This window comes from Samsonia erythrinae (genome assembly GCF_004342665.1).
GTDB classification, from domain to species: Bacteria; Pseudomonadota; Gammaproteobacteria; order Enterobacterales; family Enterobacteriaceae; genus Samsonia; species Samsonia erythrinae.
The window spans coordinates 115344-173014 of record NZ_SMBY01000005.1 but is presented as its reverse complement, the minus strand read 5'-3'; the positions used below and the strand labels follow the sequence as shown (position 1 = coordinate 173014).

Below are 57671 nucleotides of genomic sequence, written 5' to 3'. Positions count from 1 at the left end.
ATACTAGCGGGAGAGGTGACGGCTGGCAAGCGGAAAAGTGCAATTTTGTGCGCTTGCCGGTGCGACTGCTGCGCTTATATCCATCTCGCCGTTTTTTTCGGCGGCATTCATCCTGCTTTAATAACTCAGGGCCCTTGCTGGCGTAAATACCTGGCCCACGTTGGCAAAGGTCCCTGCGTGGGCCAATGGCCCTCACGCACCCCGAATGACCCAGATATTCAACGGGGTAAACGTTATTTAGCGGCCCGCGCTAAAATCTGCGCGGCGGGTTGACGTTGAAGAAAACGGATTCTTGTTACCATCATCATCGCCGCGGCTGTCAGGCCAATGATGAAACCAATCCAGAAACCCGACGGCCCCATGCGCGGCACGATGACGTCCGTCAAGGCCAGCAGGTAACCGCTCGGTAACCCTAATACCCAATACGACGTAAACGTAATATAAAAAATGGAACGGGTATCCTTGTAGCCGCGCAATACGCCGCTGCCGATGACCTGAACGGCGTCGGAGATTTGGTAGATGGCAGCCAGCAGCATGAGCTGCGAGGCCATTGCCACAACCAGCGGATCCTGATTGTAGAGCAGGGCGATGGGTTCACGCAGCAGCGTGGTGAAAATTGCGGTACAACTGGCGAGCAACACGCCGGTTATGATACCGGTATACGCGGCAATACGGGCATCCTCTGTTGAGCCTTCTCCTAAGCGATGGCCAACGCGAATGGTTGTCGCAACCCCGATTGAGAGCGGAAGGACGAACATCAGGGAACTGAAGTTCAGGGCAATCTGGTGACCGGCGACGTCAACGACGCCCAGCGGCAACACCAGCAGCGCGACTACAGCAAACAGCGTGACTTCAAAAAGCAGTGCCAGCGCAATGGGTAATCCGAGACCAAACAGGCGTTTCAGGATGGCGAAATCGGGGCGAAAGGTTGGACGATGAAGGCGGATATCACGTAGCCAGGCAGCATGTCGGGTATAGAACATCATCAATAACATCATGATCCAGTAAACCGAGGCTGTCGCGACGCCACAGCCTACGCCGCCTAATTCAGGCATACCGAATTTCCCGTGGATAAAAGCATAATTAATCGGAATATTGATTAACAACCCGATGAAGCCAATCATCATGCCGGGATAGGTCTTGGACAGCCCTTCGCACTGGCAGCGCAAAACCTGATAGAACAGATAGCCGGGTACGCCCCATAATAACGCGTGCAGATAGCCGATGGCTTTTGCCGTCAGTTCGGGCGCGTCGGCGCTCATCAGATTAATGGCATACTCGCCCTGATACAGCACCAGCATGGTCAGCAGAGAAATCACGGCGGCCAGAAAAAAAGATTGCCGTACCTGATGAGCAATACGATCGCGACGGCCAGAACCGTTGAGCTGTGCGACAACCGGCGTCAGCGCCAGCAGCAGGCCATGACCGAAAAGAATGGCGGGTAACCAAATAGAGGTTCCCACAGCAACGGCGGCCATATCGGTGGCGCTATAAGCGCCAGCCATGATCGTATCAACCACACCCATTGATGTTTGGGACACTTGCGCAATGATGACAGGAACAGCGAGTACGATGAGTTTACGCGCTTCTGCCAGATACTGTTGCACGAATACCTTCCTTGAATATTAAACTTGATACCCCACCATTCTTCATTTCAGGCTGCGTGAGCACGGGTTTCTTGAACGATGAAGATATAGCAGAATGAATGTTCGGGATGTGAAAGCCGTTCGGAATGAAGCGGAACAGGTATTGTAGCGGTGTAATGAAAATAAATCAGCGTGAGAATGAATATATCTGCTTTTACGCAGCGCTTGCCGTGGTCGTTAATGCGCTATTCCCGTTTGTTTTCCGGGGAATATCGTGCACACTGCACGCAGTCATTCCTTTGTAGCTAAGAGGCAAACCGTATGTTCACCGGTATTGTTCAGGGCACTGCGCGTGTGGTGTCGATTGAAGAAAAATCCAATTTCCGTACACACGTTATTCAACTCGCGCCGGAACTCTTGTCAGGGCTTGCGCCTGGCGCTTCAGTCGCACACAACGGCTGCTGTCTGACGGTCACGTCTATTGAAGGCGATCGCGTCAGCTTTGACCTCATGAGGGAAACCTTACGCCTGACGAATTTGGGCCAGTTGCAAGAAGGCGATATGGTCAATATTGAACGGGCGGCAAAATTTGGCGATGAAATTGGTGGACACATGATGTCGGGTCACATCATGTGTACTGCGGAAGTGGTGAGAATTCAGGTTTCTGAAAACAATTATCAGATCTGGTTCCGGCTGGCGGATGAAGCGCTGATGAGATATGTGTTGCATAAGGGTTTCATCGGGATTGACGGCATCAGCCTGACGGTAGGCGAAGTGACACGAGGACGTTTTTGTGTGCATTTGATTCCGGAAACGTTGAGCCGCACTACGCTGGGACAGAAACGCCTTGGACATCACGTTAATATCGAAATCGATCCACAAACGCAGGCCGTGGTGGATACGGTAGAGCGGGTGTTGGCCAGTAAGCAGGCAAACGACGCAACCCATGAGGATTGAATTCCGCATCCTTAGGCTGTTAAACCGGATAGCGGCCGCCATCCGGTTTTCCTTTTTTGTCAACGCGGAACGCGTAACCCGCCGTCAATCCCATTTCGACTGAATACGATTTGCCAAAGCTGGAGATCTCTCGCTCTGAACGCGCCTGCGCAAGCATTCAGATAGTAACTGAACATCCGATGGAAGCGGGAGGAGTAGCGTGTAGAAAGCTGGGGCCAGCTTTGTTGAAAACGCGTATGCCATGCCATGAGGGTACGATCATAGTCGGCGCCGAAATTGTGCCAGTCCTCCATCACCATATAAGGCTCGCTGGCCTGTGCGATGTGTTGTATGGATGGAATGCAGCCGTTGGGAAAAATGTATTTATTGATCCAGGGGTCGATATGCGGGTTAGTCTTATTGGCTCCGATAGTATGCAGCAGGAATAACCCGTCGGGTTTGAGGCAGCGGCGCGCGACGTGAAAGTAGCGATCATAATTACGCGGACCGACATGTTCAAACATGCCTACCGATACCACGCGGTCGAATGGCCGATCGAGATCGCGGTAATCCTGCCGCGCAATGGTGACGTTCAAACCCTGACAGCGCTGCTGCGCCAGCGCCTGTTGTTCTTTGGATATGGTGATGCCGTAAACGGACACCTTGTAGCGACGCGCGGCGAACTCGGCTAATCCTCCCCAGCCACAGCCGATATCCAGTAGCGTCATGCCAGGTTTGAGTTGGAGTTTCTCACAAATCATATTGAGTTTATCTTCCTGTGCCTGTTCCAACGTTTGCGCCTGTTTCCAATAAGCACAGGAATATTGCATGTAAGGATCTAACATGAGGCTAAAGAGGTCATTACCCAAATCGTAATGCATTTCACCGACCACACGGGCACGCTTGCGCGATTGCAGGTTGGTCACGCGGGCGATGGCGACTCGTGTCAGGTCGTGTAGACGTCGGGGGAGTTTGTCCTCCAGTTGGGCGAGCAGGACGCGATGGAAAAACATATCCAGTCGCGCACACGTCCACCACTCATCCATGTAGCTTTCTCCCAGCCCCAGCGATCCCTCCCGTAACACGCGTTTAAAAAACCCAGGATGGTTGACATGAATGTCGAAAGGACGGGAACCGTTGATTCTTATATCCGCCGCAGACAACATATCCTGCATGATTTGACACCAGGGGTCGTTATCACAACCCCACTCCTCACTAGACCATGAACTCATCGCTTCTCCCCATACCTGTACTTTAAGCCGCATACACATTGGCTGGACTGCGACCGCATGGTCTAGGTCTGTCCCACTGACGGTGATGCCGGCAAAAAATGTCAAACGACAGGGACGTGATTGATGCCAATACGCGTCCGGTTATCGGATAGAAAACCCAGAGAAAGTTCTACAGACGCTCATCAGAAACGCACATTGCACATTGATCGATGAAAGCCGCACGTCCGTTTGCGATTAAAATACATGGCCGATATGGCCATAACATGACGACGGATTGTAATACTTATAGGAGTAGCGGCTTTGCCGCGTTAAAAGCAGAATTCAGTTTATGACTGCTTCAGCCAGCGTACAAGCACATTGGCTGAAGCAAAAGATGAAAACCGGAAAAAATAAGAAAAGTCGTCGTGCGATCTCGCAGCGACTAACGACGGTAATCGCGGAACGGGCCGTCGGCGACAGAGCGGCGTTCAATCAGCGTCGGATGCACTTCAATGACCTGAGCATCTTCGCGTTTGCTGGTAATACGATCCAGCAACATGGCGAAAGCCGACTGGCCCAGCCGCTCTTTGGGCTGATGAATGGTAGTCAGCGCAGGCGTGAAGAAACGGGCATGGCGTACATTGTCATAACCGATCACCGAAATATCCTGCGGCACGCGTAACCCCAGTTCGTCCGCGGCGCAGATAGCGCCCATCGCCATTATGTCGCCGCCGCAGAACACGGCTGTTGGACGCTGTTTCTGTGAGAGGATCCGGTGCATGGCTTTATAACCAGATTCAGGTTCGAAATCCCCCTGAACCACCCACTCTTCACGTAGGCTGATATCGGCTTCCTTCAACGCTTTTAAAAAACCGAGATAGCGACCACTTCCGGTGTTCCGTTCCTGAATACCGGGAATGGCGCCAATATCGCGATGGCCGCGTTCAATGAGGTAGCGGCCAGCCATATAGCCGCCTTCAAAGGCATTATCAATAATCGTATCGGTGAAATCGTTGTGTGCCTGGCCCCAGTCCATAACGACCATCGGGATACCACGATAATCTTCCAGCATGGCTAAGAGCTCAGGTGGATATTCGGCGCACATCACCAACAGGCCATCAACGCGTTTTTGTGCCAGCATGGAAAGATAGGCGCGCTGTTTAGCGATATCATTATGGGAATTACACAATATCAGCGTATAGCCTTTGGCATAACAGCTATTCTCAATGGCTTCAATGATCTCGGCGAAATAGGGCGCTTCGCTGGATGTGGCTAGCAACCCGATGGATTTGGTGTGATTAACTTTGAGGCTGCGAGCGACGGCGCTGGGTGAATAGTGCAATTCTTTGATTGCTGCCCTGACGGCGGCCTTGGTCTCTTCGGCGACGAAACGTGTTTTATTGATCACGTGCGATACGGTTGTGGTGGAAACGCCAGCACGTTTTGCCACATCTTTAATCGTTGCCATCTACAAATGACTCCTGGACTTACTTGTTACAGACGTAAGTATATTGTTAATCGTTTGCCTACGTTTTAAATTCTTCTTCCAAGTGAATAAACAGTATTTCAGAAGGAGAATGCCGAATGTTACACCGAAGGGATCTGGGTTGACGTTTTTCGACGGTTACGCAGCGTTTTCGTAAACAGCGGATTGTGTCCGATTTATCGTGAAAGGGGAAGGACTAATTTGTGCTATTAGTGAGGCATCGGTCCGGGATTTTTTACCCGAAATATGAAAAAATCATTCTGATTCTGTTTTTATGGCGACACTGACTTAAACGGGTTTAAGCTAGCCCTTTCGAATGAATGTGATTGCAAAGTAAGGAGTGGTTTATGGATACAAATCTGAAGATGTCTCTGTTGACAACGGTCGGCGCGCTGGCGGTAATCATCGTATTTAGTTTTGTTGCCGTGCTGAACTGAGCGGCATTGCGCAAGTGATACATTTCGTTCGCCGTGCGCGGGATGGCGATCCTTTCTGAACCGAAACGCTTTTTTTATCCGCGCCTCTTTTGGAGGCGCAGTTGTTTTGGCGTCAGGCTGTCCATGCCGGTGATCTGACATGATCCGGGAAGTGTTTTTTTATCTGTTCCTTTCAACAATCCGTGCAGTATTTCTGATAAACGCATGATGAAAAGTCGTTGGCGCTGTATTAATCAAAAATAGTAAAAAAGTATTATGGTTTGTTTTTGGGTTTGATTGAGCCGCGGCTTTGGCGTTGATTGCAGTAACAATCATGTGCATGAGAAGAATATAACCCTACAAAAAATGGCGTTTTTTTGTGGCTGCCGGCATCGGTACAATGTCATCGAGTCAATGTCGTTGCCATACTATCTGGTGGCGACTCATGGTTGGCCTGTGGGCGCCAACCACCTATAGATTTAAGGAAGCAAGAAGATGACAACACCGACAATTGAAAAAATTCAGCGTCAGATTGCTGAAAACCCGATTCTGTTGTACATGAAAGGTTCTCCAAAGCTGCCGAGCTGCGGTTTTTCCGCACAGGCCGTTCAGGCTTTGTCTTCATGTGGCGAACGTTTTGCTTATGTTGATATCTTACAGAATCCGGATATTCGAGCGGAACTGCCGAAGTATGCGAACTGGCCGACATTCCCTCAATTGTGGGTAGACGGCGAGCTGGTAGGCGGTTGTGATATCGTGATTGAAATGTATCAGCGTGGTGAACTGCAACAGCTGATCAAAGAGACGGCAGATAAATACAAAGCGCAGCAGGCCGATCAAGAGTAATTTTTCAGCCAGCGTATTATCACACCGGGCGCGTTTATGCCGGTGTGACGGGAATTAAGCGGGTGCCATGCGCACCCGTTTTTTATGCTCTTCCCTTGACCGACGGCTCTTTCTGGGCATTTTCATCCGGTGCAATCGGCCACCCACCCAGACGTTTCCAGCGGTTAACCAATTCACAGAACAACAGGGCTGTCTGGTTAGTATCATATAAGGCGGAATGCGCCTGACTGGCGTCAAATGGAATACCGGCGGTGATACAGGCTTTGGCCAGCACCGTTTGGCCTAAAACCAGCCCGCTGAGCGCAGCGGTATCGAAAGTAGCGAAAGGGTGAAATGGATTACGCTTCAGGCTACAGCGTTCTGCGGCGGCCATGATAAAACTGTGATCGAAGGTGGCATTATGCGCGACGATGATTGCCCGGTTGCAGCCTTGATCCTTAATCCCTTTACGCACGACCTTGAATATTTCGTGTAGCGCCTCATATTCACTCACCGCACCACGCAGCGGGTTAGCGGGGTCAATGCCGTTAAACGCCAGCGCAGCCGGTTCCAGGATCGCGCCTTCAAAGGGAGCGACATGGAAATGCAGGGTTTCATCTGACTGCAACCAACCGTCTTGATCCATTTTTAATGTTACCGCTGCAACTTCCAGCAAGGCATCGGTTTTCGCATTAAATCCAGCGGTTTCAACATCAATCACTACCGGGTAAAACCCGCGGAAACGACCGCTCAGGGCGTTCAGATCACTTTTATCAGCCATTAGTCTCTTAATTCTCAGAAAACGCAGCGCGCATTATTACAAACTTTGACGGGAGATGCAGCATGCCGCGGCCATTTCAACCGGAGGAAAAGACGGGAAAAGGGCGGGGAAAGAACAGGTGCCGACACAGCACCTGTGTTGTGCGGGGGAATTAGTGACCGAGGCCTTTACCGGAGTGGGCGTTTTCGATCAGTTCAATTTTATAACCGTCTGGATCTTCAATAAAAGCGATGATGGTTGTACCACCTTTGACCGGGCCGGCTTCCCGTGTTACGTTGCCGCCCGCTTTGCGGATACGTTCGCAGGTGGCCGCCACATCGTCAACGCCCAGCGCGATGTGACCGTATGCATTGCCCAGATCGTAGCTATCCACACCCCAATTGTAGGTCAGCTCGATTACCGCGCCTTCGCTTTCTTCCTGATAACCGACGAAAGCCAGCGTGTATTTGTATTCGGTGTTCTCGCTGGTACGTAATACACGCATTCCCAGAACCTGAGTATAGAAATCAATCGCGCGCTGTAAATCGCCTACACGCAGCATGGTGTGAAGTAAACGCATAATATCCTCGTTAAAAATGCTACAAAAGGGAAGTATAACGCCGTGCCTCCGTAGAGTCCAAACTGTTGCGATGATGCTAAAAATGCGACACTGTAGTGAGGTTTGTGTTAAAACGTATATTGGCGGGCGTAACGAATACGTGAGGACTGTTTTCTCCTGCCGTGCAATAGTAGAAAATCGTCAATGAATACAATGGTTACCTAATTATTGGGGTTATTAGCGTCTGTCGGCACTTGCCAGCAATCAAGAACGGGGCTTCAATAAATAGCAGGGTAGAAGGGGGGGATATTGTGCCAGAGCAACTTGAACTCTTTGCCGTCCCTAATCCTTGTCGTGGCATTTGTCAGACGGATGAACGCGGGTATTGCCGTGGTTGCCTTCGCAACCGCCATGAACGCTTTCATTGGGGACAAATGAGTGATACGCAAAAACAGGATGTGCTGCGTCTGTGTCGACAGAGACTGAGACGATTAAATCGTTCAGATAAAACTGATATGCCCGCAGAGTCCAATCAGCCATCATTGTTTTAGATTATCTTGTCTTACTGAATTTTTTTTACTGAAAGTTTTGTTTAAGCGCCGCAGAAGCGCTTCGACTGAATAAAATAGGCTTAAGATCATTTTTAAAAGATTTTTATTTGATAGAATCCGTTCCGCGATAGTTCTATTTTCTACAACAATAAAGTCGTTTTTCATTTTATAAATCAGAGTTGATTGCAATCCAGGGATGTAAATTAGCGTGCTAACAATAAGGAGAGGTGATGGAATTGCCATTAGGATCTGATTTAGCCCGTCTGGTGCGTGTTTGGCGTGCACTGGTCGATCATCGTTTAAAACCGCTTGAACTGACACAGACGCATTGGGTTACGCTGCATAACATATATCATTTGCCGCCAGGTCAGTCACAAATTCAATTGGCTAAAGCGATTGGGATTGAGCAACCTTCATTAGTTCGGACGCTGGATCAGCTTGAGGAAAAAGGGCTGATCACTCGTCACGTTTGTTCACACGATCGTCGGGCAAAACGTATTATGCTGACCGAAGCCGCTGAACCGATAATTCAGGCGGTCAATAACGTAATTAGTCATACGCGTAGCGAAGTGCTATTTGGTATTACGCCAGAGCAGGTCGATGAATTAGCGTTGCTGGTTGCGCGCCTTGAGAAAAATATATTGGCATTGCATGACAATCAAGCGTAGCGAAATTTGACTTACGCAAATGGAGAATTAAATCCCGCAATATTTTACTCAACATCATTCGAGTTTCAGACAAAACGTTAGTCTTCGTTTTGATCAATGGAAACATTGTCCTGCTCGGTTGACTTCTGCCTGCGGGCCGCGTTCGAGCGGACAATGTGGCTTGGTCTGTTTGCTGAAGGATGTTACTGGGGCACAAGTCATGTAGTAGGGAGTTCCAGCTTGAGATGCGTATCTGCCGGGAATTGATGGTTCATTGTGACGATCGCTGTAAACATCAGCGATCGTCACGTCATGTTTAGCGCGGTGAAACGGTAACGCTGCGACCGTTGCTGGACATTGCAACGCGCTGTCCTACGCTGAACTTGGTATCGCCCTGTTTCTGCACTACCATGATGGTGCTGCCATCATCACGGCGAATTTCCAGTTCAATGCCTTGTGTGCGGTTCAGCGCGCCCGTTGCGCTTTGACCCGCTACGCCGCCTGCCACTGCGCCTGCGGCTGTCGCCAGACTACGACCCGTGCCGCCACCGAGAGTATTGCCCAGAAAGCCTCCCAGCACCGCCCCCCCCAACGCGCCGATAACGTCAGAATTCTCTCCCGCCTGAATTTGCACCGGGCGAGTCGAAACAATGGTCCCGTATGTAACGGTTTGCACCTGTTTCGCTTCCGATGCGCTGTAAACATCGCCGGAAAGCGTACTGGTATTGGCACAACCAGCAAGCGTGATACCTGCAAGGGTTACTACAAGTAAACGCTTCATCATAATAAAGGCTCCTTAGTCGCAAAGATGTCGGGCTGGCTCAACCGCTGCCGACGCAATGTATACCCGTAAATTATGGTCTGGCTCAGTATAGCATGCCACTATTTTTACTCTTTTTTTCAGAATACAAGCGCGTGGTTAAATCGTGCGTAAACGTAGAGAGAAATAACACAGCGAAGGCGTGTTTTTTGTCGCAAAGATGTTCAGTCCCTTCGTCAGGTTAAAATGCACGCGTGTGGCAGAAATAGAAAAATTTAATAATTCAGCGTGTTAACGTGCTACTTTTAGTGGCGATATGATAGTCGCGATACGTTCTCTTTCTTAAACCTGTAGAGGCAAAAACCTACGATGAAATCAGGCAGATACATTGGCGTGATGTCCGGCACCAGCCTTGATGGCGTTGATGTTGTGCTGGCTGCCATTGATGAACATACGGTTGCTCAGCAGGCCAGCTACAGTCACCCGATACCGCAGGATATCAAAAGGGCGATTCTGGGGATGTGTCAGGGGCAGGCGGTCACGCTGTCGGCGCTAGGGCAGTTGGATTCGCGTCTGGGCCTTCTGTTTGCAGAGGCGGTACTGGCGCTGCTGAAGACGACAGGATTTGGGGCTCAGGATATCACCGCGATCGGCTGCCATGGGCAGACGGTTTGGCATGAGCCTGAGGGCGAGATGCCTTGCACGCTGCAAATTGGTGATAATAACCGTGTTGCCGCCTTGACCGGCATCACGACCGTAGGGGATTTTCGTCGTCGCGATTTAGCTTTCGGTGGACAGGGCGCTCCGCTGGTTCCGGCATTTCACCACGCCTTGCTGTTGCACCCGGTTGAGCGTCGTGTCGTGCTTAACATTGGCGGCATTGCCAACTTGTCGCTCCTCGTGCCGGGGGCACCGGTGCGCGGTTACGACACGGGGCCGGGCAACATGCTGCTGGATGCCTGGATTTGGCGCCACCTCGCGCAGCCTTACGATAAAGACGCGGCGTGGGCAATGGGCGGGCAGGTGAATCCGCCGCTGCTGCGGCGGATGTTGGCTGATGCCTATTTTGCGTTGCGGGCGCCGAAAAGCACCGGGCGGGAGTATTTCAATCTGGGCTGGTTGGAAAAAATGCTGTCCGGTTTGCCGCCGCTCGCGCCTCAGGATGTTCAGGCGACATTAGCCGAATTGACGGCCGTGAGCATTGCCGAACAGGTGCTATTGGTCGGGGGATGTGAGCGTTTGCTGGTCTGCGGTGGTGGAGCGCATAATCCGTTGATCATGGCGCGCCTCTCGGCGTTGCTGCCGGGGATTGAAGTGAGTCCGACGGATGAGTTTGGCATAAGCGGTGATGATATGGAGGCATTGGCATTCGCCTGGCTGGCTTCTCGCACGTTATCCGGGCTGTCGGGGAACCTGCCTTCCGTCACGGGGGCGAGTCAGGAAACGGTATTGGGTGCGATTTATCCGGTTAATACGGATTAATCGGATTTTGCCGAGATGCGCCTGTATATCCTCTTGTTAAACTGAAACGCATCGCAGCGTTCATTGCCGCGGCTGACAGGAATGACAGGAGAAAAAATGAAACGATTGCTGATGGGGACCGCGCTGATTTTGCTGAGCGGATGCAGCTATTTTGGTCATCAACAGACGGTTGAAACGCGGCATTACCAATGTGGCACCATGCCGTTAACCGTCACGTTGCAACAGGGCGGGAAAGCACCGTCTCAGGTTAGTTTTCTGCTGGACGGCGAGCGTCTGATCCTGCCTCAGACGGTATCCGCCTCCGGGGTAAAATACAGCAATGAAACCTATGTGTTCTGGAGCAAGGGCGATCGTGCCTTTATCCAGCGCGGTGAACGAGTGATCGTGGATGATTGCAGACTGACGCCGGCTGGCTGATGCCGTCCTGTCGTGATATGACTGCCGATTGCGCTTTTTCGGGTACGGGAGCAGAATGAGGATTCTACCGGCTTCTGTCCCGACATTGTTATAGCAGGATATTATGACTCAGGAACACCCCCTCTCTGATGCGACGCCTCTTCCTCAATTCGCCGATATTGCCGATATTCGCCGTGAATACACGCGTGGCGCGCTGCGGCGTAGCGATCTCCCCGCAAATCCGCTGGATTTATTTGAACGCTGGTTGAAACAAGCCTGCGACGCGAAACTGCCCGATCCGACTGCGATGTCTGTCGCGACCGTTGATGAAAATGGGCAGCCCTATCAACGTATTGTCCTGCTCAAACACTACGATGAGAAGGGCATGGTGTTTTATACCAACATGGGGAGTCGCAAGGCCCATCAGTTGGAAAATAATCCGCGTATTAGCCTGCTGTTTCCGTGGTATTTCCTGGAACGTCAGGTGATGGTGCTGGGACGCGTAGAGAAATTACCGACGCTTGACGTTTTGAAATATTTCCACAGCCGACCGAAAGACAGCCAGATTGGGGCGTGGGTATCAAAACAATCCAGCAGGATTTCAGCGCGCGGCGTGCTGGAAAGCAAATTTTTAGAGCTGAAGCAAAAATTCCAAAATGGCGAGGTGCCTTTGCCGAGCTTCTGGGGCGGCTTTCGCGTCGTCATCGATGCCGTCGAATTTTGGCAGGGCGGCGAACACCGTTTGCACGATCGTTTTTTCTACCAGCGCCAGGGAGAAGGGTGGCAGATCGATCGTTTAGCGCCTTAATCGCTAAATATCCTTGTTAAACGCTGGCGCTCCCGTCATGTGCGCTTTATTCTATGAAGTTTCGCGCTGGCTGGGGAGTGATCTCGTGTTCACTGCTCATGGCGCAATGTAACACAGCGGCGAAATCATCATGCGGCAACAGACAGGTATGCTGTCGCATCCCACATGGCTTTGTGCGTGACCCTGACCGACGGTGGCGCATCGGCCAGCTTTTTTATAAAAATGGAGTTATCGATGGCAAGTAGTAACCTGATTAAACAATTGCAAGAGCGGGGCTTGATTGCCCAGGTGACGGACGAGGATGCGTTAGCAGAGCGACTGGCGCAAGGGCCAATTGCGCTGTATTGCGGCTTTGATCCCACCGCTGACAGCTTGCATTTGGGGCATCTGGTGCCGCTGCTTTGCCTGAAACGCTTTCAACTGGACGGTCACAAGCCGGTTGCGTTGGTGGGCGGTGCCACGGGGCTCATTGGTGACCCGAGCTTTAAAGCGACGGAGCGTAAGCTGAACACGGCGGAAACGGTGGGCGAATGGGTAGAAAAAATCCGTCGTCAGGTGTCGCCATTCCTGGATTTTGACTGTGGCGAGAACAGCGCGATTGCCGCCAATAACTACGACTGGTTTGGCAGCATGAATGTGCTGGATTTCCTGCGTGATATCGGTAAACACTTTTCAGTTAATCAGATGATTAACAAAGAGGCCGTTAAGCAGCGTCTGAACCGTGATGACGTGGGGATTTCGTTTACCGAATTTTCCTACAACCTATTGCAGGGATACGATTTCGCCTCGTTGAACAAACAGCATGGCGTCGAACTGCAAATCGGTGGTTCTGACCAGTGGGGGAACATCACATCCGGTATCGATTTAACGCGTCGAATGAACCAGAAGCAGGTTTACGGTCTGACGGTCCCGCTGATCACCAAATCTGATGGGACGAAATTCGGTAAAACGGAAGGAGGCGCGATTTGGCTGGATGCCAGCAAAACCAGTCCTTACAAATTCTACCAGTTTTGGATCAACACCGCGGATGCCGATGTATACCGCTTCCTGAAATTCTTCACGTTTATGAGCCTCGAAGAGATCGACGCGCTGGAAGAAGAAGACAAACACAGCGGTAAAGCCCCGCGCGCGCAGTACGTTCTGGCGGAAGAAGTAACCCGGATGGTGCATGGCCAGTCTGGTCTTGATGCGGCCCGCCGTATTACGCAAAGCCTGTTCTCCGGTTCGTTACAGGCGATGACGCAGGACGATTTTGCGCAGCTCGCGCAGGATGGTATGCCGATCGTGGAATTGGATCGCAACGCTGACTTACAGCAGGCGCTGGTCAGCGCTGAACTGGTGCCGTCCCGCGGGCAGGCGCGGACCATGATCGCGTCAAATGCGGTCACCGTTAACGGTGAAAAACAGGCCAACCCTGAGTACATCTTTAACGCCGCCGATCGTTTGTTTGATCGCTATACCCTGCTGCGACGTGGTAAAAAACACTACTGTCTGCTCTGCTGGAAAGCATAAGCACCACCGATAAGGGAGCACCAGCTCCCTTTCTTCTGTAAGCCGAGGCGCCCAGTCGCCGGCAAGGATTTGAACGAGCTCTAATGAAAAACATACTTTCCATCCAATCACATGTCGTTTTTGGTCATGCCGGTAACAGTGCGGCGGAATTTCCGATGCGTCGGATGGGCGCAAACGTTTGGCCTTTGAATACGGTACAGTTTTCAAATCATACGCAGTACGGTCATTGGACAGGCTGTGTTATGCCTGCCAGACACCTGAGCGAGATCGTGCAGGGGATTGCCAACATCGGCAAGTTGAAGACCTGTAATGCGGTATTAAGCGGCTATATCGGTTCGGCAGAGCAGGGTGAACAGATTCTGGATATTGTCCGGCAGGTAAAAGCCGCCAATCCTGATGCGCTGTATTTTTGCGATCCGGTGATGGGCTCGCCGGAGAAAGGCTGTATCGTCGCGCCCGACGTTACGGATTTCCACTGTCGGCAGTCGCTGCTGGCGGCTGATATTATCGCCCCGAATCTGCCCGAACTGGAATTGCTGGGAGGACGTACGCTGCATAGCGTTGCTGAGGCAGTCGAAACCGCGCGGGCGCTGTGTGAAGTAGGGCCGAAGATGGTTTTGGTTAAACACCTGAGCCGTGCAGCCAGCCGTGAAAACAACTTTGAAATGCTGTTGGTTACGTTAACGGACGCCTGGCATATCAGCCGCCCGTTGGTGGCGTTTGAACGCCAGCCTGTCGGCGTGGGCGATTTAACCAGTGGATTATTGCTGGTGAACTTGCTGAACGGCATCGCGTTGGATAAAGCGCTGGAACACACGACGGCAGCGGTTTATGAGGCCATGCTGGTGACGAAAGCGATGGATGAGTACGAATTGCAACTGGTTGCTGCTCAGGAGGGGATTGCTCATCCTCAGCATCATTTTCAGGCGATTCGCCTGTCGTAATAAGATGAAAGCCCCGGCATTTCGGGGCTTTCAGAAAATTTCTATCAACCTTTCAACCTTTCAACCTTTCAACCTTAAGCGCGGTCGCGACGGAAGGGCGTTCGGCAATATGGTCGAGATACGCAGCCAATGCGGGATAGCGGAACATATCCAGCTTTAATGACTGCGCCCAGCGCATAACGGTAAACAAATAAGCATCGGCAATGCTAAAGCGATTGGCTACCAGATAGTTCTGTTCGCTCAGCACCTGATTGATGTAACGAAACTTGACTTGCAAATACTCCATCAGCAATTCTTTGTATGTTTCCGGCGTACCGGGACGAAACAGAGGTGTAAAGGTTTTGTGCAGTTCAGCAGAAATGTAATTCAGCCATTCAATCGTGTGATAACGCGCCATACTTCCGGTTGGCGCGATGAGGTTACAGTGAGGAACCAAATCGGCGATGTACTCGGCGATGGCTACGCTTTCCGTCAGAATAACGCCATCCTCCAGTTCTAACGCCGGAACCATCCCTTTTGGGTTGATGAATGTGTAGTCTGTTCCGCGCTCGGTCTTTTTCGTATGTAAATTAACCTTCTCCAGCTTAAACTCCAATTTGGATTCGAGCAGAACAATGTGAGTAAAAAGAGAACTGCTTCCGGCTTTATAAAACAGTTTCATGACAACCCCTTTCTATTTATTATTTTTCCAGCATGGCCTACGCTGATGATTGGTTAACGACGACATGTTGTTTTTTTACAACAAAACCTAACGGTAGAGTGTGAAGCCTCCTACAAAATACTCTTTATGTATCCGCGCGGCGTCAAATTTAGCGATTTTGACGGCATAGCCCCATTGATGGGTCTATCTTGCGATAGTGACGTTTAATAAGCGTGTAGCCAATACCGCGAGCCTGATGACATAGGTGAAGCACAGTTCAGCATCGCCTGAGAGGCGATTGTTATGTGCAACGGATGAGGCATGCATGTTCCCTGTTGTAATCGTATGCGTAATCTCATTTCTTTTAAATCAGGGCATGCATGATTTTGAGACGGGTATACCAGTAATTAATGAGCAATGACGAAAATTTCTTGCGAAGAAAAATGTTATTAGCGACATGTTGCTTATTTTTCATGGGAGGTGTCATCGATATGATTTATTCAAACGCGAATCGAATAAAGGGACTGCCGTGTAGTGGAAAATATGCAGAAAATTTTTCACTCTTATTATTCAGAAAAAGACAGCTGGACGACAAAATAAGGTGGTCTGTAGATGGCTAATTATCCGAAGATGATTAGCGAATTCGGCACGCCCCAAAAGATGACCGGTTTTATATTATATTGAGACATTTCGCTGACCTTGTCGGCACCATAAGAAATATCTTGATTTACAAAAGATCAATACGAGATTGGTGGCTTTCGGGCCGTTTTCTTCCGAGCCACCCGTCTTCTCCGCACGTTGCCGCTCTTGCCTTCCCGTTATGCCTGCTTATCGCGATTGTTGTTTTTCAATCGTTAATGACTATCGCTGCATTCAACTGGCATTGTTAATAAAACGTTATTTTTTGTTTGTGTTATCTTTAAGTATGACCGCAAAATCAGGCCGGTTATTCACTCAGTGCCGGTACAAAATAACGAATAGCAAGCCGTTTTGGGAGGAAGCATGTCATCACACCTTCGCGATACTTGTCTGGATACACTGACGGTACGCCAGCAGAACTATGATTATTACAGCCTGCCGCTCGCAGCGAAAACACTCGGCAATATTGATAAATTACCCAAGTCGCTCAAAGTCTTGCTGGAGAATTTATTACGCCATCAGGACGGCGACACGGTAGCGCAGGACGATCTTCAGGCGGTTGTGGACTGGCTGAAAACCGGTCACGTCGACCGGGAAATCGCCTATCGTCCAGCGCGCGTGCTGATGCAGGACTTTACCGGCGTGCCCGCCGTGGTCGATCTGGCGGCAATGCGCGCTGCGGTAAAACGCTTGGGCGGCGATGTTGACAAGGTTAATCCGTTGACGCCGGTCGATTTGGTGATTGACCACTCGGTCACGGTTGATCATTTCGGCGATCGTCAGGCGTTAATCGACAACACGCAGTTGGAAATGGCGCGCAACCGTGAGCGCTATGCGTTCTTGCGCTGGGGGCAGAACGCGTTTAGCCACTTTCGCGTCGTGCCGCCGGGAACGGGGATTTGCCATCAGGTGAATCTGGAGTATCTGGCTAAGACCATCTGGTATGAGACGCGGGGCGATAAGCGGCTTGCCTACCCCGATACGCTGGTCGGCACGGATTCACACACCACGATGATTAATGGCTTAGGTGTGCTCGGTTGGGGCGTCGGTGGGATTGAAGCCGAGGCCGCAATGCTGGGGCAGCCCGTCTCAATGCTGATCCCCGATGTGGTGGGCGTCAAGTTGAGCGGTAAGATGCGGGAAGGGATCACCGCCACCGATTTGGTTCTGACGGTAACGCAGATGCTGCGTAAGCACGGGGTGGTGGGCAAGTTTGTGGAATTCTACGGTGATGGACTGGATTCGCTGCCGCTGGCGGACCGGGCGACTATCGCCAATATGGCGCCGGAATATGGCGCAACCTGCGGCTTCTTTCCTGTCGATCAGGTCACGCTGGATTACATGCGTCTGACCAACCGATCAGAAGAGCAGATTGCGCTGGTGGAAGCCTACAGCAAGCAGCAAGGGCTGTGGCGTAACGCCGGGGATGAACCGGTGTTTACCAGTCAGCTCGCACTGGATTTGGCGACGGTGGAAACCAGTCTGGCCGGGCCAAAGCGTCCGCAGGACCGCGTGCCGCTAGCGGACGTGCCTGAAGCATTTAAAGCCAGTCGGGAACTGGATGTCAGTGCGGTGAAGAATCGTTCTGATGATGAAGAGGTAACGCTGGAAGGCGAAACACACCGCTTACAGCAGGGTGCGGTGGTGATTGCGGCGATTACCTCCTGCACCAACACTTCCAACCCCAGCGTGCTAATGACCGCCGGACTGCTGGCAAAAAATGCCGTAGAGCGGGGTCTGAAAACGAAGCCTTGGGTCAAGACCTCACTGGCGCCCGGCTCGCGTGTGGTAACGGATTACTATGCTAAAGCAGGGTTAACGCCGTACCTCGATGAGTTGGGATTCAATCTGGTGGGCTACGGCTGTACCACCTGCATTGGTAACTCCGGCCCGCTGCCTGAGGAGATTGAAAGGGCGATTAAAGCGGGCGATCTGACGGTTGGCGCGGTGTTGTCAGGTAACCGTAACTTTGAAGGCCGCATTCATCCACTGGTGAAGACGAACTGGCTGGCCTCGCCGCCGCTGGTGGTGGCCTATGCGTTGGCGGGGAATATGAATATCGATCTGACGCAAGAGCCGCTGGGAGAAGATCGGGACGGGAAGGCCGTTTACCTGAAGGACATCTGGCCTTCGGCGCGTGCGGTGGCGGACGCGGTGCTGAACGTCAGCGCGAATATGTTCCACAAACAATATGCTTCGGTGTTTGAGGGAACGCCGGAGTGGAAAGAAATTGAGGTCGACGATAACCCCACCTATCAGTGGCCGGAAGCGTCAACCTATATCCGCCATACGCCTTTCTTTTTAGCGATGGGCAAAGTACCGGAGCCGGTTCAGGATATCGAAAATGCGCGTATTTTGGCGATGCTGGGGGATTCAGTCACGACTGACCACATTTCACCGGCGGGCAATATCAAGCCCGATAGTCCTGCGGGGAAATATTTGCTGGCGCACGGGGTGGAAACGGCAGAGTTCAACTCTTACGGTTCGCGGCGTGGTAACCATGAAGTCATGATGCGCGGCACCTTTGCGAATATCCGTATCCGCAATGAGATGGTGCCGGGGAAAGAAGGGGGGTATACCCGTCATATCCCGTCGCAGGATGAGATGACGATGTACGATGCCGCGATGCGCTACAAAGACGAAAAGGTGCCGCTGGCGCTGTTGGCAGGAAAGGAATATGGATCGGGTTCCAGCCGTGACTGGGCGGCAAAAGGACCGCGTTTACTGGGCGTCCGCGTGGTCATTGCCGAATCGTTCGAGCGTATTCATCGTTCCAATCTGATCGGCATGGGGATTCTGCCGTTGGAGTTCCCTGACGGCGTCACGCGTAAGACGTTGAAACTCAATGGGGACGAACAGATTTCGATTACGGGCTTAAATCAGCTAACGCCGGGCGCTACGGTTGCCGTCCGCGTGACGGATAGCAGCGGCGCGACGCGGACGATCGACACCCGCTGTCGCATCGACACCCGTAACGAGCTGACTTACTACCAGAACGACGGCATCCTGCACTACGTTATTCGCAATATGCTGTGACGGTAAATCCGACCGCCGGGAGCAGGCTCTCTGCTCTCGGTAACTTGAGAACCATGGCGGTTAATCGCGAGGTTCAGACGGTCGGGTTGCCTAAATCACCGGCCCGCTAGACCGGCGATGTTTTCGGGATGCGTTGAAAAAGGTGTTATTTCGTATCCAGCATGTGTCCCATTTTGGCGGCTTTCGTCGCCAAATAGCGTTCATTCTTCGGGTTGCGTCCCACGATTAATGGTACGCGTTCGACGATATTGATGCCCGCCTCGTTAAGTATTTTGACTTTCTGTGGGTTGTTGGTCAGCAGGCGAACTTCGTCAACGTTCAGAAGCTTGAACATATCAGCGCACAGCGTGAAATCGCGCTCATCGGCGGCAAAGCCGAGCTGATGATTGGCTTCTACCGTATCGGCGCCCAAATCCTGCAAAGCATAGGCTCGGATTTTATTGAGTAATCCGATGTTGCGTCCTTCCTGACGGTGATATAGCAGCACGCCGCGTCCTTCTTCGGCAATGTGGCTGAGCGCGGCTTCAAGTTGAAAGCCACAGTCACAGCGCAGGCTAAATAAGGCATCCCCCGTCAGGCATTCTGAATGCACGCGGGCAAGTACGGGAACAGAACCGGAAATATCACCATAGACTAATGCAAGGTGATCGTGGCCGGTGGCGATCTCTTCAAACCCCACCATCAGGAAATCACCCCACGGGGTGGGTAACTTGGCTTCCGCCACCCGTTTTAGCTGCATACTTTTCTCCACACACACGATATCTAAAAACAAAAATGCTGGGGCGAATCCTACTGCTGCCTTGCGCGCTTGACCAGCAAAAGCATCTTTCAGAATGTGATAAATATCCGGTTACAACGTAACCGAATCGCCGTTTGGTTGCCGCGGCGTTGACAGAATTGCGCGCTATTTTACGCCATACTGACAGTCCGTGTCGTATTTTCTGATAGAATGTGAAAGTAATGTTACAAAGCATCGCTTTGAATTATGGGAAAAAATTATGTACGAAATTGCCAAACGAACAACCATTGGCGCAGCAGTGTTACTGATAATGCCACTGATGATCTGGGCAAGTGGATGGCAGTGGCAACCGGAGTACAGTGGGCCCTGGCTACGGGGACTGTTCTGGATAACGGAAACGGTGACATCGCCCTGGGGCATCTTAACCAGCATCGTGCTGAGCATCTGGTTTCTCTGGTGCCTGCGTTTTCGTCTGAAACCAGCGCTTGGTCTGCTGGCGATAATGCTGATCACCGTGCTGATTGGGCAGGGAATCAAATCGGTCATTAAAGAATGGGTTCAGGAATCAAGACCTTATGTCGTCTGGCTGGAGAAAAATCATCAGGTGGATGACCGCTACTTCTATTCGCTACCGCGTAAGGCGCGAGCAGAACTGGTAAAAACGCAATTGCAGGATCAAAGACAGATCCCGCACTGGTTGCGCAGTCACTGGCAGTTCGAAACCGGTTTTGCATTTCCCTCGGGTCATACGATGTTTGCCGCAACCTGGGCGCTGCTGGGGATCGGACTGCTGTGGGCGCGCCGACATTATAAAACGGTGGTGATCCTGATGCTCTGGGCCAGCACGGTGATGGGGAGCCGACTGGCGCTCGGCATGCATTGGCCACAGGATTTGGTGGTGGCGACATTAATCAGCGCGTTGCTGGTTGTGATCGCCAGTTGGTTGGCGCAGCGTTGGTGTGACCCGTTGTCGCTTCAACCAGCGGAAATCAACGCGCTGGCAGAGCGGGATGCAGCCAAACATAAGTCCTCCTAGTTTTCCCTCAATTTCTCAATTTCTTTGCACTCCTCTTTACGGATGGCGTTAGCCATCCACCTTTTTATCCTTCGCCGTCTTCGCGTCTTCTTCTGTCTCACGCGTGTGCTTCGTTGTAAAAGCCAAACAATTTGTGAGCTGTATCGCTATTTCTGTTTTTGCCATTGGACAATTTTTAGTGTGATTGCAAAACTCTTTGAATGTTGATTCATATATGAATATATATTCAAATGGAGTGGATCCTGACATCTGAAAGCGTCTTTAATGGCCATCCTGTTTCTCTATTCGCCAGCCCGTTCCGCCCATTCGCCGCCGATGACGGCGTAATCGTCATGCTGATCTTGTCACCCTTTTTCACAGCAGAACCGATTGAATGCGCAAGGAATGTAAACCGCTCAACATCATGACACATCAATGAGGTAATTTTATTATGGCAACCTATACCTACCCTGAATTTGGCGCCGGTCTGTGGCATTTTGCGAACTATATCGACCGCTATGCCGTAGATGGCTATGGGCCGGCACTGAGTACGCTCGATCAGATCAAGGCGGCGAAAGAGGTTGGTGAACTCTCTTATGTCGACTTGCCTTACCCTTTTACGCCGGGGGTGACCTTAAGCGAAGTGAAAGAGGCGCTGAAAGAGGCGGGGCTGAAAGCGATTGGCGTCACGCCGGAAATTTATCTGCAAAAATGGGCGCGCGGTGCCTTTACCAATCCCGACCCGGCGGCCAGGGAGGCGGCTTTTGAATTGATGCACGAGTCCGCGACGATTGTTCGTGAACTTGGGGCGAGTTACGTCAAAGTCTGGCCAGGTCAGGACGGCTGGGATTATCCGTTTCAGGTCAGTCATAAAAACCTGTGGAAGCTGGCGGTAGATGGGATGCGCGATCTGGCGGGGGCGAACCCCGATGTGAAATTCGCGATTGAATACAAACCGCGTGAGCCGCGTGTGAAAATGACCTGGGATTCCGCGGCGCGAACACTGCTGGGGATTGAAGACATCGGGCTGGATAATGTCGGCGTATTGCTGGATTTCGGACATGCGCTGTACGGTGGGGAGTCGCCGGCCGATTCGGCTCAGTTGATTATCGATCGCGGGCGCCTGTTTGGCATGGATGTGAATGACAACCTGCGCGGCTGGGATGACGATTTGGTGGTCGGCACAGTGCATATGACCGAGATCTTCGAATTCTTCTACGTGTTGAAAATCAACGACTGGAAGGGCGTCTGGCAACTCGATCAGTTTCCGTTCCGTGAGAATCACGTCGAAGCGGCGCAGCTTTCTATCCGTTTTCTGAAGCATATTTATCGCGCGCTGGACAAGCTGGACATCCCGGCACTTCAGGCGGCGCAGGAAGCACAAAACCCGTTGCGGGCGCAGCGAATCGTGCAGGATGCGCTGCTGTCCTCTATTGAGGTTGACGAATAACCACCGTCACACGACAGACGAGAGCGCTTACGGCACGTCTGTGCCGGTTCATAAGCAGCGAAGCCGCTGGATGGCGAGCAGGTAGGGCGTCATCCAGCGGTAAGCCATCGGTAATCAATACGTGAGTGTTGTGGTAGGTTAACGTGTCGCGCATCGTCTGGCGGCGATTTCTGCTTGTTTCATCCCTTCGCTATAATTAAAGCGTGGCGATTCGGATTCATCATCGCTATGTGTCCCGTCCGGTTTTCACCACTGATTTCCCTGTCCGTTCAGGACATGGTAATTTAATAGGGTTGGTCGTCGAAATTTGGCATAATTCATCTGGTTAATGGATATCACAGGAAGGAAAGCGTGAAATACTTGCTGATTTTTTTACTCGTGCTGGCGATATTCATCATTTCTGTCACACTGGGGGCGCACAACGATCAGGTTGTGACATTTAATTACCTGCTGGCGCAAGGGGATTATCGTATCTCTACGCTGCTTGCTACGCTGTTTGCGCTGGGTTTTGTCTTTGGCTGGGTCATCTGTGGTCTGTTTTATCTGCGTCAGCGCATTGCGCTTGGCCGTGCACAACGTAAAATCAAGCGTCTGGAGCAACAGCTTTCTCCCGCCACCGAGGAGAAAATGACGTCTGTGCAGACGGTCACCCACTAAGGAATTTTCTCTATGTTAGAACTGCTGTTTCTGTTGCTGCCTGTGGCCGCCGCATACGGCTGGTACATGGGGCGCAGAAGTGCGCAGCAGGACAAAGAGCAGGAATCCAACCGACTGTCCCGTGAGTATGTCACCGGGGTCAACTTTCTGTTGTCTAATCAGCAGGACAAGGCGGTCGAGCTGTTCCTCGACATGCTGAAGGATGACAGCAACACCTTTGAAGCCCACCTTACGCTCGGCAATCTGTTTCGTTCACGCGGTGAAGTTGACCGCGCGATCCGCATTCATCAGGCATTAACCGAGAGCGCCTCGTTAACCTTTGAACAGCGTCTGCTGGCGGTGCAGCAACTGGGGCGTGACTACGTGGCTGCCGGTTTATATGACCGTGCCGAAGAGATTTTCAACCAGTTGGTGGATGAAGAAGACTTTCGGCGCAGCGCCTTGCAGCAGCTATTGCAGATCCATCAGGCCACCAGTGACTGGCAGGCGGCGATTGAGGTCGCGGAAAAACTGGTCAAGATGGGGAAAGAGCAGATACGCGTCGAAATCGCCCACTTTTACTGCGAACTGGCGCTGTTGGCGATGGGTAGTGACGATCTGGATAAGGCCTTAGCGCTCTTGAAGAAGGGCGCAACGGCGGATAGCCAGTGCGCGCGCGCGTCCATCATGATGGGGCGAATCTACATGGCTCAGCAGGCATATTCGCGTGCCGTGGACGCACTACGACAGGTTCTCGATCAGGATAAAGAACTGGTCAGCGAGACGCTGCCGATGCTGCAAGAGTGCTACCAGCATCTGGACAGGCCGCAAGACTGGGCCGATTTCCTCAGGCGTTGCGTGGAGGAAAATACCGGGGCAACGGCAGAATTGATGTTGGCAGATATCCTCGAAAACGAAGAAGGGGCAGATGTCGCGCAGATTTATATTAACCGCCAACTGCAACGCCACCCGACGATGCGGGTGTTTCATCGCCTGATGGATTTTCACCTGCATGACGCTGAAGATGGCCGGGCAAAGGAAAGTCTTCTGGTCCTGCGCGACATGGTGGGGGAGCAAATCCGTACCAAACCTCGCTATAGCTGCCGTAAATGCGGCTTCACTTCACAATCCCTCTACTGGCAATGTCCTTCCTGTCGTACCTGGGCCAGCGTTAAGCCGATTCGGGGGATCGACGGCCAATAACACCATGTGATGGCCGGTGCGCGACGGCTTGTCAATGTGATGAAAAAATCGGGAATAGAGGAAAGGTGGATTTAGTTACAACATACTAATGGTTTTCCTCCATTTCCGTTCCAGCATGCAAAGTGATCGCTCTAGCTATTCAGGCCGCTGGGATTTCGTGGCCGGCGCATGTAAAATGCGCCGGGAATTTTTGGCTTTGCAACAGACCGGGTGACAAATGAAGAACGAAAATCTACAAGAAAAGCATCAGTCGGTATCATCCCCGATTGTTGTCGCGCTGGATTATGCCAGTCAGCAGGCGGCGCTGTCGTTTGTTGACCGTATCGATCCGCGGGATTGCCGTCTGAAGGTAGGCAAAGAGATGTTTACCTTATTTGGCCCGCAGTTTGTTCAGTCGCTACAACAGCGCGGTTTTGACGTGTTCCTCGATCTGAAATTCCATGATATTCCCAATACCGTCGCTCACGCGGTTGCGGCAGCAGCCGATCTTGGCGTGTGGATGGTGAATGTTCACGCCAGCGGCGGTTCCCGTATGATGACGGCGGCGAAGGAAGCGCTGGTGCCGTTTGGTAAAGATGCGCCGTTGCTGATTGCCGTGACCGTGTTGACCAGTATGGACGAAGACGACCTGCGCGGGCTTGGGATAACCGTTAGCCCGGCGGTGCAAGCAGAAAGACTGGCTGTTCTCACGCATCACTGTGGTCTGGACGGCGTAGTGTGTTCCGCCCATGAAGCGCAGCGGTTGAAACAGGTATGTGGGCCGACGTTTAAACTGGTCACCCCGGGAATTCGTCCCACCGGGAGCGATGTGGGCGATCAGCGTCGCATCATGACGCCCGTTCAGGCGCAGCAGGCAGGTGTAGACTATATGGTGATTGGCCGCCCAATCACACAATCAGCCGATCCGACGCAGACGCTGCGGGATATTCGCGCTTCCTTGTTAAAGGGGGCGGTATCATGAGCCATGATAAGAATAGCCTGCTGGTTTACTCCACGGAAACCGGTCGTATCAAGCCGGAGAAAGAAAAGGCTGAGCGGCCAAAAGGCGATGGCATCGTGCGTATCCAACGCCAGACCAGCGGGCGAAAAGGAAAGGGGGTATGTCTGATTAGCGGCCTCGATCTTGATGATGCCGCGCTGGATAAACTGGCGGCGGAGTTAAAGAAAAAGTGTGGTTGCGGCGGTTCAGTGAAAGACGGAACGATCGAAATTCAGGGCGACAAGCGCGATCTGCTCAAGCAACTTCTTGAAGCAAAAGGGATGAAAGTCAAACTGGCTGGCGGTTAAGAGCGCCCCTGAACCAGGAAGGCGGCAGGTTGCCTTCTGTGAACCTGCTGCCCATGAAATTGTTAGTCGACCTGACGGCCAATCAGCCCGCCAATCGCGGCACCGCCCAGCGTACCCAATGTCCCGCCATCCGTTAAGATAGCGCCGCCTACCGCGCCAGCACCAGCGCCAATCGCGGTATTGCGGTCACGTTTAGACATATTTGAACAGCCGGCCAGCGATGCAGCGAGGATAATCGCAAGCGCGGCTGTCGAAAAACGTTTGTTTAATTTCATTTCTTTTCCCCTTTCTATCACAGCCGGCCTCACGTTTCTTGTGAGGAAAATATCGAATAAAGCGGTTTTTACGGTATTAAATAAAGAAACCTGACCTTTCATTGTGTGATGATGAGTATAATCATCGGGAAAAACTGCAACAGGTAAAAACTCTTAATTCCACTTATACAGTATTAACGATAGCAATAATGGCTAAATTTGCCTTTTTTTTGCACAATCCTGTGATACGTCGCTTTCTTCCCTCCATAGCAGAACGCTGCCGGATCTTTAGCGATTTAGCCTATAGCGACCCTCCCCATCGGCCGCGAGAATGGTGCTATTGTGCCGATGGGAGGCTGATTATGTTGGAAACGCTAAAACAACAGGTACTGGACGCTAATCTGGCTTTGCCGCGGCACCAGCTGGTGACGTTTACCTGGGGAAATGTCAGCGCGGTTGATCGTCAGCGAGGCGTGATGGTGATTAAACCTTCCGGCGTCGAGTATTCAGCCATGACGCTAGAGGATATGGTCGTCGTTGAGTTGGAAAGCGGCGCCGTGTTGGAGGGGACGAAGAAGCCGTCCTCGGATACCGACACACACCGCGTACTCTATCTTGAGTTTGCCGAGATTGGCGGTATTGTGCATACCCATTCCCGGCATGCCACGATCTGGGCGCAATCCGGCAACGATATCCCGGCCTGGGGAACAACGCATGCGGATTACTTTTATGGCCCGATCCCCTGCACGCGCTTAATGACGGACGATGAAATCAATGGTCGTTATGAATGGGAAACGGGTAGGGTCATTGTCGAAACCTTCCGTCAGCGCGGTATTGCCCCTGCGGCTGTTCCCGCTGTGTTAGTTAATGCACACGGCCCCTTTGCGTGGGGGAAAGATGCAGATAACGCAGTACACAATGCCGTCGTTCTGGAAGAAATTGCCTATATGGGCATTTTTTCGCGCCAGCTCACGCCTCAACTGGACAACATGCAGCAGACCTTGCTGGATAAACATTACCTGCGCAAACATGGTAAGAACGCCTATTACGGACAATAACTCCCTCTGTTTCCTACATTTCCTTCATGTTGCATTAACAGCGTAATTTATTTGCGCTGTTAATCCTTCCTTTTAAATTAAAAAAACATTCTTACCCGTTTAACTCTTAGCAGGCTTAACGTTTTGTTTTATTTGGAAATTAACGCATTTGATTAAAACATGGTCTCAATAAAAAAGAAACGGCGTTTTAATTTTATGTCTTCGATCACATTTCTGCCATCGAGGAACCGCTACATTCCGCAACCAGAAGGCGAGTCATGCCGGCTGAATCGTTTAAGTTCTTCTGATTCAGCATTACGTTTTATTAACTTTTTCTTCATGGTGCGATATGCATATCAAACGTTCAATAGAAAAAATCCCCGGTGGGATGATGCTGGTTCCGCTATTTATTGGGGCGCTCTGTCATACTTTCACGCCGGGCGCAGGGAAATATTTGGGCTCGTTCACTAACGGGTTGATTTCCGGCACGGTGCCGATTTTAGCCATCTGGTTTTTTTGCATGGGGGCCTCTATCAGGATCAGCGCAACGGGAACCGTATTGCGCAAATCCGGTACGTTGGTGATTACCAAAATTGCCGTGGCGTGGGGTGTCGCGGCCATTGCCTCACGGATTATCCCTGCTCACGGCGTTGAAGTCGGCTTTTTTGCCGGTCTGTCTACGCTGGCCTTGGTCGCCACGATGGATATGACCAACGGTGGCTTGTATGCCTCCCTGATGCAGCAATATGGTACTAAGGAAGAGGCCGGGGCATTTGTACTGATGTCACTGGAGTCCGGCCCGTTGATGACGATGGTCATTCTGGGGACGGCCGGTATCGCCTCCTTTGAACCGCACGTGTTTGTCGGCGCGGTGCTGCCGTTTCTGATCGGTTTTGCCCTCGGTAATCTCGATCCGGAATTACGAGACTTCTTCACCAAAGCGGTGCAGACGCTGATTCCGTTTTTTGCATTTGCGCTGGGCAATACCATCGATCTGAGTGTGATTGCGCAAACCGGCTTACTGGGGATCGTGCTGGGCTTAGCGGTGATTATGGTGACCGGTATTCCACTGATGATCGCCGATAAATTCATTGGGGGAGGCGACGGTACGGCGGGGATTGCCGCTTCAAGCTCGGCGGGCGCCGCAGTTGCCACACCGGTATTGATTGCGGAAATGGTTCCCGAGTTTAAGTCCCTGGCCCCGGCGGCAACGGCGTTGGTGGCCACCTCAGTGATTGTGACATCGATTATGGTGCCGGTCATCACGGCGATATGGTCAAAACACGCCAAAGAACAGAAGAAAGTGGAGACCGTCGCGATTAAGTAAAAATCCCTCCGCGATGGAGGGATTTGAAAAGGCGATTAGGCGACGTTTAAGGTTGAGCGCTGTCCCGTAATACGACCGGGGTTTCATTGGCCGTTGGGACATCGCTGGCTAGCGCGCGGCGAATGACAAAGAAGGCGGAAATCAGCATTGTGACAGCGACCAGCATAAAAAACCCGCACAATGCGGCATTGATCTGATTGCTGAACACGATGGTTTCCATATCTTTAATCGATTTTGCCGGCGCGATCAGCGTATTTTGCTCAATGCCTGCGGCAAAGCGTTTTGCCTGCGCCAGAAAGCCGATGCTGGGCTTCTCGTGGAATATTTTTTGCCAGCCCGCCGTCATTGAGGTGATAAATAACCAGACGGTGGGAACGATCGTGACCCACGCATAACGCTGCTTTTTCATTTTGAATAACACCACGGTGCCGAGGATTAGCGCCATGGATGCCAGCATTTGGTTACCGATACCGAACAGCGGCCAGAGCGTATTAATGCCGCCCAGCGGATCGATGACACCCTGATACACAAAGAACCCCCAGCCTGAGACAGCCACGGTTGTCCCCGCCAGATTCCCCAGCCAGGAGTGGCTGTTAGCCAGTTTAGGAATGGCGATACCCACCAGATCCTGCACCATGAAGCGGCAGGCGCGTGTACCGGCGTCAACGGCGGTCAGAATGAACAGTGCCTCAAACAGAATCGCGAAGTGATACCAGAATGCCATCATTGCCCGGCTGTTAAAGATTTCGGTGATGATGTACGCCATGCCCACCGCGAAGGTCGGCGCACCGCCCGCACGTGAAAGAATAGAGGCTTCGCCCACGTCATTGGCAATGGCGCTCAATTCCTGCGGCGTAATGACAAATCCCCAACTGTTAATGGCCTGAGAGGCGCTCTCAACCGTGGTGCCGATCAGCGCGGCCGGTGAGTTCATGGCGAAGTAGATACCTGGCTCGATTACCGAAGCGCAAATCAGCGCCATGATTGCGACGAAGGATTCCATCAGCATCGCGCCATAGCCGATGAAACGAATGTGGCTTTCGCGTTCAACCAGTTTTGGCGTGGTGCCGCTGGAAACCAGCGCGTGAAAGCCAGAAATCGCGCCACAGGCGATGGTAATAAACAGGAAGGGGAATAACGTGCCGGAAAACACCGGGCCTGTACCGTCAATAAAACGGGAAACGGCGGGCATTTTCATTTCCGGCATCGCGAAGACGATCCCGAAGGCCAGCCCGACGATCACGCCGATTTTCAGGAACGTAGAAAGATAATCACGCGGCGCCAGCAGCAGCCACACCGGCAGTACAGAGGCAACGAAGCCATAGATAACGAGAATCCAGGTGAGCGATGTGCCTTTCAGCGTAAAGAATGGCCCCCAATAGGGATGTGCGGCGATGTTACCGCCATACACAATCGCCAGCATCATCAGCACAAAGCCGATGATAGACACCTCGGCGATTTTTCCGGGCCGTAAAAAGCGCATGTAAACGCCCATGAACAGCGCGATAGGGATCGTGGCGGCAATGGTAAATAATCCCCACGGGCTTTCCGCCAACGCTTTAACAACGACGAGCGCCAGCGCGGAGAGGATGATGATCATCACGCCCAGCGCGCCGAGCATGGTGATGATACCCGCGAACGTCCCCAGTTCCTGCTTTGCCATTTCGCCCAGAGAACGACCGTCCCGGCGGGTGGAGATAAACAGCACCAGAAAGTCCTGCACGGCGCCTGCCAGCATAACGCCCACCAGAATCCAGATGGTGCCGGGAAGAAAGCCCATCTGCGCGGCGAGAATAGGCCCGACCAACGGCCCGGCGCCCGCAATGGCGGCGAAGTGGTGACCAAACAGTACCCATTTATTGGTGGGAACATAATCCAGACCGTCGTTATGGCGTTCCGCCGGCGTCAGGCGGCGATCGTCAAGCTCAAACACTTTTTTGGCAATGAACAGACTGTAAAAGCGATAGGCAATGCTGTAACAGGATACGGCGGCGATAACCAGCCACACGGCATTGACGTGTTCACCGCGACTGAGCGCCAGCGTGGCGAACGCAAAGGCGCCCGCCAGGCCGACCAGCAGCCAGATCACAATGCTCTTTACGTTACTCATAGCAACGGCTCCTTCGTTATTCAGAAAGGGGGAGGTAGCGCGAATGTTAATGCAATTTAACAATAATGTTTTTAGTGACGAAGAGAAGCGAATGGATGAGAAAATGTGAGCTAAAGTGAGTTTTTGTAAACAAATTTAACATGCTGGCAGGCGAGCAACATTCCAGGCGAATGGTCACGTGGCGCGACGGTAGGGTAAAAGCACGTCAATGAAGTCAATATCCCCCGTGTTTGCATGCGATCAGCACGATGGCCGGTAAAAGCGCCATCGCCTGATGCTCAGAGGTAATGCGGATTAAATCATGCGGAGCACGCGCTATGCCGCGGGTTTGGCAATGATGCTACGCGTTTCCAGACGGACGTCGGCAATCGTGACATCCAGCGTATCTCCCTGGCGATAAGTGACCTCGCCTTTCACCGCAAGCGTGCCCATTTCCGGGCTGCACACCAGCTCATCGCGGACGGCATGGATGAAGGAGGAGGGAATAAATGCCACGGCGCCGTTATCCAGCAGACGAACGCGTAAGCCGCCGCGTGTGATATCAATGATTTCCGCGTTGAAGCGCACATTGGTGCCGGCTTTATCCTTAAGGAAACGCGCGTACAGCCAATCGCCGACATCCCGCTCAGCCATGCGGTTAAGGCGGCGGCGTTCGGCCAACTGTAGCGGAACGTCATCCAGCGGTTTTTCTGCCGTCTGCCCGGTGATAATGGCTTTCAGCAGGCGGTGGTTAACCATATCGCCATATTTACGGATAGGGGATGTCCAGGTGGCATAGGCTTCCAGCCCCAGTCCAAAGTGCGGGCCTGGTGTGGTACTGACTTCCGCGAAAGTCTGGAAGCGGCGAATGCGGCTGTCCAGGAACGGCGTCGGTTGGGCATCCAGCTCGCGGCGCAACGCGCAGAAACCGTCAAGCGTTAACAGCGTCTCGGCATCAACCTGTACCCCGTGCGTTTCTAATACCGCAACGGCCTGTTCAATCAAGGCCGGATCGAAACCGTGATGAACGTTATAGATCCCGAAGCCCAGCTTATCGCGCAGTACTATCGCTGCACAGACGTTGGCCGCAATCATGGCCTCTTCGACGATGCGGTTGGCGATGCGGCGGCGTTCAACCACAATATCCAGCACGTCGCCTTTTTCACCCAGCAGGAAGCGATAATCGGGACGATCTTTAAATACCAGCGCATGGGTAGTGCGCCATTCGCTGCGCGCCAGACAGACGCGGTGCAGCAAACGGATTTGTTCAGCAATCGCGTCATTTTGCGGCTGCCATTCGCCCTGTTGCTCCAGCCAATCCGATACCTCGTCGTAGGCCAGCTTCGCTTTGGATTCAATCCAGGCGGCAAAGAAATGAATATCATCGCCCAGCGAGCCGTCGGCGGCGATGGTCACACGGCACGCCAGCACAGGGCGGCGCTCTCCGGGCCGCAGGGAGCAGATATCGTCCGACAGCGGACGCGGCAGCATCGGAATATTGAAGCCGGGCAGGTAATTGGTAAAAGCGCGCTGACGTGCAATGTTATCCAACTCACTATTGGCGGCGACATAAGCGGTAGGATCGGCAATCGCGATGGTTAATTGCAGCGAACCATCGCCGTTATCCTGTGCGTACAGCGCATCGTCCATATCCTCGGTGCTGGCGCTGTCGATTGTAACGAAGTGCAGCGCAGTCAGGTCTTCGCGAACGAGTTGGCCGTCATTGCGCTCAGCCGCTTCGGCTTCCGGTGCGGAACGTTCAAGATTGTGGCGTGATAATGTCACCCACCACGGCACCAGCGGATCGTCGCCCGTTGTGATGTACTGCGTCAGTTCGGCATGAAAACCGCGGTCGCCTTTCAGGGGGTGGCGGCGCATTTCTGCCACGGCCCAATCGCCTTCCTGAAACGCATGGGTCACATCCCGGCCAGCACGGCAGGGGATCGCGTCTTTCAGCAAAGGGTGATCGGGCAGAATCGACAGACGATCGTCTTTTTTCTGAATACGTCCGACGAATCGGCTAAGAAAGGGGATGAGCAATGTTTCCGGTTCGGCGATTTCCCGCTCTTTTTCCGTATGCAAGGTCGCCGTAATCCGATCGCCGTGCATGACTTTTTTCATGTGCGGCGGGGGAATGAAATAGCTTTTTTGTCCGTCAGCTTCAAGAAAGCCAAATCCTTTATCGGTGCCTTTGACGACACCTTCAACACGGGGCGTCTGAGAGTGAAGTTGCTGTTTTAGCTGTGCAAGCAGCGGATTATCTTGAAACATAGCGTCCAGAAGTACGGTTGTGAATGGCCCAATTAGCGGCTGACAGTTTTACTCGAATCGGGTGTCGGCGGCAAGAATAATCGGGAACGTGTTGGTATCGCAGCGGTAGCGGCGCGCCTACTTCTGAGGTGCGGGCGGAGTATGAAATGGCTTGCCGTGCAGCTCAATACTAAGCGTGCACGGCAGGCTGCCGGATTAATCGTCAGGCAATGCGTAGCAGAGGCGCGTTCTGCACGCTGCGCCGTAGGGTGACCGGCACGGATTTTGACGTTGGCGTGTGTGTTTCATCGCCAAAACTGGACAGCGGCACCAGCGGATTCGTTTCCGGGTAATAGGCAGCCAGATTGCCGCGCGGAATGTTGTAGCTTACCAGTTTGAAACCGCTGACGATGCGAGTGATGCCGTCATTCCACAGCGTTTCGATATCCACCCGTTCACCATCTTCCAGTCCCAGCGCGGCGATGTCATCCGGGTGAATAAAGACCACGTCCCGCTGACCATATACGCCGCGATAGCGATCGTCGAGACCGTAAATCGTGGTGTTGTACTGATCGTGCGAACGCAGGGTTTGCAGCGTAAACGGCGCGGGGCGATCGGCCAACTGCGGGAATAACGAATCGGGCAGCGGGGCATGGCTGAACTGCGCTTTCCCGTTGGGGGTATTAAAACGCAGTTCGGCGGCGGCGTTGCCGAGGTAGAAGCCGCCCGGCAGGTCGCAGTTGGCATTGAAATCGGTAAAACCGGGGATCGTGGCGGCAATATGATCGCGAATGCGTGAATAATCATCGGCCAGCGCCAGCCAGTCGAGCGCTTCGCTGCCTAAAACCGCATTGGCGATACCGGCGACAATCGCCGTTTCCGAACGCTGCAACGGGGAAAGCGGCTGTCCGACTCCCTGAGACGCATGCACCATGCTGAAGGAGTCTTCAACGGTAATAAATTGTGCGCCTGTGGCCTGCATATCAAGCTCCGTTCGGCCAAGCGTAGGCAGGATCAGCGCATCGGTTTTGCCCGTAATCAGGTGGCTGCGGTTGAGTTTGGTACTGATGTGTACCGTCAGATCGCAACGGCTGAGCGCGTCTTCGGTACGGGCCGAATCCGGCGCGGCGGCCGCGAGGTTGCCTCCCAGCGCAATAAGCACTTTAATTTCATCGCGCAGCATCGCTTCCAGCGCTTCTACCGTGTTGTGGCCTGCGGCGTAAGGCGGCGTGAAGTCAAAATGCGCAGCCAGACGATCGAGAAACGCGGCCGTCGGCTTCTCATCGATCCCCATGGTGCGGTTGCCCTGCACATTACTATGACCGCGCACCGGACACAGGCCTGCGCCCGGTTTTCCCAACTGCCCAAACAGCAGTTGCAGGTTGACGATTTCCCTCACCGTGGCGACGGAATGCTTATGCTGAGTAATTCCCATCGCCCAGGTACAAATTACCCGCGGGGACTGCTGATAAATCGCGGCCACATAGCGCAACTGCGCCTCGCTCAGACCCGACTGCTGTTCGATATTCTGCCAAGGGGTGGCGTCGACCACCGCCAGATACTCGTCCACCTGCTCGGTGTGAGCGGCGAGAAAATCCTGATCGAATAATCCCGCTTCTCCGGCAGACAAACGCTGGCGGTGCGTTTCCAGCAGCGCTTTTACCATTCCGCGCACGGCGGCCATATCGCCGCCCAGATTCGGTTGCAGATAGGTTTCGCTGATGGCGCCTGAAAGCGGCGTGAGCAACTCCAGCGGGTTCTGCGGATCCGCAAATCGTTCCAGGCCGCGCTCACGCAGCGTATTGAATGAGACGATGTGCGCGCCGCGATCGGCGGCATGACGCAGGCTGTGCAGCATCCGTGGGTGGTTGGTGCCGGGATTCTGACCGAAGACGAAAATGGCGTCGGCATGCTCGAAGTCATCCAGCCGGATCGTCCCTTTGCCCACGCCGATACTCTGTTTCAGGCCGGTTCCGCTGGCTTCATGACACATATTCGAGCAGTCAGGAAAATTGTTGGTACCCAGCATCCGCCCAAAAAGCTGATAGAGATAAGAAGCTTCATTGCTGGCGCGGCCGGAGGTGTAAAGTTCCAACTGATTCGGGTGCGCCATACTTTTTATATGACGGGCGATCAGGGCGAAAGCGTCATCCCACTCGATGGGGACATAACGATCGCTGCGGCGGTCATAGCGCATTGGATGCGTTAAACGCCCTTGATACTCAAGGAAATAATCGCTTTGCTGGCGTAAGGTCGTGACGCTGTGCGCCGCGAAAAAGTCCAGATCGACAGCTTTGCGGGTGGCTTCCCAACTTACGGCTTTCGCGCCGTTTTCACAGAAGCTGAACGTGCTGCTGTTGTCATCGCCCCAGGCACAGCCGGGGCAGTCAAAACCTTTCGCTTTATTGACCCGCAACAGGTTTCGGATATTTTTCAGCGCTTGTTTACTGTCGAGGACGAAACGCGTGGTGGCTTCCAACGAGCCCCAGCCGCCAGCCGCATTGCGGTATGGCTTGATGGATGGTTTGAATTTCATGTATTAATCCGCAGGTGATGATGTTTTTTTTATGTGAACAAAATTTTAAAAAATTGCTCTTGAGAGGAAGTCTAGGCAGCAGGGGCGATCGCGTCTAATCAAATAAGGCTATGGTGGGATAGAGGGGATTTATCAGTGTATACTGGGCGCCCACCCATTATAGAGATTGGCGATGGATATTAAGCAACTGCAATACCTGTGCAATCTGGAGAAAGAGCGCCATTTTGGTCGGGCTGCGGAAGCCAGCTTCGTCAGCCAGCCAACGCTCTCCATGCGGTTGAAAAATCTGGAACGGGAGTTGGATTTAGCGCTTGTCAACCGGGGTAACAATTTCGAAGGCTTTACGGCCGAAGGTGAGCGTGTATTGGCCTGGGCGCGGGAGATCGTTTCGGTCTATCAGGGGCTGAAGCTGGAAGTCGCCGCGCTGAAGCGTGGCATGAGCGGGATCTTGCGCGTTGGGGCTGTGCCGCAAAGCGGCATTGCGCTGGCGAGCCTGCTGTTGGCGGTGAATGAAGCCTACCCGCAGCTGGATTTTCAGGTTTCGTTGTTCAGTGCGGATCAGTTACTCGAGGCGCTGAATGCGCATTCGGTGGATGTCGGTATCGGCTTTTTTGAGTTGTCGACGTTACAGGAATTGCACTTTCAGGCCGCGCCATTAATCGCAGACGGTGTTGATTTGCTATTCCATCCCGACCATTTCCGCCGGTTGGATGGGGATACGCCGCTGACGTTCGATGCGCTTTCCGGCGTGCCGCTCTGTCTGGCTGAGCCGAGCCGCTATTTTCGCCGTTATCTGGATAGTCACTTTCGTCACGCGGGCGTCACGCCGTGGGTAAAAGTCGAAAGTACCTCTATTCTGCAACTGCTCCAAAGCACGTTTGTCGGGATTGGATGCGCTATTGTGCCTCACGGTAGCCTCATTCCAGAGATGACGCCTGCGTTAAAGGTACGGCCACTGCACATCCCTGCGATGCATCGCCGGGCTGCGGTGGTTACCGCTCAGGTTGGCCGAGCCACGCCGCTGGCGCAGAACTTCTTTGATGTGGCGCAGCAGTGGCTACAGGCTCAGTCATAGAGGCTTTTGTCCTGTACCGGAGCAACCGACTTGCTGGCGCGAAGCCGCCTGACGGACTGGTGAACAACCAGCGTACCGTTAAGCAGTGTGTTGCCAACCGGGGCGTCGGGGCGCATCAGACGATATTGCAACAGCCTGACGGCCTCTTCGCCCAGCGCCTCACGCGGCACATGTACCGACGTTAGCGGCACGTCGTGAATGGCTGACAGATTGAAGCCATCCATACTCATCACCGAGATGTCCTGCGGGACGCGTAATCCCGCCTTATGCAGCGCGTTCACCGCCCCGACCGCGATGAAATCACCACCTGCCAGAATAGCCGTAGGCCATTTATCTCGCGGGCGGTGGGATAAAAAGGCCGTCATCGCGTGTTCAGCATCTGCCGTGCTGAAATTATCTAACGACAGCAAGTTGTCCTCGGCAGAAAACGGCAGATTATGGTGCTGATAGGCATCCCGGATGCCGTCCAGACGCAACTCCATCGTGTAGCGACGCAGGCATAATAACGTCAACACGGTATGGTGTCCTTGCTCGAAGAGATAGTGTGCGGAGAAGTCGCCAATTAACCGATGCGCAGGCGTCACACCCGGTAATCGCATCTTGCGGTCGAGACAGTTAATCAATATGCAGGGCTTACCGCTGTCTGATGCCAGCGCGTGAATATAGGGGTCGTCGATGCCGATAAGCAGCGCAGCCTCCGTGGCCGGATCGCGCATTTTTTCTAAGAATAGCGCCGCATCGCTGTCGTTTTCCTCCAACCCGCAGTACCGCACTCGTACATCGTGCGGCTTGAGGGCATCAATGATGCTCTGCACCACTTTGTGATAGAAAATGTCGGACCTAATATCAAAAGCGCGCGGTGGTGCGAAGATAGTCAGCCCGTTCAAGAGCAGGCGACCGTTGGCGAGATCGGCCAGTACGCCGCACTGGCGTGCGCAGTTGAGAATTTCAGCTTTTGCGTGCTCACTGGTATTGGACTGACCAGACAATACGCGTGAAACCGTACTGATCGAGTAGCCCGTCTGCCGCGCAATTTCACGTATTTTTAGGTTTCCTTTCATTTTGTGATCCCGTTCACCTTCGGAAATGACAAAGTTTTCATTGCTATCTGTTGCCTATTTTCAGGCGATACAGTCGGCTTTTTGCTTGTATTTTGACCATAGCATGAAAATCTTTTCAAAAAAGTGGGTGTTTCACGATTTTCAATTGTTCTACTCTCGATTTGGTAAACCAATTTCAGTGGTTAGATGTAATAAAACAGGATTTAAATCAATAAATACAATGATATGAAAATGGTTTGAGTATTTGTCAGGCAAAAAATACAACAATGCCGCTGAGATATCAGACCAATGTAACCCTACTTTCCTGTATAGGAGTCACCATGAGTCTCGACATCAATTCGTCCTCCATCGCGACCAAAGGCAAACGGACATTCAGAAATCTGCGCTGGTGGGTTCTTGGTCTGTTTCTGCTTGGTGTGACCGTGAATTACATTACGCGTAATTCACTGGGTATTCTGGCACCGGAACTGAAAAGCACAATGGGCATTACCACCGAACAATATTCCTGGATTGTGGGAGCGTTCCAACTGGCGTATACCCTTTTTCAGCCGGTGTGCGGCTGGTTGATCGATGTCATCGGGCTGAAAATGGGCTTCATGATCTGCGCCACGATCTGGGCGCTGATGTGTATCTTCCACGCGGGGGCGGGAAGCTGGCTGCACTTGGCGATCCTGCGTTTCTTTATGGGGGCGTCCGAAGCGGCGGCGACGCCGGCGAATGCTAAAACACTGGGCGAGTGGTTCCCTAAAAAGGAGCGCCCGATTGCGGCAGGCTGGGCCGGTGTCGGTTTCTCCGTCGGCGCGATGCTGGCACCGCCGATTATCGTCGTCGCACATGTCTATCTGGGCTGGCAAGGGGCTTTCATGTTCACCGGTGGGCTGGCGCTGCTGTGGGTGGTGCTGTGGTGGTTGTTCTACCATAACCCGGAAGATCACCCGAATTTAAGCCGCGAAGAGCTGGATTTCATCCGTCAGGACAACGAGCCGCCTCCCGTCAAACTGCCTTTTTTCACCGCACTGAAAACCGTCTCAAAAAACAAACGCTTTTACGGTATCGCGATCCCAGCCTTTATGGCGGAGCCCGCGTGGGCTGTGCTCAGCTTTTGGGTACCGCTCTATCTGGCGAATGAACGCGGTATGGATCTGAAACAAATTGCGATGTTCGCGTGGCTGCCGTTTCTTGCCGCCGATCTCGGCAGCGTCGCCAGCGGCTACCTTACCCGGCTTTACGTGCGCTGGTTTGGCTGCTCGCGCGTCAACTCGATTGTGGCCAGTTCGGTAACAGGCGCGTTTCTGATGCTGTCGCTGGCGCTGGTCGCCATCAGTAAAGATCCATGGGTGGCGATTTTACTTATTTCCATCGGCGGATTCGGTCATCAGGTGATTTCCTGCATGTTGAGCGCACTGGTGGTGGAATCGTTTGATAAAGGGCAGATGGCAACCGTGAACGGGATGCGAGGTTCGTTTGCCTGGATTGCCAGCTTCCTGTTCTCGCTGTTGATTGGCGTCACCGCCGACAAAATCGGGTTTAACCCGCTGTTTGTCGCCATGGGATTCTTCGACTTGATCGGTGCCGTCTTCCTTATCGCGTTTATTGCTGAGCGTCGTGGGAAAACGCGGCCTCAGGCATAACGGTTTATGCCGACCGTTTAAGAAGTGAGATACACGGAGCGACCACGTGGCGAGGTTTCCCTACGGGAACCTCATCGCCGTGTTTCTCCTAAAAATGGGCTTAAGTGACCTGCATTAAGCGTAACGGCTGGTTTATTCTTTCCTGAAAAGGACGCTGTATGAAAACGTTGAAAAATTGGGTGTTTCGTCATCAGAGCGCCGATCATGTTGAGCTGTTGGTGGATGATAAACATGTTTTTCGTCTCTACGTGCTGGAACCGATGTTGGCCCGCGTGCTGGTTAAACAAAATGGCAGACTGAAGCTGAACCGCACCTGGAGTATCGCGCCGCAGCAGGATACCCCCTGGCAGGGGCGCAGCCGTGAAAGTAACGAAGGCTTCAGCCTGCCGGGATTTGCGCTGGAACAACTGGACGATGCATTGCGTATCAGCACCGCACGGATGCGAATTACGATTCATCAACCGCTGTGGCTGGCGTGGGAATACCGCGATGAACAGGGCGAATGGCAGCCGTTTGCCGCCGATAGGCCGACCAGCGCCTATTTGCTGAACCCACACGGTGACGGCGTGGCGCACTATCAGCGCCGCTTCCCGGCGGAGCGCTATTACGGCTTGGGTGAAAAAGCGGGCGATCTTGAGCGTACCGGACGCCGGTTTGAGTTCCGTAATCTGGATGCGATGGGTTACAACGCGGCGAGTACCGACCCGCTGTATAAGCATGTTCCGTTCACCATTACCCGGCGCGATGATATTAGCTTCGGTCTGTTTTACGACAACCTGAGCACGAGCTGGCTCGATCTCGGCAATGAAATTGATAATTACCATCTGGCTTATCGCCGCTATCAGGCGGAAGCGGGTGATCTCGACTATTACCTGTTCATCGGGCCGCGCGTGCTGGATGTGACAAAAGCGTTTGTGCGCCTGACGGGAAAAACGCTCTTTGGGCCAAAGTGGAGTCTCGGCTACAGCGGTTCCACCATGCATTACACCGATGCGCCCGATGCGCAGAAGCAACTGATGAAATTTATCGCGTTGTGCCGTGAGCACCACATTCCGTGTGATTCGTTTCAACTCTCGTCGGGCTACACGTCGATTAACAATAAGCGCTATGTGTTTAACTGGAACCACGACAAAGTCCCCCAGCCGGAGGTGATGTCGCAGGCCTTTCATGATGCAGGACTCAAACTGGCTGCCAATATCAAACCCTGTTTACTGCAAGATCACCCCAGATATGAAGAGGTGTCGGCGCAGGGGTTGTTTATCCGTGATTCCGAATCCGATGAGCCTGAGCGCTCCAGTTTTTGGGACGATGAAGGTTCACACCTGGATTTCACCAACCCGGCGACGGTGGCGTGGTGGCAGGAGAACGTCACCCGGCAACTGCTGGAGAAAGGGATTGATTCGACGTGGAATGACAATAACGAATATGAAGTCTGGGATGGCGAAGCCCGCTGCCACGGATTCGGCGAAACGATGGCGATCAAACACATTCGCCCGCTGATGCCGTTGTTGATGATGCGCGCCTCGCTGGAGGCTCAGCAGCGTTTTGCCCCGACGCTGCGCCCTTATCTGATCTCTCGTTCCGGCTGTGCGGGAATGCAGCGCTACGTGCAAACCTGGAGCGGCGATAACCGCACCAACTGGCAGACGCTGCGCTACAACACTCGCATGGGGATAGGGATGAGTTTATCCGGTCTGTTTAATGTCGGGCACGACGTCGGCGGATTCTCAGGGGATAAACCGGATGCCGAGCTTTTTGTACGCTGGGTACAAAACGGAGTGATGCATCCGCGTTTCACCATCCATTCCTGGAATGACGATCATACCGTGAACGAACCGTGGATGTATCCCGCGGTAACGCCCGCGATACGCAGTGCTATTGAACTTCGTTACCGTCTGTTGCCGTATTTTTATACCTTACTGTGGCAGGCCTGCGCGGATGATGAGCCGATGCTGCGCCCGATGTTCCTCGACCACGAGCAGGACAGCGCGACGCTGGAAGAAACCGATGATTTCATGCTGGGGCGCGATATTCTGGTCGCCAGCGTGGTTGAACCGGGGCAGCGTCAGCGCACGGTATATCTGCCTGCCAATACGTCAGGCTGGTACGATTTCCATTCCGGTCAGTGGTTCAGCGGCGGGCAGACAATTGTGTTAGATGCGCCGCTGGAACGGCTTCCGCTGTTGATCCGCGCGGGCGCGATGATCCCGCTGTCAGGACGAACGGCGTACGTCAGCCCCCGTGAAGATGATCAACGGGAATTCCTGCTCTTTCCGCCTGTTGCGGGGGGAACGGACTGTGGACTACTGTTTGAAGACGATGGTGAGACGTGGCAATGGCGCGAAGGTAATGCGCTGTGGTTGCGTTGGGAAATCCGCGCGGATAGTCAGCGCATTGACGTGATGTTTACATCGGAAGGGCGGTATCAGCCTGCCTGGCGGCATGCAACGCTACATCTGCCGGCGGGTGAGATGCGCCAGCTGTACATCAACGGCGTTCGCACGGCGACCTATCAACACCAATAATCGGTACTAAATCGATTTCCCCCTGTTGCGTCCCGGTCTTATTGCTGGGGCGTTTTTTGTATAAATATAGAAAAGCAGCCTATCAGGGATAGGCTGCTTTTGATGACTTATTTCAGTTCCAGCTCGTTCATGGCGGCGATGCTGAACCCGCCGTCGACGTGCAGGACTTCACCGGAGATACCGGCAGCCAGATCGGAGCACAGGAACGCCGCGGAGTTGCCCACATCTTCGATGGTCACGACACGGCGGATCGGCGTAACGGCTTCACAATGAGACAGCATTTTCTTGAAATCTTTGATGCCGGAGGCAGCCAGTGTGCGAATCGGCCCTGCGGAGATGGCGTTGACGCGCACGCCCTGAGCGCCCATCGCGTTCGCCATGTAACGCACGTTCGCTTCCAGAGAGGCTTTTGCCAGCCCCATGACGTTATAATTCGGGATGGCGCGTTCAGCCCCCAGATAGGTCAGGGTAATCAGCGCAGCGTTTGGATTCAGCATCTTACGGCATGCTTTCGCCATCGCGACGAAGCTGTAGGAGCTGATATCATGAGCAATACTGAAACCTTCACGGGTAACGGCATCCACGTAGTCACCGTCCAGTTGGTCGCCCGGCGCGTAAGCAATCGAGTGCACGAATCCGTCAAAGGTCGGCCAGACGTTGGCCAGTTCGGTAAACAGCGCTTCGATGCTGGCATCTTCAGCGACATCACACGGTAAAACGATGCTGGAACCCAGTTCGCTGGCGAAGCCTTCAACGCGTGATTTTAGTTTGTCGTTCTGATACGTGAACGCCAGTTCGGCGCCTTCACGCTGCATTGCTTGTGCAATACCGTAGGCAATAGAACGGTTGCTGGCAACACCTGTTACCAGAATGCGCTTACCGGTAAGAAAACCCATAGCAGTAATCCTTGTGATCATTGTTGCTGCGATCGCCCCCGTGAGCCGGAAAATGGGCGGCGGGTGACAATCGAGAGGAGTAAACCGCGCGATTCTACCACGGTTAAGGGGGCCAGGGGTACTCCGAGCTGTGCCCCCCTCTTGAGGCCCTTATCCGAAGACAGAGCGCAGTTGCGCGTGGACGCTAACGCTCAGCACCGTCACGTCGCCAGGCATCGGCGCTGAGCGCTTCGCCGAAGTGGCTGGCGATTAACCGTTTCGTCAGGTCATGGAGCGGGGCAGCCAGCACATCGGCGGTACTGCCGCGTTCGACCACTTCACCGGCCTGCATCACCAGAATCTGATCGCTGATGTGTTTCATCATGCCCAGATGCTGCGTCACGTAAATATAAGAGATACCGTGCTTTTCCTGTAACTCCAGCATCAGGTTGATAATCTGTGACCGCATAGACATATCCAGTGCCGCCAGCGCCTCGTCGGCAACGATGACTTTCGGTTGCAGGATCAGCGCGCGAGCTAAACCGACGCGCTGTTTTTGACCTGGCGCGAGGGCATGCGGATAGTAATAAGCATGATCGGGACGTAACCCGACCTGATGCAGCGCCTGATTAATCGCTTTTTCGCGCGCTTCGGGGCTAAGGTCGGTATTCAGTCTCAGCGGAACATCCAGCAACTGTCCGATACGCTGGCGCGGGTTGAGCGCATTGCCGGCATCCTGAAAGATCATGCGGATACGCTGACTACGATAGCGGTAATCGCCGTAGCGCAGCGGGTGGTCGTCGATAACCAGTTCACCGGACGTCGGGGCGATCATGCCCGCCAACATTTTCGCCAGCGTCGACTTCCCCGAACCGTTCTCGCCGATGATGGCGAGCGTCTGGCGTTCACGTAGCGTGAAACTGACGGATTTGACCGCTTCAACGTGCTGACGACGAAACAGCCCGGTGCGATAGCGGAACGTTTTGGTCAGATTGCGGGCTTCGAGCAGCATCTCAACCATCAGGGTTCCTCCATGTTGAGCGGGAAGTGGCAGGCATACCAGTGGTTCTTAACGGCGTGCAGCAGCGGTGTTTGCATACACTGTTTTTGTGAATAGGGGCAGCGCGGCCCGAGTCGACAGCCAACGGGAAGGTGTTCCAACGAGGGGATCGCCCCGTTGAGCGTGTTAAGGCGGCTCTTGTGCGGCAGTGAGCGGCCAAAATCAGGCGTTGAGCGGATCAGCGCCTGAGTATAAGGATGATGCGGCGCGGCAATCAAATCTTCGCTGGTTGCGCTCTCCACCGTTTGCCCACAGTAGAGTACATTGATGCGGTCGGCCCATTTGCTCATGGCTTGCAGGTCATGGCTGATGAGCAGAATCGTGGTGTTATTATTTTGATTCAGGCGCGCCAGCAGGCGGAAAATTTGTACCTGAGTCGTGGATTCCATGGCGTTGGTGGGCTCATCGGCAATCAGCAGGCGCGGCTGGTTCGCCAACGCGATCGCGATCATCACTTTCTGACACTCGCCGTCGCTCAGCTCATAAGGATAGCTGCCCATAATGTCTTTATGATCTTTGATCCCGACGCGGTGCAGCAATTCGATAGCGCGGCGTTTGCGCCAGTGAAAGCGTTGCCACCAGCGGCCTTTATACGTCCAACCGGGGATCGCCTGTATCAGTTGGCGGCCAACGTTTTCGGACGGATCGAGACAGGATTGCGGCTCCTGAAAAATCATGGAAACGTTATGACCGACCAGCTTACGCCGCTCGCGCGGTGACAGTTGCAGCAGATCGATATCATCAAAGCGGAAACGGTCGGCGGTTACGCGCCAGTTATCTTTGGTTATTCCGCAAATCGCTTTGGCAATCAGGCTCTTTCCGGAGCCGGATTCGCCCACCAGACCGCGAATCTCACCTTCGGTTAGCGTCATGCTGACGCGATCGACGGCTTTTACGGCGCCGTCGGCGGTCAAAAACTCAATCGTCAGATTACGGATATCAAGTAATGGCATCGGTTATCGCCTCTTATTCCGTTTCCGCGACCAGCGCGCGGCGTATGCCGTCACCCAGCAGGTTAACGATGAGTACGCTCAGTGCAATGGCCGCGCCGGGCAACATCACGGTCCACGGCGCGGCGTACACCAGCTCCAACGAGTTGCCGAGCAGGGCGCCCCATTCGGTCGTGGGCAACTGCGCGCCCAAATCGAGAAAGCCCAGTGCGGCAATATCCAGAATGGCGACTGACAGCGCGCGGGTAAACTCGGAAACCAGCAGCGCGGCAATGTTCGGCAGCACGACGAACCAGACGATGTAGCGCGTTGAAGCGCCGTCAAGGCGGGCGGCAATCACGTACTCTTTATCCATTTCATCATGTACCGCGCTATAAATGGTGCGCACCATCCGCGGCAGCAGCGCCAGCCAGACGGCGAGCATCGCGTGTTCAAGCTTGGGGCCGATAAAGGCGATCACAACGATCGCCAGCAGCAGCGATGGGATGGACAGCAACGTATCCAGAATGTGGTTGAGGACGGCAGAACGCAGCCCGTGCGTAACGCCGGCGAACACACCTAAGATGATGCCGCACAGCGCCGCCGCAACGGTGACGATGAGCGATGCGCCCACGGTTGGCGCGGCGCCGCTGAGTAAACGACTTAGCTGATCGCGCCCTAAATCATCGGTGCCGAGGAAGAAAGAGACCTCGCCGTAATGAGACCAGGAGGGAGGCAGTAACGGGTAATCCAGAAATTGCTGATCGACTTCATAAGGCGCGAGAAATTTTCCGAACAGGCACAGCCCGATCAGCAGCAAAAACCCATAGAGCCCGACCATCGCCAGCATATCCTGGTGGAATATACGCCAGGTATCTCCCAGTCGACTGGGTAAGCGTTTTTCGCTGTAAACATTATCGAAGGGCATACCATTCCTTATGTTTCAAGGGATTCGCCATCGCACCCCAAATATCGGACAGGACATTGACCGTAATGACCATCGCCCCAACGACCATCACGCCTGCGGAAATCGCGGCGTAATCCTGTAGGCGAATGGCGTGCACCAGCCAGCGGCCCAAGCCCGGCCAGTTAAAAACCACTTCGGTGATCATCGTCAGCGTCAACATGGTGGAAAATTGCAGCCCCAATTTAGGGATGATTGGCGGCAGGGCGTTGTGCACCAGATGGCGACGGATGATGGTAAAGCGAGAAAGTCCACGCGTTGCGGCGGCCTTGATGTAATTTTTGCCGATAATTTCCGTGGTGCTCACGCGCATCAGGCGGATCACTTCGGTGGTCGGCCCGACGGCCAGCACGGCGATCGGCAGAATCAGGTGGCGGATAGCGCTGACGATCATCTCGCTGCGATGCGGTGAATCTGACAGCCAGGCGTCAATCAACGCAAATCCGGTGACGGTTTTCACCTGATAAAGCAGATCGAAGCGGCCTGAAACCGGCAGCCAGCCCAGATGCAATGAGAAAAAGAGCGTTAGCAGCAGCGCCAGCCAGAATACCGGCAGAGAAAAACCGATGAGCGCCATTGTGCTGATCACGATGTCTGCGCCGCGGTTTTGCATCACGCCTGCGGTGATCCCCAGGGGGATCCCGACCAGCAGTGAGAGCGCAAACGCCAGCAGGCACAGCTCAATGGTTGCCGGGCACACCTCTTTCAGCAATTCGCTGATGGCCTGACCGTTAATGCTGGAGCGCCCGAAATCTCCCTGAAGCAGGCTGGTGAGATAAAAGCGATAGGCATCAAACAGCGAAGCGCCGTTGAGCGGGGCGTTGGGGGTGTAATAGCTCAGACTAAAGCCCACCAGCGTAAGGAGTAACAATGTCACTAGCAGTAACACCAGACGGCGCAAGGTAAAAATAATCACGGCTGAGCCTCCTCCACGGTTTCTGATGCAGGGGACTGTTGTGCCTGTTGTTCCCGGAATACGCCCGCGAATGAGGCATTGCCGAACGGGCTTAATACCAGCCCTTTCATGTCATAGCGATAGGCCAGTAGCCGTAGTGATGACGCCAGCGGCAGAACGGGCAGTTGTTCAGCCAGCATACGCTGTGCCTGCCGGTAATATTCAATCCGTTTGGATAACTGTTGTGACGAGAGCGCGTTTTGCAGCACTTCATCAAAAGAGGGATCGCACCAGTGCGCATAGTTACTCTGGGAACGGATGGCCGCGCAGCTCAATAACGGGCGGAAAAAACTGTCCGGGTCGTTACTGTCCGTCGCCCAGCCCGCCAGCGTTAAATCGTGGCTGAGTTCCATCAGCCGCGCTTCCTGAAAGCGCCCCTGCACCGGAATGATCGTCACCTTGACGCCAATCTGCGCGAGGTCGGCTTGTATCAGCTCTGCCGTTTTCAACGGGCTGGGGTTATAGGACTGCGAGGCGCTGGGAACCCACAGGCGCAGGTTCAGATTTGTCAACCCCAGCGCCTGCAAAATCTGGCGCGCTTTCTCAGGGTTGTATTCGGTTATCCGTGATTCATTGTCATACGCCCAGGAAGCGCGAGGCAGGATCGTGGCCGCCGTTTCCGCCGTCCCGTAATAAATGGATTTCATTAGCCTGTCGTTATTGATGGCCAGCGAGATGGCTTCCCTTACGCGGCGATTATCCAGCGGCGGCTTCCGCACGTTGAAGGCCAGATAGGCGACATTCATACCGGGACGCAGCGACAAACGAAGACGCGGATCGTTGCGCAGAATCGTCAACTGACTGGCCGCCGGGTAAGCGAGGACGTCGCATTCGCCGGTCAGCAATTTGGATAAGCGGCCCGTTCCGCCGGAACCAAGATCGATAACCACCTGCGACATGCGCGGTGAACCCCGCCAATAGCTGTCGTTGCGCATCAGCCGGAGATATTGCCCGTTGCGATATTCGCTGAGCATGTAGGGGCCGGTACCGACCGGTTCACGATCCAACAGCTCTTTCTTATCTTCTTCTGCCAGACGCTGGGCGTATTCCGCAGACAAAATCGGCGCATAGTGGGTAGCCAGATGCCACAGAAACGAGGCGTCCGGGCTGTTCAGCCGGATCTCAAGGCTGTACTTGCCCAGTTTACGAATGCTTTGTACCGAATCGGCAAATTGCAGGCTGTCGAAATAGGGATATTCGCCCCCGTTGACGTCATGGTACGGGTGTTTTTTATCCAGCATCCGCTGGAAACTGAACAGCACATCGTCGGCATTCATATTGCGCGTCGGGCTGAACCAGGCTGTATGTTGGAACGGTACATCGCGACGCAGGTAAAAACGGTACGTCGAGCCGTTATCCAGCACTTCCCAACGCTGGGCCAGCTCCGGCATCAGGCGATAGGTATAAGGGTCGACATCCAGCAGGCGATCGAAAAGCTGTGCCGCCAGCGTATCGATCGTGATACCGCTGCGCGCCATCTGCGGGTTAAACGTGTTCAGGACGTCGTTAACGCAATAGACAAATCCGCTCTGGTGGATCGTTTCCAGCGGCGCGGCCGGTCTTGACACCGAGGGCGGTACGGCCAGCGCAGGCAACGTCAACCAGATAAATGCCAGTGCAATACAGGGTTTTCCGAACATACGGGGTTTTTCAGTCAATACGGTGATAGACAGAGTGTATCGCACTCTTGGCATCCTCCCCACTCTTGTTACGTTCGTCTGGCGACTTTCCCACCGCAGGGGTGCCGGGCTGACATTGAAAACGTCACAATGAATGCTATTATTATGTCATAATGACGAGGAAATGACGATGAACGCAGAAATCAGTCTTAAAATTGAGAATTTTGCCCGCGAAGCCGATCTGCCTGATGGCGTTTTTCACGATCCGCTGATGTTCGTTGATGTGGTACGCGGCGGGATTTCCGGTGCGATGCTCAAACGCGGTGCCGATGCCAGTGGGCTGAGTCGTAAGTTGATTGGCTCTGCGCTCTCTGTCGACCCGTCTAATATTTCCCGCCTGTTCCGGCGCAAGTCTTTAACGCAGGAGCAGGGGGAGGCCGCGCTGGAGATGTTCCGGCTGTGGTTGAAAGCCATGACGACATTTGAGGACGAGGTGAAAGCACAGCGATGGATGGAGAGCGCTATTCCTGCTTTCGGCGGCAAAACCCCGGCAGACATGCTGGATACCCATAAAGGGCGGCAACTGATCGATAATGCGCTGAGCCGTATTGAATACGGCGAATTCATATGAGGCTTTATCGCATAACGAAAGAAGCCTGGCTGGAGGCCTTTTCGGGGCAGTCCGGGGTGAGTTTTTTGTCCGGCGCGCGCTTTAATCTGCCGAACACGCCGGTGCTGTACTTCAGCGAAACGCCCGCCGTTGCGATGTTGGAGATGGGGAACTATTTACCCTCGCCGCAATTGCTGCCCGCCAGTTATCGGCTTGGCGTGTATGAATTACCGGACGACGTCCCGCAAGAAGCCATTACGCTGGAGATGTTGCCCGAGGAATGGCACCGTTATCCCTTCATGCCGGACGTGCAGGCGCTGGGGTCACGCCGTCTGGATGCCGGGAAATCGCTGGTCATTTGGGTGCCGACCAGCACGGTTAAGCCGTTTGGCAGCATGCGTAACGCGCTGATTAACCCACGGCATCCGGCGTTAAGTCAGCTGCGTCTGATCGAGGCGATCCCGGATTTTTACAGTCACCGATTGTTTAATCCGCTGGGCCATTAAGTTGGCCAGTGGCGTGGAGAAACGAAAAGGATCCCCATACTTAGCATGGAAATGAGAAAAATTCTCAACAAAGTGCTTTACAATTGATACTGATAACCATTATCATCATTTTGCACTTCAGCAGTGGCTTATCGCAGGCACTGAAGGAGAGCACGACATTGCTCACATTGCTTCCAGTATTATTTTGCCAGCCGATGCGCTGGCTTTTTTTTATTTCTTTTTCACCGCCGCCAACGATGCCGTTTTTTTCAGTTACCTTATACTCTGGCGTCACTCATTTACGGCGATATCGTGTTTTTTCAGTAACCCACGCAGTTGGTGATAGGTCAGGCCCAGCAGTTCGGCGGCCTTGCGTTGGTTAAACTTGGCCTGCGTCAGCGCCCGGTGAATCAGGTTTTTCTCCTGTTCCAACAGCCACGGTTTCATCTCCAACGGCAAATCCGGCAGACCGTATGCGTCATGCAACGGCTTTTCCTCAACGGCGGCGGTCGGGCGTTGAAACGGGTTAAGGATGATCGCATCAAGCGGATGTTCCGAATTGCCGTGGCGGTACACCGAGCGTTCAACCACATTTTTGAGTTCGCGAATATTCCCCGGCCAGCCGTAGTTCAGCAGGGTATCGCGCGCCGCGGGCGTAAAGCCGGGAAACAGCGGAAGATGTAATTCGCGGCACATTTGGATCGCAAAGTGTTCCGCCAGCAACATGATGTCCTGCTGGCGTTCACGCAGCGGTGGAAGCTGTACCACGTCAAAAGCCAGCCGATCGAGCAGGTCGGCGCGGAATTTACCGCTGGCGGCCAGCGCAGGTAGGTCGTCATTGGTGGCGCAAACCAGACGCACGTCAACCTGTAGCTGATCTCTGCCGCCCACGCGTTCCAGCACGCCATATTCAATGACCCTGAGTAGCTTTTCCTGCACCAGCATCGGTGCGGTGGCCAGCTCGTCGAGAAATAACGTGCCGCCGTCGGCACGTTCAAAGCGGCCCAGATGGCGCTTCTGCGCGCCGGTAAACGCGCCCGCTTCATGACCAAACAACTCGGAATCGAGCAAGTTTTCGTTCAGGGCCGCGCAATTGAGGGAAACGAACGGGCCTTGCCAGCGGGGGGACAGATAGTGCAGTCGGTTGGCGATCAGCTCCTTTCCCGTACCGCGTTCGCCGATGACCAGAACGGGTTTGTTCAACTGTGCTAACTGTGACACCTGTTCCAGAACTTCCAGAAAGCCGTTGGCTTCGCCCAGCAGGTTCTCTTTTTCCTGAAGCATGATGTTCTACCCTGTGATTTTTGCTAATTATTAGTGTATTTGACTAACCTGACGCAAGGGGGGAACGCGTTAAAATTATCGATTCTGTTATTTTTTAGAGCGTTAGCGATGATAAAAAGTTGGCACGCTTATTGATATATCTAGCGGGAGATCGTCACTGGCGCAGCTGGTCGCGACAATCATCAGGCGTAATCAGACGCTGGAAATCATGAAGAGGATGTAATTATGGGTATTTTTTCTCGTTTTGCCGACATCGTGAACGCCAATATCAATACGTTGCTGGATAAAGCCGAAGATCCGCAGAAATTGGTACGGTTAATGATTCAGGAAATGGAAGATACGTTGGTTGAAGTGCGTTCAACCTCGGCACGGGCGTTGGCAGAAAAGAAACAGATCGCCCGCCGTATTGAACAGGCGCACGCTCAGCAGGAGCAGTGGCAGGAAAAAGCGGAGCTGGCGCTACGTAAAGATAAGGATGATCTGGCCCGGGCGGCGCTGATTGAAAAGCAGAAGCTGACCGACCTGATCGCGGTGTTGCAGCATGAGGCCGAAAGCGTGGTAGAGACGCTGGATCGTATGAAACGCGAAATCGGCGAGCTGGAAAATAAATTAAGCGAAACGCGTGCGCGTCAGCAAGCATTGACGCTGCGCCATCAGGCGGCGGCCTCTTCCCGTGATGTGCGTCGTCAGTTGGACAGCGGCAAGCTGGATGAGGCGATGGCTCGCTTTGAACAGTTCGAACGCCGTATTGATACTCTGGAAGCCGAGGCGGAAAGCCACAGCGTGGGCAAACAGAAATCGCTGGATCAGCAGTTTGCCGAATTGAAAGCGGACGACGAAATCAGCGCGCAACTGGCAGCGCTTAAAGCTAAAGTTAAACCAGCAGAGTAATACGTAAAACAGATGCCCTGAATATTTGCGCGGCAGGACAAAACGTGATGGTTTTGCGCCACGTCTTGGCGAGTCACAAATCCAACGCGCGTGCAGCCCGAAATAGGCGGGGTATCGCTGGGCAGGCTGTCGTTGGAAAACGGCAGCCAACTGTTCAGCCCGGCGCACCGTGTAGGTGTGTGAATAATCATTAAGGAGACACGATGAGTGCTTTGTTTCTTGCCATTCCGCTGACTATTTTTATGTTATTTGTGGCGCCGATTTGGCTTTGGCTGCATTACAGTCAGCGTAAAAACAGTGCTCAGCTGGGACAAAGCGATATACAGCGCCTGGCGCGGTTAACGGAAGAATCCAGCCTTATGCGTGAACGCATCAAGGCGCTGGAAGCGATTCTGGATGCTGAACACCCGGATTGGAGAAAATCATAATGAAGACTACGTGGTCAGGTAAAACGCTATATCGCATACCGGAAGAAGGTATGCTGAAAGGGGTTTGTGCCGGTTTAGCGCACTATTTTGACGTACCGGTGAAGCTCCTGCGGGTGATTGTGGTGCTGTCGATGTTATTCGGTCTGTTCTTTTTTACCATCGTGGCGTACATCATCCTTGCTTTTATACTCGAACCGGCCCCGGCGGGAACGCTTTTTGAGGGCGACGTGGAGAAACGCTCCTCCAGCCAATTGTTGAATGATGCGGATGCGTCCTTGCAGGCGAGTGAACAGCGGCTGCGCAGCATTGAGCGCTATGTCACCTCGGATACGTTCGGCGTTCAGAACCGTTTTCGCCAGCTATGATGACCAATGACGTTATTCAGGGCGCGATGTGTCCCGGCATGAATAACGTCACGTTGCTTTTTTCCCCGCGACTGATGCGGTAGCCTGAAAGCGCTTTTGCAACCAAAGGAGTGATTGTCCACCTAATGAGTCGACTACAGAACGAGATAACCTCACTGGTCAATCGCAGCGTGGATCGCCACCTGCGTCTTGCCGTCACCGGGTTGAGCCGCAGTGGCAAAACCGCATTCATTACCGCATTCGTCAATCAATTGCTGAATATCCACAGCGGCGCGCATCTGCCGATGTTTTCCCCGGTGCGCGAGGAGCGGTTACTCGGCGTAAAGCGTGTGCCTCAGCGTGATTTGGGCATTCCGCGTTTCGCGTATGACGAAGGCATGGCCGCGCTGTACGGTTCGCCGCCCAGTTGGCCGACGCCGACGCGTGGGGTAAGCGAGATTCGTCTGGCGCTGCGTTATCGTTCCCATGATTCATTGCTGCGTCACTTTAAAGACACCTCGACGCTACATCTGGAAATTGTCGATTATCCCGGTGAATGGTTACTGGATTTGCCGCTGTTAGAACAAAACTATCTTGATTGGTCGCGCCAGATGGCCGGGTTATTGCAGGGGGAACGTATTGAATGGGCGCAACCCTGGCTGACGCTGTGTGAGAAGCTCGATCCCTTCGCTCCGGCAGATGAGAACCAGCTTGCGGAGATTGCGCAGGCCTATACCGACTACCTGCATCGTTGTAAACAGGAAGGGCTGCACTTTATTCAACCCGGCCGGTTTGTGCTGCCGGGCGACCTTGCCGGCGCGCCGGTGTTGCAGTTCTTCCCCTGGCCGCAGGTTGACGCGATCGGTGAAACCAAATTGGCGCAGGCGGATAAGAAAACGAATATCGGCATGTTGCGACAGCGTTTTGACTACTACTGTCAGTCCATCGTGAAAGGGTTCTATAAAGATTATTTCGTCCGTTTCGATCGTCAGATAGTGCTGGTCGACTGCCTGCAACCGCTCAACAGCGGCGTTCATGCCTTTAACGATATGCGGCTGGCGCTGACCCAACTGATGCAAAGTTTTCATTACGGTAAACGCACGCTCTTTCGGCGTTTGTTCTCGCCCTGTATCGACAAACTGATGTTTGCCGCCAGCAAGGCGGATCATATTACCGCCGATCAGCACGCGAATTTGGTGTCGTTGCTTCAACAACTGGTGCAGGAAGCCTGGCAGAACGCCGCTTTTGAAGGCATCGATATGCGCTGTGAGGGGATTGCGTCGATCCAATCGACACAGAGCGGCGTCGTCGATCATCAGGGGCAAAAAATCCCGGCGCTGAAAGGGCACCGGCTCAGTGATGGCCAGCCGTTGACGGTCTATCCCGGCGAGGTGCCCGCCCGATTACCGGGGGCGGAGTTCTGGCAAACGCAGGGCTTCCACTTCGATCAGTTTCGTCCACGAGAGATGAAGGTAGACACGCCGCTGCCGCATATCCGACTGGATACGGTCATGGACTTTCTATTAAAGGATAAATTGCGATGAACCAGCCACTGAAACCGCGCGTTACGTTTGACGATGTCTCACCACACGAAACACAACCGCAGCTACGTGCCGGGCTGGCATTTGACGAGCAGAACGGCGCGCCTTTTTCCCCCCTCAGCCGGGAAGAAGAGGTGCCGGAAGAGGGCGTGGCGGAAGAAGCCGTCAGCGCGGCGCTGCGCCCGAAACGCAGCCTGTGGCGGCGTATGGTCATGGCGGGTATCACATTATTCGGCGTCAGTGCGCTGGCGCAGGGCGTGCAATCGCTGCATAACGCCTGGGTGCAGCAGGATTGGATCGCGCTGGGTGGTATTGCGGCGGGGAGTCTGATTGTGGCGGCGGGCGTCGGTGCGTTGGCCGTCGAGTGGCGGCGGCTCTATCGCCTGCGTGAACGGGCGGAAGAGCGCGATATCGCCCGCGATTTGCTACAGAGCCACGGTATAGGACGCGGGCGTGAATTTTGTGAAAAACTGGCGCGTCAGGCAGGACTGGATAGCGGCCATCCGGCGATGCAGCGCTGGCAGGCTTCGCTCCATGAAACACACAACGATCGTGAAGTGCTGGAACTGTATGCGCATTGGGTTCAGCCGGTACTGGACGCGCAGGCACGGCGTGAAATCAGCCGCTCGGCCGCGGAGTCGACGTTGATGATTGCCGTCAGCCCGCTGGCGCTGGTGGACATGGCCTTTATCGCCTGGCGTAACCTGCGCCTGATTAACCGCATTGCGGCGCTGTACGGCATTGAGCTGGGTTATTTCAGCCGTATTCGCCTGTTCCGGCTGGTGCTGGTAAACATTGCGTTTGCCGGTGCGTCTGAGCTGGTGCGGGAAATCGGCATGGACTGGATGTCGCAGGATCTTGCCGCCCGGCTGTCGGCCCGAGTCGCGCAGGGGATTGGCGCGGGTCTGCTGACGGCGCGTCTGGGGATTAAAGCGATGGAACTGTGCCGTCCGCTGCCGTGGCTGGATGATAAACCGCGTTTGGGGGATTTTCGCCGGGAGTTGATTGGACAGGTGAAAGAAACGCTGCAAAAAGGGCGCTAGCATAGACGGAGCGCGGCAGGATTCTGCCGCTCAACCCGATCACGCCGCGCTATCGGCGCAGAAAAAATGTACGGATGTGTCAACTTTTGCTGCCACCTGACTTCATCCGGTGCAAACGAAAGGGTATGATCAGTCGCAATAGCCGTATCGCGTCTTTTAAAGAAGGTAGCCGTTGATGCATCTGGAAGTGGTTTGTGAAGATCGCATTGGTATGGTCCGTGAATTACTGGATCGACTTGCGTCGCGCAATATTGATTTACGTGGCATCGAAATTGCGCCTACCGGGCGTATTTACCTCAATTTCGCCACCCTCGATTTTGATGATTTTCGCGTGTTGATGGCGGAAATTCGCCGCATAGAAAGCGTAAGCGATGTCCGTACCGTGGCGTTCATGCCGTCAGAACGGGAACATCGGGCGCTGAATGCGCTGCTGGAATCGATGCCCGAACCGGTATTCTCGCTGGATATCAAAGGAAAGCTCGAACTGTTTAACCCGGCGGCGCTGGCGTTGTTTGAGCAATCGGCGGAAAAAATCCGTGAATTGACGATCGCAAACGTCATCCCCGGTTTTAATTTTGCCCACTGGCTGGAAGAGGACGGCGCGGCGGTCGCTGAGCGCGTGGTGATCCGCGGGCAGGATTTTTTGCTGGAAATGACCCCGCTGCGCCTGGAGGATGATGCCGGAAAAATCGCAACGGCAGGGGCGCTGGTCATGTTGAAGTCAGCCGTGCGCATGGGACAGCAGTTACAACATCTTGCCGTGAATGATGATAAGTCATTTGATCACATTATTGCCGTTAGCCCGAAAATGCGTCAGGTGGTTGAGCAGGCCCGCAAGCTGGCGATGCTGGATGCGCCGCTATTGATCGTTGGTGATACCGGAACGGGTAAAGATCTACTGGCGCGCGCCTGTCATGTATGTGGTCCGCGCGGTAAGCATCCTTTTCTGGCGCTTAACTGCGCGGCGTTACCTGACGATGTGATGGAAAGCGAGCTGTTTGGCCATGCGCCCGGCGCGTATCCCAACGCACTTGAAGGTAAGAAAGGCTTTTTTGAACAGGCTAACGGTGGTTCGGTGCTGCTCGATGAAGTCGGCGAAATGTCGGCGCAGATGCAGACCAAACTGCTGCGTTTCCTGAATGACGGCACATTCCGCCGCGTGGGTGAAGATCATGAAGTGCATGTGAATGTGCGGGTGATCTGCGCGACCAAGAAGAACTTGCTGGAACTCGTGCAGCGCGGCGAGTTCCGGGAAGATCTTTACTATCGGCTCAATGTCCTGATGCTGACGTTGCCTCCGCTACGCGAACGTCCTGCGGATGTGATGCCGCTGGCGGAACTGTTTGTGGCGCGTCTGGCCGATGAACAGGGCATTCCTCGTCCTGGCTTTGCTGCGGATGTGCGGCATTTCCTGCCGCAGTACGGCTGGCCGGGTAATGTTCGCCAGTTGAAAAATACGATCTACCGGGCGTTAACGCGGCTGGAAGGTAATGAACTGCGCATGCAGGACATCGAACTGCCTGAATTATCGATTGACGTCCCGCAGGATGAATCCCTGCTTGAGGGATCGTTGGATGACATCAACAAGCGTTTTGAGCGCTCCATACTGACTCGCCTTTATCAATCCTATCCCAGTACGCGTAAACTGGCGAAACGGCTGGGGGTATCGCACACGGCGATAGCCAACAAGCTGCGAGAATATGGGTTAAGCCAACGTAAACCGGCGGACAGCGACGACGAACGATAATAAAACGGCTGCTTGCGCAGCCGTTTTTCATGTAACGTCAGCGTAGCTTATTTCAGAACAGCCAGTGCGGCGTCATAGTCTGGTTCGGTAGTGATTTCGTTCACCAGTTCGCTATGCAGCACATTGTCGTTCTCATCCAGCACGACGACGGCACGCGCCGTCAGGCCTTTCAGCGCGCCATCGGCAATCGCGACACCGTAGTTTTCTTTGAACTCACCGCCACGCAGGGTAGACAGCACCACGACGTTGTTCAGACCTTCTGCGCCGCAAAAGCGGGACTGAGCGAACGGCAAGTCGGAAGAGATACACAGAACCACGGTGTTATCCAGTTCAGAGCCCAACTGGTTGAATTTACGCACGGACGCGGCGCAAACTCCGGTATCGATGCTTGGGAAGATATTCAGGATCTTACGTTTGCCAGCATAGTTGCTGAGTGAGACATCCGAAAGATCTTTGGCAACGAGCGTGAATGCCGGTGCTTTGCTACCTTTAGCCGGAAAGGTTCCTGCGACCGGTACCGGATTGCCTTGAAAATGTACGTTCTGTGACATGTTTGCGTCCTTAATTACAGGTAATTAACACGGCTGCCAGTTTAGGGCAACATTAGCAACATTGGTATAAAAATTACGATTAAAATTGATGGGTTAACAACGCCACCATCGCCTTCAGGTAATATTCGCTGGTGGCATCCGCTGAGACGGGAGGGAGCTCAGCGGTAATACAAGGGAGCGAACGATCGGCGCACCAGCTTCCGAAAGAGCCGGGCGTGTCATAACCGATATTTGAGACTAACGGCAGTTCGCATTGCTGAGCCAACCATCGACCCAATTCGGAACGATGGGGATCTTCAATACACGCGAGTGGCTCATGAAAAGAGACAACCCAACGAGGATTAAGTTTCTCAATCAGTGTGCACAAGGCTTTGGTTTCCGGCTCTGAACCCGCGGTTTCACCGGTAGATAACTCGACATCGCGCTCATCCGCCGCGCTATTCCAGCGGTATACCGTCTTCCCCGCTTGCCAGTTACTGGCCGGAAAATTGCGATTGAGATCGACGCCATTTGCGTTAGCGCGTAACCCTAACTGACAGCCATCCGGGTTGACGGCAAGAATCACGTGATGACGGCGCTGGCCTGAAAACAGGGTACGAAGCGCACAGGAAAGCGTCACAACCGACGCCGTTTCATCGCCATGCGTACCAGCCATAATTAGCCCGCACGCTGGAGAGGCTAATTCGGCGGGGAAATAGAGTAACGGCGCGCCTAATAGCGATTTCCCATAAGGTTCGCCCAGCGCAGGCAAGTTACCGCGCTGCTGACGAGACAGAAGAGGAATGACCGTGTTTTCCATGATATTGCCCCGCATTGTCATTCATTCCATCATAAAAAAATCTGTCTGGAGACGCAAACGGCGAAACCGGCTGAGAAATTGCGGGCGTATGGCTGGATGATGGCGGCACTTTCTGACTATTATATTCTTCAATCCATTCATATTTCTCAGGTCAAATCATCATGCATTCTCGGTATTCTGCAATCTATGTCGCATTGCTGGCGATCGTGACGGGTCAGGCTGTCGCCGCGCAGGTGC

General features: G+C 53.6%; 54 protein-coding genes (1 of these 54 only partly in view). 31 read left to right on the top strand and 23 right to left on the bottom strand.

Translation table 11 applies throughout. From position 1 onward, the window contains the following. Positions 1 to 233: 233 nt before the first annotated feature. A complete protein-coding gene (locus EDC54_RS10470; RefSeq protein WP_132455911.1) occupies positions 234 to 1607 on the bottom strand; it encodes an MATE family efflux transporter in 1374 nt (457 codons plus the stop codon). 300 nt (positions 1608 to 1907) lie between these two features. Between EDC54_RS10470 and EDC54_RS10465 the strand changes: the two genes are divergently transcribed. Further along, on the top strand, positions 1908 to 2543 hold the full coding sequence (locus tag EDC54_RS10465) for a riboflavin synthase subunit alpha (RefSeq protein ID WP_132455909.1): 636 nt from the start codon (positions 1908 to 1910) through the stop codon (positions 2541 to 2543). Between the two features lie 59 nt (positions 2544 to 2602). Here EDC54_RS10465 and cfa read toward each other — a convergent pair whose 3' ends face one another. Together cfa and purR are read right to left on the bottom strand one after the other, a co-directional pair. Continuing rightward, positions 2603 to 3754, bottom strand: coding sequence for a cyclopropane fatty acyl phospholipid synthase (cfa, locus tag EDC54_RS10460; protein WP_132455907.1), 1152 nt, complete (start codon positions 3752 to 3754; stop codon positions 2603 to 2605). 421 nt (positions 3755 to 4175) lie between these two features. Beyond that, positions 4176 to 5201 carry an HTH-type transcriptional repressor PurR gene (gene purR, locus EDC54_RS10455; protein ID WP_132455905.1) on the bottom strand — a complete coding sequence of 342 codons (1026 nt, stop codon included), beginning with the start codon at positions 5199 to 5201 and terminating at the stop codon, positions 4176 to 4178. 365 nt (positions 5202 to 5566) lie between these two features. Between purR and cydH the strand changes: the two genes are divergently transcribed. After that, the gene (cydH, locus tag EDC54_RS10450; RefSeq protein WP_132455903.1) at positions 5567 to 5656 is read left to right on the top strand and encodes a cytochrome bd-I oxidase subunit CydH; all 90 of its coding nucleotides are present in this window, start codon (positions 5567 to 5569) and stop codon (positions 5654 to 5656) included. Positions 5657 to 6130: 474 nt separating this feature from the next. Beyond that, positions 6131 to 6481 carry a Grx4 family monothiol glutaredoxin gene (locus tag EDC54_RS10445; RefSeq protein ID WP_132455901.1) on the top strand — a complete coding sequence of 117 codons (351 nt, stop codon included), beginning with the start codon at positions 6131 to 6133 and terminating at the stop codon, positions 6479 to 6481. An 82-nt stretch (positions 6482 to 6563) separates the two neighbouring features. Here the strand turns inward: EDC54_RS10445 and rnt are convergent, their stop codons facing one another. Beyond that, positions 6564 to 7241 (bottom strand): ribonuclease T, encoded by a 678-nt coding sequence (rnt, locus tag EDC54_RS10440; RefSeq protein ID WP_132455899.1) that lies wholly within the window; start codon positions 7239 to 7241, stop codon positions 6564 to 6566. 151 nt (positions 7242 to 7392) lie between these two features. Then, a complete protein-coding gene (gloA, locus tag EDC54_RS10435) occupies positions 7393 to 7800 on the bottom strand; it encodes a lactoylglutathione lyase (RefSeq protein ID WP_132455897.1) in 408 nt (135 codons plus the stop codon). Positions 7801 to 8090: 290 nt separating this feature from the next. Between gloA and EDC54_RS10430 the strand changes: the two genes are divergently transcribed. Together EDC54_RS10430 and slyA are read left to right on the top strand one after the other, a co-directional pair. Continuing rightward, the gene (locus tag EDC54_RS10430; protein ID WP_132455895.1) at positions 8091 to 8330 is read left to right on the top strand and encodes a DUF1289 domain-containing protein; all 240 of its coding nucleotides are present in this window, start codon (positions 8091 to 8093) and stop codon (positions 8328 to 8330) included. 230 nt (positions 8331 to 8560) lie between these two features. Further along, positions 8561 to 8998 carry a transcriptional regulator SlyA gene (slyA, locus tag EDC54_RS10425; RefSeq protein ID WP_132455893.1) on the top strand — a complete coding sequence of 146 codons (438 nt, stop codon included), beginning with the start codon at positions 8561 to 8563 and terminating at the stop codon, positions 8996 to 8998. Positions 8999 to 9293: 295 nt separating this feature from the next. Here slyA and EDC54_RS10420 read toward each other — a convergent pair whose 3' ends face one another. After that, a complete protein-coding gene (locus EDC54_RS10420; protein WP_132455891.1) occupies positions 9294 to 9761 on the bottom strand; it encodes an outer membrane lipoprotein in 468 nt (155 codons plus the stop codon). Positions 9762 to 10106: 345 nt separating this feature from the next. Between EDC54_RS10420 and anmK the strand changes: the two genes are divergently transcribed. From anmK to pdxY, 5 genes are all read left to right on the top strand, one after another. Beyond that, positions 10107 to 11219 (top strand): anhydro-N-acetylmuramic acid kinase, encoded by a 1113-nt coding sequence (gene anmK / locus EDC54_RS10415; RefSeq protein WP_132455889.1) that lies wholly within the window; start codon positions 10107 to 10109, stop codon positions 11217 to 11219. 96 nt (positions 11220 to 11315) lie between these two features. Continuing rightward, positions 11316 to 11636 carry an MliC family protein gene (locus EDC54_RS10410; RefSeq protein WP_132455887.1) on the top strand — a complete coding sequence of 107 codons (321 nt, stop codon included), beginning with the start codon at positions 11316 to 11318 and terminating at the stop codon, positions 11634 to 11636. 103 nt (positions 11637 to 11739) lie between these two features. Beyond that, positions 11740 to 12423: a pyridoxamine 5'-phosphate oxidase gene (gene pdxH / locus EDC54_RS10405; RefSeq protein WP_132455885.1), complete on the top strand. Its 684-nt coding sequence runs from the start codon at positions 11740 to 11742 to the stop codon at positions 12421 to 12423. A 234-nt stretch (positions 12424 to 12657) separates the two neighbouring features. Next, positions 12658 to 13935 carry a tyrosine--tRNA ligase gene (gene tyrS, locus EDC54_RS10400; protein ID WP_132455883.1) on the top strand — a complete coding sequence of 426 codons (1278 nt, stop codon included), beginning with the start codon at positions 12658 to 12660 and terminating at the stop codon, positions 13933 to 13935. Between the two features lie 83 nt (positions 13936 to 14018). Beyond that, entirely contained in the window at positions 14019 to 14879 is an 861-nt protein-coding gene (gene pdxY, locus EDC54_RS10395) for a pyridoxal kinase PdxY (RefSeq protein ID WP_132455881.1), read from the top strand. Between the two features lie 52 nt (positions 14880 to 14931). Here the strand turns inward: pdxY and gstA are convergent, their stop codons facing one another. Beyond that, positions 14932 to 15540: a glutathione transferase GstA gene (gstA, locus tag EDC54_RS10390; RefSeq protein ID WP_132455879.1), complete on the bottom strand. Its 609-nt coding sequence runs from the start codon at positions 15538 to 15540 to the stop codon at positions 14932 to 14934. A gap of 981 nt (positions 15541 to 16521) precedes the next feature. On the opposite strand from gstA, the gene acnA reads away from it, so the two are divergent. Continuing rightward, positions 16522 to 19194 carry an aconitate hydratase AcnA gene (acnA, locus tag EDC54_RS10385; protein ID WP_132455877.1) on the top strand — a complete coding sequence of 891 codons (2673 nt, stop codon included), beginning with the start codon at positions 16522 to 16524 and terminating at the stop codon, positions 19192 to 19194. A gap of 145 nt (positions 19195 to 19339) precedes the next feature. Here acnA and ribA read toward each other — a convergent pair whose 3' ends face one another. Then, positions 19340 to 19933 carry a GTP cyclohydrolase II gene (gene ribA, locus EDC54_RS10380; RefSeq protein ID WP_132455875.1) on the bottom strand — a complete coding sequence of 198 codons (594 nt, stop codon included), beginning with the start codon at positions 19931 to 19933 and terminating at the stop codon, positions 19340 to 19342. A gap of 259 nt (positions 19934 to 20192) precedes the next feature. On the opposite strand from ribA, the gene pgpB reads away from it, so the two are divergent. The 6 genes from pgpB (at position 20193) to yciH (ending at position 25524) form a co-directional block, all read left to right on the top strand. Next, positions 20193 to 20969 carry a phosphatidylglycerophosphatase B gene (gene pgpB / locus EDC54_RS10375; RefSeq protein WP_132455873.1) on the top strand — a complete coding sequence of 259 codons (777 nt, stop codon included), beginning with the start codon at positions 20193 to 20195 and terminating at the stop codon, positions 20967 to 20969. Between the two features lie 430 nt (positions 20970 to 21399). Further along, the gene (locus EDC54_RS10370; RefSeq protein ID WP_132455871.1) at positions 21400 to 22398 is read left to right on the top strand and encodes a sugar phosphate isomerase/epimerase family protein; all 999 of its coding nucleotides are present in this window, start codon (positions 21400 to 21402) and stop codon (positions 22396 to 22398) included. A gap of 351 nt (positions 22399 to 22749) precedes the next feature. Then, complete coding sequence (locus EDC54_RS10365) at positions 22750 to 23055, top strand: LapA family protein (protein ID WP_132455869.1); 306 nt, start codon at positions 22750 to 22752, stop codon at positions 23053 to 23055. Positions 23056 to 23067: 12 nt separating this feature from the next. Continuing rightward, complete coding sequence (lapB, locus tag EDC54_RS10360; RefSeq protein ID WP_132455867.1) at positions 23068 to 24237, top strand: lipopolysaccharide assembly protein LapB; 1170 nt, start codon at positions 23068 to 23070, stop codon at positions 24235 to 24237. 217 nt (positions 24238 to 24454) lie between these two features. Further along, positions 24455 to 25198: an orotidine-5'-phosphate decarboxylase gene (gene pyrF, locus EDC54_RS10355; RefSeq protein WP_132455865.1), complete on the top strand. Its 744-nt coding sequence runs from the start codon at positions 24455 to 24457 to the stop codon at positions 25196 to 25198. Further along, a complete protein-coding gene (yciH, locus tag EDC54_RS10350) occupies positions 25195 to 25524 on the top strand; it encodes a stress response translation initiation inhibitor YciH (protein WP_132455863.1) in 330 nt (109 codons plus the stop codon). The genes pyrF and yciH overlap by 4 nt, the downstream gene beginning before the upstream one ends. A gap of 62 nt (positions 25525 to 25586) precedes the next feature. Here the strand turns inward: yciH and osmB are convergent, their stop codons facing one another. Further along, positions 25587 to 25799: an osmotically-inducible lipoprotein OsmB gene (osmB, locus tag EDC54_RS10345; protein ID WP_132455861.1), complete on the bottom strand. Its 213-nt coding sequence runs from the start codon at positions 25797 to 25799 to the stop codon at positions 25587 to 25589. Positions 25800 to 26140: 341 nt separating this feature from the next. On the opposite strand from osmB, the gene araD reads away from it, so the two are divergent. Further along, positions 26141 to 26836 carry an L-ribulose-5-phosphate 4-epimerase gene (araD, locus tag EDC54_RS10340; protein ID WP_132455859.1) on the top strand — a complete coding sequence of 232 codons (696 nt, stop codon included), beginning with the start codon at positions 26141 to 26143 and terminating at the stop codon, positions 26834 to 26836. A 328-nt stretch (positions 26837 to 27164) separates the two neighbouring features. Next, on the top strand, positions 27165 to 28142 hold the full coding sequence (gene kdgT / locus EDC54_RS10335; protein WP_132455857.1) for a 2-keto-3-deoxygluconate transporter: 978 nt from the start codon (positions 27165 to 27167) through the stop codon (positions 28140 to 28142). A gap of 46 nt (positions 28143 to 28188) precedes the next feature. On the opposite strand, the gene EDC54_RS10330 is transcribed toward kdgT, so the two are convergent. The 3 genes from EDC54_RS10330 to EDC54_RS10320 form a co-directional block, all read right to left on the bottom strand. After that, positions 28189 to 30252 (bottom strand): carbon starvation CstA family protein, encoded by a 2064-nt coding sequence (locus EDC54_RS10330; RefSeq protein ID WP_132455855.1) that lies wholly within the window; start codon positions 30250 to 30252, stop codon positions 28189 to 28191. Between the two features lie 315 nt (positions 30253 to 30567). After that, positions 30568 to 32502 carry an exoribonuclease II gene (locus tag EDC54_RS10325; RefSeq protein WP_132455853.1) on the bottom strand — a complete coding sequence of 645 codons (1935 nt, stop codon included), beginning with the start codon at positions 32500 to 32502 and terminating at the stop codon, positions 30568 to 30570. Between the two features lie 202 nt (positions 32503 to 32704). After that, positions 32705 to 35017 carry an FdhF/YdeP family oxidoreductase gene (locus EDC54_RS10320; RefSeq protein WP_132455851.1) on the bottom strand — a complete coding sequence of 771 codons (2313 nt, stop codon included), beginning with the start codon at positions 35015 to 35017 and terminating at the stop codon, positions 32705 to 32707. 172 nt (positions 35018 to 35189) lie between these two features. Here EDC54_RS10320 and EDC54_RS10315 point away from each other — a divergent pair, with 172 nt between their 5' ends. Further along, a complete protein-coding gene (locus tag EDC54_RS10315) occupies positions 35190 to 36092 on the top strand; it encodes a LysR family transcriptional regulator (protein ID WP_132455849.1) in 903 nt (300 codons plus the stop codon). Here EDC54_RS10315 and EDC54_RS10310 read toward each other — a convergent pair. Then, positions 36083 to 37153: a LacI family DNA-binding transcriptional regulator gene (locus EDC54_RS10310; protein ID WP_132455847.1), complete on the bottom strand. Its 1071-nt coding sequence runs from the start codon at positions 37151 to 37153 to the stop codon at positions 36083 to 36085. The genes EDC54_RS10315 and EDC54_RS10310 overlap by 10 nt on opposite strands. 320 nt (positions 37154 to 37473) lie before the next feature. Between EDC54_RS10310 and EDC54_RS10305 the strand changes: the two genes are divergently transcribed. Both EDC54_RS10305 and EDC54_RS10300 read left to right on the top strand, forming a co-directional pair. Then, positions 37474 to 38784 carry an MFS transporter gene (locus EDC54_RS10305; protein WP_132455845.1) on the top strand — a complete coding sequence of 437 codons (1311 nt, stop codon included), beginning with the start codon at positions 37474 to 37476 and terminating at the stop codon, positions 38782 to 38784. Positions 38785 to 38942: 158 nt separating this feature from the next. After that, positions 38943 to 41309, top strand: a complete 2367-nt coding sequence (locus EDC54_RS10300; protein WP_132455843.1) for a glycoside hydrolase family 31 protein — start codon at positions 38943 to 38945, stop codon at positions 41307 to 41309. Between the two features lie 107 nt (positions 41310 to 41416). Here EDC54_RS10300 and fabI read toward each other — a convergent pair whose 3' ends face one another. The 6 genes from fabI to sapA form a co-directional block, all read right to left on the bottom strand. Beyond that, positions 41417 to 42205 (bottom strand): enoyl-ACP reductase FabI, encoded by a 789-nt coding sequence (gene fabI / locus EDC54_RS10295; protein ID WP_132455841.1) that lies wholly within the window; start codon positions 42203 to 42205, stop codon positions 41417 to 41419. A gap of 184 nt (positions 42206 to 42389) precedes the next feature. Then, positions 42390 to 43205, bottom strand: a complete 816-nt coding sequence (gene sapF / locus EDC54_RS10290; protein ID WP_132455839.1) for a putrescine export ABC transporter ATP-binding protein SapF — start codon at positions 43203 to 43205, stop codon at positions 42390 to 42392. Next, complete coding sequence (gene sapD / locus EDC54_RS10285; protein ID WP_132455837.1) at positions 43205 to 44197, bottom strand: putrescine export ABC transporter ATP-binding protein SapD; 993 nt, start codon at positions 44195 to 44197, stop codon at positions 43205 to 43207. The genes sapF and sapD overlap by 1 nt, the downstream gene beginning before the upstream one ends. A 13-nt stretch (positions 44198 to 44210) precedes the next feature. After that, positions 44211 to 45101 (bottom strand): putrescine export ABC transporter permease SapC, encoded by an 891-nt coding sequence (gene sapC / locus EDC54_RS10280; protein WP_132455835.1) that lies wholly within the window; start codon positions 45099 to 45101, stop codon positions 44211 to 44213. Beyond that, positions 45088 to 46053, bottom strand: a complete 966-nt coding sequence (gene sapB, locus EDC54_RS10275) for a putrescine export ABC transporter permease SapB (RefSeq protein ID WP_132455833.1) — start codon at positions 46051 to 46053, stop codon at positions 45088 to 45090. Before sapB ends, sapC begins: the two co-directional genes overlap by 14 nt. Beyond that, the gene (gene sapA / locus EDC54_RS10270) at positions 46050 to 47732 is read right to left on the bottom strand and encodes an ABC transporter substrate-binding protein SapA (RefSeq protein ID WP_132456019.1); all 1683 of its coding nucleotides are present in this window, start codon (positions 47730 to 47732) and stop codon (positions 46050 to 46052) included. Before sapA ends, sapB begins: the two co-directional genes overlap by 4 nt. A 169-nt stretch (positions 47733 to 47901) precedes the next feature. On the opposite strand from sapA, the gene parS reads away from it, so the two are divergent. Then, positions 47902 to 48342 carry a type II RES/Xre toxin-antitoxin system antitoxin gene (gene parS / locus EDC54_RS10265; protein ID WP_132455831.1) on the top strand — a complete coding sequence of 147 codons (441 nt, stop codon included), beginning with the start codon at positions 47902 to 47904 and terminating at the stop codon, positions 48340 to 48342. Then, positions 48339 to 48827 carry an RES family NAD+ phosphorylase gene (locus EDC54_RS10260; protein WP_132455829.1) on the top strand — a complete coding sequence of 163 codons (489 nt, stop codon included), beginning with the start codon at positions 48339 to 48341 and terminating at the stop codon, positions 48825 to 48827. Before parS ends, EDC54_RS10260 begins: the two co-directional genes overlap by 4 nt. A gap of 64 nt (positions 48828 to 48891) precedes the next feature. Here EDC54_RS10260 and EDC54_RS10255 read toward each other — a convergent pair whose 3' ends face one another. Next, the gene (locus EDC54_RS10255) at positions 48892 to 49101 is read right to left on the bottom strand and encodes a hypothetical protein (protein ID WP_196238452.1); all 210 of its coding nucleotides are present in this window, start codon (positions 49099 to 49101) and stop codon (positions 48892 to 48894) included. Further along, entirely contained in the window at positions 49098 to 50090 is a 993-nt protein-coding gene (gene pspF, locus EDC54_RS10250; RefSeq protein ID WP_132455827.1) for a phage shock protein operon transcriptional activator, read from the bottom strand. The genes EDC54_RS10255 and pspF overlap by 4 nt, the downstream gene beginning before the upstream one ends. 225 nt (positions 50091 to 50315) lie before the next feature. Between pspF and pspA the strand changes: the two genes are divergently transcribed. The 6 genes from pspA to tyrR all read left to right on the top strand — a co-directional run bounded on the left by pspA (position 50316) and on the right by tyrR (position 56084). Then, positions 50316 to 50981, top strand: coding sequence for a phage shock protein PspA (pspA, locus tag EDC54_RS10245; protein WP_132455825.1), 666 nt, complete (start codon positions 50316 to 50318; stop codon positions 50979 to 50981). A 203-nt stretch (positions 50982 to 51184) separates the two neighbouring features. After that, positions 51185 to 51409, top strand: coding sequence for an envelope stress response membrane protein PspB (gene pspB / locus EDC54_RS10240; RefSeq protein WP_132455823.1), 225 nt, complete (start codon positions 51185 to 51187; stop codon positions 51407 to 51409). Next, on the top strand, positions 51409 to 51774 hold the full coding sequence (gene pspC / locus EDC54_RS10235) for an envelope stress response membrane protein PspC (RefSeq protein ID WP_132455821.1): 366 nt from the start codon (positions 51409 to 51411) through the stop codon (positions 51772 to 51774). Before pspB ends, pspC begins: the two co-directional genes overlap by 1 nt. 125 nt (positions 51775 to 51899) lie before the next feature. Next, on the top strand, positions 51900 to 53297 hold the full coding sequence (locus tag EDC54_RS10230) for a YcjX family GTP-binding protein (protein WP_132455819.1): 1398 nt from the start codon (positions 51900 to 51902) through the stop codon (positions 53295 to 53297). Then, a complete protein-coding gene (locus EDC54_RS10225; RefSeq protein WP_132455817.1) occupies positions 53294 to 54337 on the top strand; it encodes a YcjF family protein in 1044 nt (347 codons plus the stop codon). The genes EDC54_RS10230 and EDC54_RS10225 overlap by 4 nt, the downstream gene beginning before the upstream one ends. Before the next feature lie 175 nt (positions 54338 to 54512). After that, positions 54513 to 56084, top strand: a complete 1572-nt coding sequence (gene tyrR, locus EDC54_RS10220) for a transcriptional regulator TyrR (protein ID WP_132455815.1) — start codon at positions 54513 to 54515, stop codon at positions 56082 to 56084. Positions 56085 to 56131: 47 nt separating this feature from the next. On the opposite strand, the gene tpx is transcribed toward tyrR, so the two are convergent. Together tpx and mpaA are read right to left on the bottom strand one after the other, a co-directional pair. Further along, positions 56132 to 56635 carry a thiol peroxidase gene (gene tpx / locus EDC54_RS10215; RefSeq protein ID WP_132455813.1) on the bottom strand — a complete coding sequence of 168 codons (504 nt, stop codon included), beginning with the start codon at positions 56633 to 56635 and terminating at the stop codon, positions 56132 to 56134. Between the two features lie 79 nt (positions 56636 to 56714). Then, positions 56715 to 57434, bottom strand: a complete 720-nt coding sequence (mpaA, locus tag EDC54_RS10210; RefSeq protein ID WP_132455811.1) for a murein tripeptide amidase MpaA — start codon at positions 57432 to 57434, stop codon at positions 56715 to 56717. 161 nt (positions 57435 to 57595) lie between these two features. Between mpaA and EDC54_RS10205 the strand changes: the two genes are divergently transcribed. After that, positions 57596 to 57671, top strand: partial view of a peptide ABC transporter substrate-binding protein gene (locus EDC54_RS10205; protein ID WP_132455809.1) — the 5' end (the start) only. Its footprint extends 1538 nt past the window's final position; only the first 76 of its 1614 coding nucleotides appear in the window; its start codon is at positions 57596 to 57598; its stop codon lies beyond the right edge, outside the window.

Excerpts from the sequence above, each read along its gene's own strand:
- EDC54_RS10325 (WP_132455853.1), bottom strand. The coding sequence starts at position 32,502 with ATGTTTCAAGATAATCCGCTGCTTGCACAGCTAAAACAGCAACTTCAC.
- EDC54_RS10445 (WP_132455901.1), top strand. The coding sequence starts at position 6,131 with ATGACAACACCGACAATTGAAAAAATTCAGCGTCAGATTGCTGAAAAC.
- pyrF (WP_132455865.1), top strand. The coding sequence starts at position 24,455 with ATGAAGAACGAAAATCTACAAGAAAAGCATCAGTCGGTATCATCCCCG.
- rnt (WP_132455899.1), bottom strand. The coding sequence starts at position 7,241 with ATGGCTGATAAAAGTGATCTGAACGCCCTGAGCGGTCGTTTCCGCGGG.
- yciH (WP_132455863.1), top strand. The coding sequence starts at position 25,195 with ATGAGCCATGATAAGAATAGCCTGCTGGTTTACTCCACGGAAACCGGT.
- ribA (WP_132455875.1), bottom strand. The coding sequence starts at position 19,933 with ATGCAGCTAAAACGGGTGGCGGAAGCCAAGTTACCCACCCCGTGGGGT.
- pspC (WP_132455821.1), top strand. The coding sequence starts at position 51,409 with ATGAAGACTACGTGGTCAGGTAAAACGCTATATCGCATACCGGAAGAA.
- EDC54_RS10315 (WP_132455849.1), top strand. The coding sequence starts at position 35,190 with ATGGATATTAAGCAACTGCAATACCTGTGCAATCTGGAGAAAGAGCGC.
- lapB (WP_132455867.1), top strand. The coding sequence starts at position 23,068 with ATGTTAGAACTGCTGTTTCTGTTGCTGCCTGTGGCCGCCGCATACGGC.
- sapA (WP_132456019.1), bottom strand. The coding sequence starts at position 47,732 with ATGTTCGGAAAACCCTGTATTGCACTGGCATTTATCTGGTTGACGTTG.
- EDC54_RS10305 (WP_132455845.1), top strand. The coding sequence starts at position 37,474 with ATGAGTCTCGACATCAATTCGTCCTCCATCGCGACCAAAGGCAAACGG.
- EDC54_RS10230 (WP_132455819.1), top strand. The coding sequence starts at position 51,900 with ATGAGTCGACTACAGAACGAGATAACCTCACTGGTCAATCGCAGCGTG.
- purR (WP_132455905.1), bottom strand. The coding sequence starts at position 5,201 with ATGGCAACGATTAAAGATGTGGCAAAACGTGCTGGCGTTTCCACCACA.
- acnA (WP_132455877.1), top strand. The coding sequence starts at position 16,522 with ATGTCATCACACCTTCGCGATACTTGTCTGGATACACTGACGGTACGC.
- cfa (WP_132455907.1), bottom strand. The coding sequence starts at position 3,754 with ATGAGTTCATGGTCTAGTGAGGAGTGGGGTTGTGATAACGACCCCTGG.
- EDC54_RS10465 (WP_132455909.1), top strand. The coding sequence starts at position 1,908 with ATGTTCACCGGTATTGTTCAGGGCACTGCGCGTGTGGTGTCGATTGAA.
- kdgT (WP_132455857.1), top strand. The coding sequence starts at position 27,165 with ATGCATATCAAACGTTCAATAGAAAAAATCCCCGGTGGGATGATGCTG.
- sapF (WP_132455839.1), bottom strand. The coding sequence starts at position 43,205 with ATGGTTGAGATGCTGCTCGAAGCCCGCAATCTGACCAAAACGTTCCGC.
- pspB (WP_132455823.1), top strand. The coding sequence starts at position 51,185 with ATGAGTGCTTTGTTTCTTGCCATTCCGCTGACTATTTTTATGTTATTT.
- EDC54_RS10310 (WP_132455847.1), bottom strand. The coding sequence starts at position 37,153 with ATGAAAGGAAACCTAAAAATACGTGAAATTGCGCGGCAGACGGGCTAC.
- EDC54_RS10410 (WP_132455887.1), top strand. The coding sequence starts at position 11,316 with ATGAAACGATTGCTGATGGGGACCGCGCTGATTTTGCTGAGCGGATGC.
- EDC54_RS10370 (WP_132455871.1), top strand. The coding sequence starts at position 21,400 with ATGGCAACCTATACCTACCCTGAATTTGGCGCCGGTCTGTGGCATTTT.
- EDC54_RS10320 (WP_132455851.1), bottom strand. The coding sequence starts at position 35,017 with ATGAAATTCAAACCATCCATCAAGCCATACCGCAATGCGGCTGGCGGC.
- osmB (WP_132455861.1), bottom strand. The coding sequence starts at position 25,799 with ATGAAATTAAACAAACGTTTTTCGACAGCCGCGCTTGCGATTATCCTC.
- tyrS (WP_132455883.1), top strand. The coding sequence starts at position 12,658 with ATGGCAAGTAGTAACCTGATTAAACAATTGCAAGAGCGGGGCTTGATT.
- pspA (WP_132455825.1), top strand. The coding sequence starts at position 50,316 with ATGGGTATTTTTTCTCGTTTTGCCGACATCGTGAACGCCAATATCAAT.
- sapC (WP_132455835.1), bottom strand. The coding sequence starts at position 45,101 with ATGCCCTTCGATAATGTTTACAGCGAAAAACGCTTACCCAGTCGACTG.
- pgpB (WP_132455873.1), top strand. The coding sequence starts at position 20,193 with ATGTACGAAATTGCCAAACGAACAACCATTGGCGCAGCAGTGTTACTG.
- pspF (WP_132455827.1), bottom strand. The coding sequence starts at position 50,090 with ATGCTTCAGGAAAAAGAGAACCTGCTGGGCGAAGCCAACGGCTTTCTG.
- EDC54_RS10330 (WP_132455855.1), bottom strand. The coding sequence starts at position 30,252 with ATGAGTAACGTAAAGAGCATTGTGATCTGGCTGCTGGTCGGCCTGGCG.
- tpx (WP_132455813.1), bottom strand. The coding sequence starts at position 56,635 with ATGTCACAGAACGTACATTTTCAAGGCAATCCGGTACCGGTCGCAGGA.
- EDC54_RS10260 (WP_132455829.1), top strand. The coding sequence starts at position 48,339 with ATGAGGCTTTATCGCATAACGAAAGAAGCCTGGCTGGAGGCCTTTTCG.
- sapD (WP_132455837.1), bottom strand. The coding sequence starts at position 44,197 with ATGCCATTACTTGATATCCGTAATCTGACGATTGAGTTTTTGACCGCC.
- EDC54_RS10420 (WP_132455891.1), bottom strand. The coding sequence starts at position 9,761 with ATGATGAAGCGTTTACTTGTAGTAACCCTTGCAGGTATCACGCTTGCT.
- gstA (WP_132455879.1), bottom strand. The coding sequence starts at position 15,540 with ATGAAACTGTTTTATAAAGCCGGAAGCAGTTCTCTTTTTACTCACATT.
- cydH (WP_132455903.1), top strand. The coding sequence starts at position 5,567 with ATGGATACAAATCTGAAGATGTCTCTGTTGACAACGGTCGGCGCGCTG.
- araD (WP_132455859.1), top strand. The coding sequence starts at position 26,141 with ATGTTGGAAACGCTAAAACAACAGGTACTGGACGCTAATCTGGCTTTG.
- pdxH (WP_132455885.1), top strand. The coding sequence starts at position 11,740 with ATGACTCAGGAACACCCCCTCTCTGATGCGACGCCTCTTCCTCAATTC.
- pdxY (WP_132455881.1), top strand. The coding sequence starts at position 14,019 with ATGAAAAACATACTTTCCATCCAATCACATGTCGTTTTTGGTCATGCC.
- parS (WP_132455831.1), top strand. The coding sequence starts at position 47,902 with ATGAACGCAGAAATCAGTCTTAAAATTGAGAATTTTGCCCGCGAAGCC.
- anmK (WP_132455889.1), top strand. The coding sequence starts at position 10,107 with ATGAAATCAGGCAGATACATTGGCGTGATGTCCGGCACCAGCCTTGAT.
- tyrR (WP_132455815.1), top strand. The coding sequence starts at position 54,513 with ATGCATCTGGAAGTGGTTTGTGAAGATCGCATTGGTATGGTCCGTGAA.
- fabI (WP_132455841.1), bottom strand. The coding sequence starts at position 42,205 with ATGGGTTTTCTTACCGGTAAGCGCATTCTGGTAACAGGTGTTGCCAGC.
- EDC54_RS10225 (WP_132455817.1), top strand. The coding sequence starts at position 53,294 with ATGAACCAGCCACTGAAACCGCGCGTTACGTTTGACGATGTCTCACCA.
- slyA (WP_132455893.1), top strand. The coding sequence starts at position 8,561 with ATGGAATTGCCATTAGGATCTGATTTAGCCCGTCTGGTGCGTGTTTGG.
- mpaA (WP_132455811.1), bottom strand. The coding sequence starts at position 57,434 with ATGGAAAACACGGTCATTCCTCTTCTGTCTCGTCAGCAGCGCGGTAAC.
- EDC54_RS10300 (WP_132455843.1), top strand. The coding sequence starts at position 38,943 with ATGAAAACGTTGAAAAATTGGGTGTTTCGTCATCAGAGCGCCGATCAT.
- gloA (WP_132455897.1), bottom strand. The coding sequence starts at position 7,800 with ATGCGTTTACTTCACACCATGCTGCGTGTAGGCGATTTACAGCGCGCG.